The organism is Vicinamibacterales bacterium, from assembly GCA_036504215.1.
In the GTDB taxonomy this organism is placed as follows: Bacteria; Acidobacteriota; Vicinamibacteria; order Vicinamibacterales; family Fen-181; genus FEN-299.
In genome coordinates, this window is the sequence record DASXVO010000006.1 from 57,672 (window position 1) to 109,260 (window position 51,589).

Here is a 51,589-nt window from a genome sequence, read left to right on the forward strand (position 1 = left end):
CCTGCTCGGTCAGGGGGGCGTCCTCAGAGGGGTGTTCCGCACGCGTGACCAGCGCAACGGCGGGGACGATGATGGCCGCGCCGAGGACGAGGAATCGGTCGACGGGCTCGCCGAGCACGAGCCAGCCGAGGAACACCGCGATGATCGGGTTCACGTAGGCATAGGTCGCGACCTGTGTCGTGGGCACGTGGCGCAGCAGCCAGATGTACGCCGAGTAGCCGACCCACGATCCGAAGACCACCAGGTACAGGACCGCTCCCAAGCTGGTGGCGTTCCAGAGGGCGCGGTGGTGCTGCCCGAGAGCGAGACCGGTGACGGTGTCCACCACACCGGCCGCCAGCATTTGCCAGCCGCTCGCCACGAGGGGGTCGACCGGCAGCTTCCACCGCCGCGACAGCACCGACCCGAACGCCCAGCAGAACGACGAGCCGAGGAGGCCGACGCACGCGAACAACTCGAGCCCTCCCAGCGAGTGCGTGGCGACGAGCTTCGGCCAGACGAGCACGACCATGCCGAGCGCACCGAGGAAGATGCCTCCGAAGGCGCTCCGTGGGATCCTTCCACCGGTCGGCAGGATGAATCGCTCGACGACGAGGAACCAGATGGGAACGATGGCGACGATCAGGGCGGCGAGACCCGTGGGGACGTACAACTCGGACCAGGCGAGGATCGCATTCGAGATGCCGAGCAGGAGCACGCCGATGAACGACAGCCGCCAGAATCGCTCGGCGCTCACGCGAACCTGACGGCCCGTCATCGCACAGAACGCCAGCATCACACTGCCGGAGATGGCGAAGCGGACACCCGCCAGCAGGATCGGGGGAACCCGTTCGACCGCCACGCGGATTCCGAGGTACGTCGATCCCCAGAAGACGTAGACCAGGGCGAACGCGAGGAGAATCCGGAATCGACGGCTGATGACGACCTCCAACCAGCAGCAACCAACGAGAGGCTATGCCGTCGTTTCCGCTTCGGTCCGTTGCGCGAGTCGCGCCACCTTGTGTCGGTAGCTCGCCTCGACGAAGCTGGCGAACAGGGGGTGCGGGAGCAACGGCTTCGACTTGAACTCCGGGTGGAACTGCACCGCAACGAACCACGGGTGACCAGGGAGCTCCGCGATTTCCACGAACTTGCCGTCGGGCGACTTGCCCGAAATGCGCAGGCCGTGCGCGGTGACGATTGGTTCGTAGGCGGGATTGAACTCGTACCGATGGCGATGTCGTTCAGAGATGACCGGACAGCCGTAGATCTCGCGCACGAGGGATCCGGGAGCGAGTTCGCAGGCGTACTGACCGAGGCGCATCGTGCCGCCCAACTCATCGACGCCGAGCAGGTCTCGCAGCTTGAAGATCACCTTGTGGGGCGCGTCCTCGTTGCACTCGGTCGAGTCGGCCTCGCTCAGGCCGCAGACCGCGCGGGCGTATTCGACCATGGCCCACTGGAATCCATAGCAGATGCCGAAGAACGGGATGCGACGAGTGCGGCCCACTTCGGCGGCGCGCATCATGCCGCGCGTCCCGCGGTTGCCGAAGCCGCCGGGCACCAGAATCCCGTCCGCGCTGTCCAGCAGGTGGCCGCCGTCGTCCCCTTCGAGCGCCTCTGCCTCGACCCAGCGGAAGCTCACCTTCAGCCCGTGCGGGAACCCGCCATGCGTCATGGCCTCATTGAGGCTCTTGTACGAGTCCTCGTACTCGACGTACTTGCCGACGACGTGAATCGTGATCTCGTCGGCAGGATGGCGGATGCGATCGACGAGCTGCTGCCACTGCTCGACGTGACGCTCGGTCTGCGGCAGGTGCAGGTACTTCAGGATGATCGTGTCCACGCCCTCGGCCGCGAGCGACAGCGGCACCTCGTAGATCGACGCGACGTCGCGCGCCGCGATAACCGCTTCCTCGCTGACGTCGCAGAAGAGCGCGATCTTCCGCTTGATGTCCTGCGGCAGGATGCGGTCGGTCCGGCAGAGCAGGATGTCAGGCTGGATGCCGATGGAACGGAGATCGCGGACGCTGTGCTGCGTCGGCTTGGTCTTGAGTTCGCCGGCCGTGCCGATGAACGGGACGAGCGTCAGGTGCACGTAGAGCGAGTTCTCGCGGCCGATGTCCTGGCGAAACTGGCGGATCGCCTCGAGGAACGGCTGGCTCTCGATGTCGCCGACGGTGCCGCCGATCTCGACCAGAACGAAGTCCACGTCCTTGGCCGCGGCCCTCAGACACTCCTTGATCTCGTTGGTGATGTGCGGGATGACCTGGACGGTTCGGCCGAGGTAGTCGCCGCGCCGCTCCTTCTGAATGACGGACAGGTAGATCTTGCCGGTCGTCCAGTTGTGCGCCCGCGTGGTGACGGTGCGCGTGAACCGTTCGTAGTGGCCGAGATCGAGGTCCGTCTCGGTCCCATCGTCTGTGACGTAGACCTCGCCGTGCTGGTACGGGCTCATCGTTCCCGGGTCCACGTTGATGTACGGATCGAATTTTTGGAGCGTGACCCGATAGCCGTGGCCCTCCAGGAGAGCGCCGATCGATGCGGCCGCAAGGCCTTTACCGAGCGACGACACCACGCCGCCCGTGACGAAGATGAATTTGACTGGTCGGCCGTCCGTGTTGTGCATGATGTGTGTTCAGTGATGGGCGTCAGCCGCGACGAGGCGACGCACCCGGTCGAGATCTGCCGGCGTGTCCACGCCGACCGAATCGTGCATCGTTTCCGCGACGCGAATCCGGAATCCGTGCTCGAGTGCGCGAAGCTGTTCGAGAGATTCCGCCCGTTCGAGCGGCGTCCGCGGCAGGCCCGCAAACGTCAGAAGGAAGTCGCGACGGTAGACGTACAGCCCGATGTGCTTGAAACGCGGGCCGGTCCCGATTTCGGTTCCGCCTGGGGTGTCGCGGACGAACGGGATTGGTGCACGTGAGAAGTACAACGCAAAGCCCTGCCCGTTGGTGACGACCTTCACCACGTTCGGGTCGGCGAGGTCGTCCGGACGATCGATCCGCCGGCAGAGCGTACCCATGGGAATCGTCGGGTCCGCGACGAGAGGGGCCATCACCTCATCGATCATCTCGGGGGCCAGCAGCGGCTCGTCCCCCTGCACGTTGACGACGAGTTCACATGAGAGAGACGTGACCACCTCGGCGAGCCGGTCGCTGCCACTGCTATGATCCGCGCGCGTCATCCACGCGATCCCCCCGAACGCCTCGACCACGTCGCGGACACGCTCGTCGTCGGTGGCAACGATGACCGCGTCGATGACTCGAGCGGATGCCGCGCGCCGGTACACGTGCTCGATCATCGGGCGGCCACAGATATCGGCGAGAGGCTTGCCCGGGAGACGCGAGGAGTGATATCGCGCGGGGATGATGGCGACGTGTCGGGCGGCAGCGAGCAAACGGTTGTGCCCGTGGTCCCGTTCGGGGTGCACGACGAATCATAGCACACCGTCAGCCGTGCTACCATCTACGCGGAGCCGGCCAGACGTCGTGTCGATGCGCCGGTCATCATGACGCGGACCGAGGTCGCACTCCTCACGCTCACTGGCGTACTGCTGGTCGCCTGGCTGACGACCGGCGCCGGTCGCGGCGCGCCCGGGAGCGCCGCCGTCGACCGTTCTACCGCCGCCGCAGCCGCCGACGACGCGATCAGCCAGGTGGTTCAGGCGCGCACCGGCGAACTGAGGATGCGCCTGAATGGCCCACCCCGGTTCCAGCCGGTCAGGCGGAACCCCTTTGCATTCGGACTGACGCCCCAAGCCTCCATCCGACGCGCACCGGCCGCGGTCGTGGCGCTCGCTGAGACCCGGCCGCCACGCCCGGAACTCGTCCTGTCGGGTATCGCCGAGGACGCAGGGCTCAGTGGACCGGTGCGTACCGCGGTGATCGCCGCGCCTGGTCAGCTGATCCTGGCGAAGGAGGGCGACCGCATCCTGTCGAGGTTCCTCATCGTCCGCATCGCGGCCGACGCCGTGCAGGTGAGGGATGGGGAGGGGGGCGAGGTCTTCACGCTCGCGCTGAAATAGCCGCGGGCTGCAGATGCGAGGATGAAGGCTGCGTTCGGCAGCCTTCATCCTCGCACGCTATCCAATAGTCCGGGGTGGTGCGTCTGGAATGCCGTCGCGTCGCTTCAGGCCGGCCAGCGGCTTGGCGATCTTCGCCGGGCACGGCTGTTTCCAGAGGTGCAGGTAGTCGAATACCAGCTGCCGCTTCATGAGCTGGATCGCGCGCGCGGGATCCACGCCTTTCGGGCACACCCGCGAGCACTCGCCGGCGAAGTGGCAGCGCCACGGCCCGCTCTCGCCTGACAGGGCCTTCTTCCGTTCGGAGAAGCCTCCGTCTCGGCTGTCGGCGTTGTAGCGATGGGCCTGCGCGAGCGGCATCGGTCCGGCGTACAGCGGGTCGGTGGCGTAGGTGGGGCAGGCCGCCATGCAGCACCCGCACTTGATGCAGTAGGAGAACTGCAGGTATGCCTCGAGTTGGTGCGGTGACTGCCAGTACTCGCCGGTCGGCTGCTGTTGCTCGTGCTCGTCGTCGCGGATGATGTGGGGCTGCGCAGCGACGTGTGCGTTGATCATCGGCACGAGGTCGGGCACGAGATCGCGGATCGTATTGAAGTTGGGGAGGGCAGCGAGCGTGACGAGCGCGGTGCCGAGCTCCGAGACCTGCGTGTTGCACGCGAGCCGGGGCCGCCCGTTGATGAACATGCCGCACGATCCGCAGACGCCCATGCGACACGAGGCGCGCCAGGCGAGCGTCGGCGACAGCTTCTCCTTGATCAGCTTCAGTCCTTCGAGCACCGTCATGCCGGCGACGTACGGCAGCGTGTAGTCGTCCCAGTGGGGCTCGGCGTCCGTCACCGGATCGAACCGGCGGATGCGAAAGACGACATCGGTCGGGGCAAACGTGTCAGCCATGGTGTCCCTCTCGAATAGTCCGGGCTAGGCGCCGCGCGCCAACGTGAATCCCGCCCAGGCCGCCCAGGTACCGACCGCGAACAGCACCACGCCCGCGACCACCAGCAGCCCGCTGAGCGCGCGTTTCATCCCCCCACTTGGGTTCAGCTCGAACACGATGTTCCGGAGCCCGTAGAATCCGTGGAACAGCGCCGCCCCGAGCAGCAGGACGTACGTCACCAGGAAGAATGCACTCTTGGCCCGGAAGATCACGTTCTCCCACCCTACCGGTTCACCCGGCGCCGGGTTGAAGACGCGGACGATCGGTTCGAGGTGCATGATCGTCATGTGGAGCCCGAGCAGGACCAGGATGATGGCTCCCGCGCCGATGTGCCACGTCCACAAGCGTTGGTCGCGCATGTCTCCTCCTAATCCAGGAAGCTGAACCCGCCGACGATGGCGAGGATGCCGGCGAGAATCATGACGCCGATGGCCAGCGGCCGCTGCTCGTCCACCGAGGTGCGATACGGATACACCGGCTCGATCGGCTGGCCAATCGCGAAGCCGAGCTCGACGAGCGCGAGCCGGATGCCGTTGAGGGCGTGGAACGCAAAGGCGGCAAACACCAGGTACTCGCCGACCTTGAACGGAGCGCCCGCGACGCTCCCCATCACGCGGTCCCAGCTCTCCCTGCCGAACGCGCGTGACGCGGTCACGCCGATGTGCATCACGAAATACGCGAGCAGCCCGAGCCCGGTCAGGCGGTGCAGCGCATACAGATAGCGCTCGAATCCCCACCGCCCGCCAACGAGCCAGCCCTTGAGCCCGAGACGATTCGGACGTCCCTTGTTCTCAATCATTGGTGGCCTCTTCCTCCGTGAATCCCGTCGGGCCCAAAACCCAAAGCCTGGAGCCTAGTATTTCCGCTCCACGGGCTTCCACTGATCGATTGCCACTGGCTTGTAGTCGAGCCGGGGTGGGCCGCCCGTGTACCACGCCAGCGTGTGCTTCAGCCACTGGTCGTCGTTGCGCGTGTCGAAGTCGCGTCGGGCATGGGCGCCGCGGGACTCCTCGCGGGCGATGGCTCCGACGATGGTCACTTCCGCGAGGTCGAGCAGGTTCTCGAGTTCCAAGGCGTGGAACAGGTTCGAGTTGTAGACTGACCCCTTGTCGTCCACCGCCGCCTGTTTGGAACGTCCGCGGATCTCGCGTACGACCGACAGACCGTGCGCCAACTCCTGGCCAGTCCGGAATACGCCGACATCGCGATCCATCATCGTTCGGAGTTCACGGCGCAGACCGTAGAGATTCTCCTTGCCCTGGCGCGTCATCAAGTCCTTGACGTGCGCCTGCCTTTCGGCGACGAGACGATCGGGGATCGGCGCTGGGTTGCCGAGCGAGGGGAGCGCCTTCACGATCTCGGCGCCCGTGATGCCACCCCAGACCAGGCATTCGCCCGTGGAGTTCGACCCGAGGCGGTTCGCGCCGTGCAGGGAGACCGCGGCCACCTCGCCGGCCGCCCAGATTCCGGCGATCCGCGTGAGGCCGTCGATGTCGGTCTCGACGCCGCCCATCGAGTAGTGCGCGACGGGCCGAATCGGGATCGGCTTCTCGATCGGGTCGAGGCCGATGAACTTGATGCAGACTTCGCGGATCAGCGGGAGTCGAGTGTTGATCCGCTCGGCGCCGAGGTGCGTCAGGTCGAGGTGGATGCAGGGGAGGCCATCCAGTCCGGGAATACCTCGGCCAGCTTCGAGCTCCATCTGTTCGGCGCGCGACACCATGTCCCGCGGAGCCAGCTCCATCTTGCTGGGCGCGTAGCGCTCCATGAAACGCTCACCCTTGGCGTTCTTCAGGTAGCCGCCTTCGCCGCGGCACGCCTCCGTCATCAGGATGCCGTTGGGCACGAGCCCCGTCGGATGGAACTGGAGGAACTCCATGTCCTCGAGCGGCAGGCCTGCTCGGTACGCCATCGCCATGCCGTCGCCCGTCACCGTCTCGGAGTAGGTGGTGAATCCATAGAGCGTGCCCCCTCCACCTGTCGCGATGAGCAACGCCTTCGCGCGCAGGATGACCGTCTCGCCGCTCGGCGCGTGGATGCCGAGCAGGCCGGCGAACCGGCCGTTCTCCACGAGAATGTCGGTGACGAAGAACTCGTCGTACCGCGTGAAGCTCTTGTAGCGCAGGAGCTGATCGTACAGCGTCTGCATCTCGAAGAACCCGGTCTTGTCCGCGGCGAGCGTCGCTCGTGGAAAGCTATGGCCGCCGAACGGCCGCTGCGCGATCCGTCCGTGTTCGTCGCGTGTCCACGGGATGCCCCAGTGATCGAGTCGGAGGATCTCGTCCGGGATCGCATGGACGAACCGGCGAACGACATCCTGGTCTGCCAGGAAGTCGGAGCCTTTGTTGGTGTCCCACGCGTGGAGGTCGATCGAATCCCCTTCCTCTGTGCGGAGCACCGCGGCCGTCCCGCCTTCGGCGCACACCGAGTGCGCGCGCATGAGCTGGACCTTCGACACGATACCGACGTCAACGCGGCCGTCGAGCCGCGAGCAGATTTCCACGGCGGCACGCAGACCGGCCAGCCCGGCGCCGAGAATGAGGACGTCGTGGGTCAGGCTCTGAGCCATCCGGGGACCTCCTTCGATCCGATCTGGGACCCGTTCGGACGAAACGGACGCTAGCAGCGACGACTCACACGAGCCGGTGCCGCACGATCACAAGAGAGCGCGGGGATTCTATCTCTCGACGCAAGGCGTTGCAAGGTCGCGTTTGGCTGGAGGTCGTGCGCCGATCGGCGAGGGCCAGGTGGCCGCTCTTCCGGACTGGCATTCTCCTGTTGACGTCGGCGAAAGCGTGAGACGGTCGCTGACAACATGGTACGTATCACCTCTGCACTTTCGTCATCGAGTTGGGTGAGAGAAGTGAGAGGTACCACATTCGGTCGAGGGTTGCCCCAGGATGGTGCAAACTGGAGAAACGCGCGGCTGGCGTGCAGGAACTGCGTCCTCGACCGGTCTTTTCAACAGGGTTTTCCACAGATTCTGTTGAAAGCCCGGTCGGGGTGTACGGGGAGGTGACCTATTTTCAGCGGCGCCACAAGGCACGCACGAATTCCCGACGGAGACACGCGATGTTGGCCATCGAAATTTCTTTTGGACACACCGCTTCGCACTCGCCTTCGTTCGAGCAACTGCCGAAGCCCTCGGCATCCATTTGCGCAACCATCGCCGCCACGCGACGTCTGCGTTCAGGGTGCCCCTGCGGCAGCAGGGCGAGGTGCGAGATCTTCGCGCCGACGAACAGGACCGCGGACGCATTCTTGCAGGCCGCCACACACGCGCCGCAGCCGATGCACGCCGCGGAATCCATCGCCGCTTCCGCCGCGTCACGTGGAATCGGAATACTGTTGGCCTCAGGGGCGCCGCCGACGTTGACCGAGACGTAGCCGCCGGCCGCAATGATCCGGTCGAACGCACTGCGGTCGACCATCAGATCCTTGTGTGGCGGAAACGCCTTGGCGCGCCAGGGCTCGACGGTGATCGTGTCGCCATCCTCGAAATGGCGCATGTGCAACTGACAGACCGTGGTCGCGTGTTCGTGGCCGTGCGGCACGCCGTTGATCACGAGGCTGCACATGCCGCAAATCCCCTCGCGGCAGTCCGAGTCGAAGGCGATCGGGTCTTCGCCCCTGCGGATCAGGTTCTCGTTGACGACGTCCAGCATCTCGAGAAAGGACATGTCGGGCGAGATGTCCTCGGCGTCATAGGGCACCAGGCGGCCCGCGTCGCTGCCGTTCACCTGGCGCCACACCAGAAGTTTGAGATTCATAGAGCCTACTTGTAGCTGCGCTGTGCCGGGCGAGCGTATTCGAACTCGAGCGGTTCCTGGTGTCGGGTTGGCGTCCGTTCTTCGCCCGCGTACTCCCACGCTGCCACATGAGCGAAATGCTCGTCGTCACGGAGCGCTTCGTTCTCTCCCGTCTGGAACTCCTCACGGAAGTGTCCGCCGCACGATTCGCGCCGTTCAAGCGCATCGCGCGTCAGCAACTCCGCGAACTCCAGGTAGTCGGCGACGCGGCCCGCATACTCGAGGGCCTGGTTGATGTCGGTGTCCCGACCGGGCACCGACACGTTCTGCCAGAACTCCTCGCGCAGCCGGGGAATGCGCGCGAGCGCCTGCTGGAGTCCGACTTCGTTGCGTCCCATCCCGACGTGGTGCCACAGCAGTTGTCCAAGCTCACGATGGATTTCGCGCGGTGTCCGTCGTCCTTTGATCGACAGCAGCTTGGTGAGTCGCGCGGCCACGCGGGCTGCCGCCTCGTCGAACGCGTCGTGGTCGGGGCCGACCTTGGGGAGCGCCGTGCTGCCGAGATACCCGGCCAGCGTCGACGGGATGACGAAGTAGCCGTCGGCGAGGCCTTGCATCAGCGCACTCGCGCCCAGGCGGTTCGCGCCGTGGTCCGAGAAGTTGGCTTCACCAGCGACGAACAGACCCGGGATGGTGGACATCAGGTTGTAGTCCACCCACAGGCCGCCCATCGCATAGTGAATGGCGGGGAAGATCCGCATCGGGACCTTGTAGGGATCTTCGTCCGTAATCTTCTCGTACATCTGGAACAGGTTTCCGTACCGTTCCCTGATGACCTCACGTCCCAGCCGGCCGATGGCGTCGGCGAAATCGAGAAACACCGATAGCCCCGTCTCACCGACGCCGTATCCTTCGTCGCAGACCATCTTGGCCGCGCGGGAGGCGACGTCGCGTGGTACGAGGTTGCCGAATGTGGGGTAACGGCGCTCCAGGAAGTAGTCGCGCTCGCTCTCGGGTATCTGACCGGGCGGTCGCCGGTCGCCCTTCTGCTTCGGCACCCACACGCGCCCGTCGTTCCGGAGGCTCTCGCTCATCAGCGTCAGCTTCGACTGATGGTCGCCGGACACAGGGATGCACGTGGGATGGATCTGCGTGTAACACGGGTTCGCAAAGAACGCCCCGCGCTTGTACGCTCGCCAGATGGCGGTCGCGTTCGAGTTCACGGCGTTGGTCGACAGGAAGTACGTGTTGCCATAGCCCCCGGTGGCCAGGACGACCGCGTGCGCCCCGTACCGCTCGAGCGCGCCCGTGATCAGGTTGCGGACGATGATGCCGCGCGCGTGACCGTCCACGAGCACCACGTCGAGCATCTCGCGCCGCGGGAAGATCGTCACCGTGCCCGCGTGCACCTGCCGCATCAACGCCTGGTAGGCGCCGAGCAGCAGTTGCTGGCCCGTCTGGCCGCGCGCATAGAAGGTGCGGGAGACCTGCGCCCCACCGAACGATCGGTTGTCGAGCAGGCCGCCGTATTCACGCGCGAACGGCACGCCCTGTGCGGCGCACTGGTCGATGATGTTGACGCTCAATTGCGCCAGCCGGAAGACGTTTGCCTCGCGCGACCGGTAGTCGCCGCCCTTGATGGTGTCGTAGAACAGCCGCTGGATGCTGTCGCCGTCGTTCTGGTAGTTCTTCGCGGCGTTGATCCCGCCCTGCGCGGCGATGGAGTGGGCGCGACGCGGACTGTCCTGGATGCAGAAATCGAGGACGTTGTAGCCGAGTTCGCCGAGCGTGGCCGCCGCGGCACCGCCCGCCAGCCCGGTGCCGACGACGATGACGGTGAACTTGCGGCGGTTGGCCGGGTTGACCAGCTTCATCTCGAACTTGTGACGGTCCCACTTCTCGGCAAGGGGGCCGGCGGGGACCTTCGAGTCGAGCGTGCTCGCGGGTGCGGCCGGCGCGGCCGTCGACGGCGTCATGGTCTGCCTCCGAAGAAGAACGCCCAGAACGGGATGACGATGAAGCCGCTGGCGATCAGGATCGCGACGATCTTGCCGAGCGCCAGGACATAGCGCGTGTAGCGCGGGTCATCGATACCAAGCGACTCGAACGAACTCGAGAACCCGTGCCACAGGTGGAACCCGACCAGCACCAGACAGATCTCGTAGAAGACGATGTGCAACGGGTCGCGGAAGAAGTCGATCACGAGGCCGTAGAGATCCCGCCGCCCCGCGATCTCGCCGGCCGGCCCGTACTTGAAGGCCCGGACGTGCAGGACGACGAAGACCGCTGTCAGCAGGCCCGTGTAGATCATCGTGGTCGAGGCCAGCGATTTTCGGCTCGGCGATCCAGCCCACCGTTTCTGCTCGTAGCCGGACGGCCGCGCCTGCCGATTCCTCCACCACATCATCACGGTTTTCCAGATGTGAAGGGCGAAGACCGCCGCCAGCCCGAGTTCGATCGGGATGACCAGCGGGTTCGAGATGAGCGCGTGAGCGTAGCCGTTGAACGTCGTCGGGCCCAGGAACAGCAGCGTGTTCCCAATGAGATGGACGACGAGGTAGAGGAACAGCAGCAGGCCCGTCACCGCGATCAACAGTTTCTCCGCCACCGACGACGAGAACACGTTCCAGCGCGGCGTCATGGGAACACTCCAGGGTCGGTCACCGGCGCGGGGGCACGCCTCTGACCCTGATGCTGCACGTCCCGCACGGACGAGAGGACGCGCGGATCGATTGTGATGAACAGGTGCCCGTTGGGTGGACTATAGTGCAAGAACTCCGTTCGCGCAAGAGCTCGAGCGTTCCGACCCGCGGCGCGCGTGATCAGCCTGCGACTGGCGGTGGCTTGACGCTGGACACAACGCTGGCTAGCATGGCTGCACTGTCGGCAGGTCATTCCATTCAAACAGGACGAGGACTGTGAAAATCCACGAGTACCAGGCCAAGGCCATTCTCGCGCGGCATGGCGTACCGGTCCCGCGCGGGGAACTGGCGCAGAGTCCCGCCGACGTCGAAGCCATTGCTCGGCGTCTGGGCGGCACGGTGGTGGTGAAGGCGCAGATTCATGCCGGCGGGCGCGGCAAGGGCGGCGGCGTCAAGCTCGCCAAGTCGCCGGATGAGGCTGTCGACATCGCGCGCCACATGTTCGGCATGCGCCTGGTCACGCATCAGACCGGGCCGGAGGGGCGGATCGTCAAGCGCATCCTCGTCGAGGAGGGATTGCAGATCGCGCGCGAACTGTACCTCGGCCTCGTGCTCGATCGGGCCGCCGAGCGACCGGTGATCATGGCGAGCCCGGCAGGTGGCATGGAGATCGAGAAGGTCGCGGCGGACACGCCGAACCTGATCTTCAAGGCGCACGTCGATCCGGCGACCGGCCTGATTCCGTTCCAGGCGCGCAGCCTGGCGTTCGCGCTGGGCCTCGGCGGCGCCGCGGTGGGCAAGGCAGTGAAACTCGTCGCCGCGGTCTACGACGCGTTCATGTCCACCGATGCCTCGCTGATCGAAATCAACCCGCTCATCGTGACGGCGGACGGCGAGCTGGTGGCGCTCGACGCCAAGATGAACTTCGATGACAACGCGCTCTTCCGTCATCCCGACATCCGGGAACTGCGCGACCTCGACGAGGAGGACCCGCTCGAGACCGAAGCGTCGAAGTTCTCGCTCAACTACATTCGCCTCGACGGCACGATCGGCTGCATGGTCAACGGCGCGGGCCTGGCCATGGCGACGATGGACATCATCAAGCTGGCCGGCGGCGAGCCCGCCAACTTCCTCGACGTCGGCGGCGGCGCGACCGCGGAGCAGATCAAGAACGCGTTCCGAATCCTCACGACCGACAAGAACGTGCGGGCCGTCTTCGTGAACATCTTCGGAGGCATCCTCCGTTGCGACATCCTCGCCGAGGGCCTCGTCGCGGCGGTGCGCGAACTCGGCGTGGCGCTGCCGATTGTCATCCGGATGGAAGGGACCAACGTGGAGAAGGGCAAGCAGATGCTCCGCGACAGCGGTCTGAACTTCACCACGACCGACGCGGTGGACCAGGCGGCTGCTGCCGTCGTGAAGCTGGCGGGAGGGCGCTAATGGCAGTCCTACTGGACAAATCGACCCGGCTGCTCGTGCAGGGGCTGACCGGACGCGAAGGGACGTTTCACGCGAAGCAGGCCGCGGAGTACGGGACGACGATTGTCGGCGGTGTGACGCCGGGCAAGGGCGGTACGATGCACGAGGGATGGCCCATCTTCGACACCGTCGAGCAGGCCGTCCGCGAGACCGGCGCGAACGCGTCGCTGGTGTTCGTGCCGCCGTCGGCCGGCGCCGATACGATCATGGAAGCCGTCGCCGCCGGCCTGCCGCTCGTCGTCTGCATCACCGAGGGAATACCGACGCTCGACATGATGCGCGTGGTGACCTTCATGCGCGGCACGGCGACGCGGCTCATCGGACCCAACTGTCCCGGCGCGATCTCTCCGGGCAAGGCGAAGGCCGGGATCATTCCTGGGCACATCTGCAAGGAAGGGCGCGTCGGGATTGTGTCGCGCAGCGGGACGCTCACCTACGAGGCCATACAACAGACGACCCAACTCGGTTACGGCCAGACGACGTGCATCGGCATCGGCGGGGATCCGATCATCGGGACGACGTTCGTCGACGCGCTGCGACTGTTCAACGCGGACGCCGAGACCGAGGCCGTCGTGATGATTGGCGAGATTGGCGGGACCGCGGAAGAGGAAGCCGCGGTGTTCATCGAGACGGAGTTCACCAAGCCGGTGGTGAGTTTCATCGCCGGCCAGACGGCACCGCCCGGGCGCCGCATGGGCCACGCCGGCGCGATCATCGCGGGCGGAAAGGGCACGGCCGCCGAGAAGATGGCGGCGCTGACCGCGGCCGGCGTCCGCGTCGTGCGAAGCCCCGCCGAGATCGGCGCGGCTGTCAAGTCGGTGCTGTAGCGCTGTCGCTCCGGGGGGCACGACCGTTCATCGACGGTCATGACTCCCGGAGTGACCATTTCCCGGGTATCGTCCCGCCGTCACCATCCCTTCGCCCAACCTGCTATACTTTCCTCATAATCCACCGAAAGTTCACGCCCGGTGCGCTCGGTCGGCGCACCGTGTACCCGAACGTGGGGAAGGCGAATGACACCTCCAGAGCTCGCTGTGCAGGAAGCGACAGCCGAACGGGCCGTGCGTCGCGTCGTGAACGACCTTTGCATCCAGGTGGCGACGGTCAACGGCTCGGGCAGCCAGACGGCCAATCTCGTGCTGCTGCGGGCCCTTTTTCAGATGGGCATCCCGGTCTCCGGGAAGAACCTGTTTCCGTCCAACATCGCGGGTCTGCCCACCTGGTTCACGATCCGCGCGAGCCGCCACGGATACATCGGCCGCAAGAAGGAAATCGACGTGCTGGTCGCGATGAACCTCGAGACGGCGCGCGAGGACGTGCTGGCGATGGAGCCGGGTTCCGTCGTGCTCTACGACGAGACGTTCAAGCTGAACGCCGTGCGCGACGACCTCATCTTCTACCCGGTGCCGTTCGACAGGCTCGTGGCGCCCGTCTGTCCCGACGCGAAGCTGCGGAAACTGGTCCGCAACATGATCTACGACGGCGTGCTCGCACGCCTGCTCGGCATCGACCTGGCGTACATGGACAAGGCGCTGACCAGGCAGCTCGCGAAGAAGGCCAAGGCCCTCACGCTCAATCAGGCGGCGCTCGGCGCGGGCTTCGAGTTCGCCGCTACCAGCCTCGAGAAACGCGACCCGTTCGTCGTCGAACCGATGGGGGCGACGGCGGGGAAGATCCTGGTTGAAGGCAACGCTGCGGCGGCCATCGGCGCCATGATGGCCGGGGTGACGGTCGTGACCTGGTATCCCATCACGCCATCGTCCAGCGTGTGCGAGACGCTCACCACCTACATGCGCAAGTACCGCATGGACAAGGACACGGGAAAGGCGACGTTCGCGATCGTGCAGGCCGAAGACGAGTTGAGCGCGCTCGGGATGGCGCTCGGCGCCGGCTGGATGGGCGCGCGGTCGATGACCGCAACATCTGGTCCCGGCATCTCGCTGATGTCCGAGTTCACCGGCCTCGGCTACTACGCGGAGATTCCGACCGTCATCTTCGACGTGCAGCGCGTCGGCCCGTCGACCGGGTTGCCGACGCGTACCGCGCAAGGCGACATCCTGTCGACCGCCTTGCTGTCGCACGGCGACACGCGGCACCCGATGTACCTGCCGTGCTCGGTGTCGGAGGTGTACGAGATGGCGATCGACGCATTCGACCTGGCCGAGCGCCTCCAGACCCCGGTGTTCGTGATGAGCGACCTCGACCTTGGGATGAACACCTGGATGTCCGATCCGTTCCGGTACCCGGACAAGCCGCTCGACCGCGGCAAGCGGCTGACGACCGACAAGCTCGCGGAGCTGGGAGACTGGGGACGGTACAAGGACGTCGACGGCGACGGGATTCCCTATCGGACGACGCCAGGAGACGGGCTGCCGGTGTACTTCTGCCGGGGGTCCGGTCACAACGAGCACGGACAATACAGCGAGCGGGCCGCCGATTACGTCGCCAACATCGACCGTATCAATCGCAAGTTCCAGACCGCGCGAGCGCTGATGCCACCCGCGGTCGTGGACGCGGTTCAGGGTGCACGGATTGGCATCATCGGGTACGGGACCAGCCATTGGGGAATCCTCGAGAGCCGCGATCAGTTGAGGCTCGAGGCGGGCGTCGAGTCCTCCTACCTTCGTCTCCGCGCGTTCCCGTTCGGACCGGAAGTCGCCGACTTCGTGGCAGCGCACGACCGGGTGTACGTCGTCGAGCAGAACCGGGACGGCCAGATGGCGGGGCTGCTCAAGCTCGACCTCGACGCGACGCTGCTCCACCGGCTCCGGAGCGTGCTGCACTACGACGGCATGCCGCTCGATGCCAGGACTGTGACCAACGAGATCCTGACGCAGGAAGGACGATAGGGCTGGAGCATGACCATGACGACGAGCGCGACCCCGGCACCCGGGAAGAAGGTCAACCGCATCGGCCTCGAACTCTCCGCCTACCGCGGCGGGAAGAGCACGCTTTGTGCGGGATGCGGCCACAACGCCATCTCCGAACGAATCGTCGAGGCATTCTACGAGATGGGCGTGGACAGCCGGCGGGTGATCAAGCTCTCCGGCATCGGCTGTTCGAGCAAGAGCCCGGCGTATTTCCTGGGCCAATCGCACGGCTTCAATTCGGTCCATGGGCGCATGCCGTCGGTGGCGACGGGTGCGATGCTGGCGAACACGGATGTGACGGCCATCGGCGTCAGCGGCGACGGCGATACCGGGGCGATCGGACTCGGCCAGTTCGCCCACCTCATGCGCCGCAACGTGCCGATGATCTATATCGTGGAGAACAACGGCTGCTACGGGTTGACGAAAGGGCAGCTGTCTCCCACCGCGGACATTGGATCCACGCTCAAGAACGGTGTGGTCAACGATCTGCCGGCGATCGATCTGTGCGCGCTGGCCATCGAACTCGGCGCCAGCTTCGTGGCGCGGTCGTTCTCGGGCGACAAGAAGCAGATGGCCTCGTTGCTCAAGGCCGCCATCGCGCACCGGGGCACCGCGATGCTCGACATCATCTCGCCCTGCGTCACGTTCAACGACCACGAGGGATCGACCAAGAGCTATTCCTACGTGAAGGACCACGAGGAGCCACTCGAGGAGATCAGCTTCGTGCCGTTCTTCGAGGACATCACGGTGGACTACGAGCCCGGGACCGTGCGGCAGGTGTCGCTCCACGACGGGTCGACGGTGTTCCTGAAGAAGCTCGCGGGTGACTACGATCCCACCAACAAGGCGACGGCGCGCCGCGTGATCTACGAATCCGCCGCACGGGGCGAGTTCGCGACGGGCCTGATCTACGTGGAGCCCAGCCGTCCCGACTTCCTGACGCTGCTGAACGTGATCGACCAGCCCCTCGCGTCACTGCCGACCGAGAAGGTCCGCCCCTCACGCGAGGTGCTCGAGGCGATCATGGACAGCCTGCGCTGAGCAGCAGAACGCGTGGTTCGCTGAACGGAGAACGCCGCTGTCCCTCCTTGTCTCCTGCTCACCGCTCGGATCGATGCCTGAGTGGCGGTGACCGCGTGTCGCTGCGGCCCGTGATCCGGCGGGCGTCCCGTTGGGCTGGTGTACAATTGCGGGACTATGGAACGCACATTCGCAATCATCAAGCCCGACGCCGTCGGCCATCGGCTTGCCGGCCAGATCGTCGGCCGGATCGAGCAGGGCGGGTTTCAGATTCGTGCCATGCGCCTGGTCCATCTGACCAAGAAGGAAGCCGAGGGCTTCTACGCCGTTCATCGGGAGAAACCGTTCTTCAGTGGGTTGACCGACTTCATGTCTTCCGGGCCGGCCGTGGTGATGGTGCTCGAGGCGCCCGACGCGATCCGGAGGTGGCGTGACTTGATGGGCGCCACCGACCCGGCCAAGGCCGCTCTTGGGACGCTGCGGAAGGAGTTCGGTACCTCGATCGGGAGCAATGCGACACACGGCTCGGACGCACCCGAGACCGCGGCGTACGAGATTGGCTATTTCTTCCAGGGCATGGAGCTGATCTGAAGGATGAAGGATGAAGGATGAAGGATGAAGGCGGAAGGATGAAGGCGGAAGGATGAAGAGGAAGGATGAAGGCGGAAGGATGAAGAGGATGGCGACGTGATTCGTCCGTACCGCTCGATCCTCCCGCGTCTCCATCCAACCGTCTTCGTGGACGAGAGCGCGCAGGTGATTGGTGATGTCGAGATGGGTGAAGACGCCAGCGCGTGGATGAACGTCGTCATCCGTGGCGACGTGAACTGGATCCGCATAGGACGCCGAAGCAACATCCAGGATGGTTCGATCGTCCACGTGATGCGCGACACGCACCCGACGAGGGTCGGCGACGATGTGACCGTGGGGCACGGCGTCATACTCCACGGCTGCACGGTGCACGACCGGTGCCTGATCGGCATGGGGGCGATACTCCTGAACGGGGTCGAGGTCGGCGAGGAATCGATCGTCGCAGCCGGCACCCTCCTGCCCGAGGGCACGAAGGTGCCACCGCGCTCGCTCGTCGTGGGAAGCCCCGGCAAGGTGAGGCGCCCTCTGATTCCAGACGACGTCGCGTCGATTGCCGGCTACGCAGAACGGTACGTGCGGTACGCACGAGAGTACATGCGGAAAGATCAGCCATGATTCCTGCCATCAGGGGAACGCGCGACGTCCTGCCGGGCGAGGTTGAACGGTGGGAGTTCGTCGAGTCGACGGCCCGCCGCGTCTTTGAGCAGTACGGCTACGCGGAGGTGCGCACGCCGGTCATCGAACGTGAGGAGTTGTTCGCCAAGGGTACCGGCGAGACGACCGACATCGTGCAGAAGGAGATGTACGCGTTCACCGACAAGGGCGGGGAACGGATCACGCTCCGGCCCGAGGCGACGCCCAGCATGGTTCGGGCGTACGTCGAGCATTCGCTCGAGCAGGCGATGGCTGTGCCGAAGATCTACGCGCTCGGCCCGATGTTCCGCTACGAGCGGCCGCAGAAGGGGCGATATCGTCAGTTCCACCAGCTCGACGTCGAGGTGTTCGGCATCAACGACGCGTCGATCGACGCGGAGGTGATCGACCTCGCCTGGACGCTCATCCGGGAACTCGGGATCGCCGGGGTGGAACTCGCTGTCAACTCGGTGGGCTGCCCGGTCTGCCGGCCGGCGTTTGGCGCGGCGCTGGTCGCCGCGCTCGGCGAGGACGTCCAGAAACTCTGCGCCGACTGCCAGCGGCGCAGCGTGACGAACCCCCTGCGCATCTTCGACTGCAAGGTGCCCGCCGACCAGTCGCTGATCGATCTGCTGCCGCACAGCGTGGACTACCTGTGTGAAGAGTGCCGCACGCACTTCGACGCGGTCCGCAAGTACCTCGATCTGTACGCGATTCCGTATCGCGTCTCACATCGCCTCGTGCGGGGCCTCGACTACTACACGCGGACCACCTTCGAGGTGCTCGCCGGCCAACTCGGCGCGCAGAACGCGGTCGTCGGGGGCGGCCGCTACGACGGCCTCGTCAAGCAGCTGGGCGGGCCGGACCGTGTGGGTATCGGGTTCGCGGCCGGCATCGAGCGGCTCGTTCTCGCGTTGCCGGAGGCGCTGTCGTTGCCGGCCCGGAAACCAGATGTGTTCGTGGCCGCGCTGGGCGATCAGGCCCGTGATGCGGCGATGGCGCTGCTCCGCGACCTGCGCCGCGCCGGGCTGAACGCGCAAATGGAGTACGAGGGGCGGACGCTGAAATCACAGATGAAGCGCGCCAACCGCCTCGGGACGCCGCTCGTCTTCATCCTGGGTGACGATGAGCTGGCGCGCGGCGAGGTGAGCGTGCGCCACATGGTTGAATCCCTGCAGGAGACGATTCCCCGTACGAGCGCGGTGGAATTCGTCACCGCGCGAGCGCGGGCGGCGAGGGGCGGGCGCGGGGAGCCGAGACGCGAGGGGTGAGACCCGAGAAGTGAGAATACGGCGCCCCGAAGGTCGCACTGAATTCGATTTCGACTGTTCAATTCCGATGGGTCGCGCTTCTGCATGAGCACGAGCGGCGCGAGCGAAGGGGTCACTCTCTATGGCCGATCAGCTTGGTGAATGGACGAGGACCGATACCTGTGGCGGACTGCGGGCGTCGGATATCGGGCGCGAGGTGACGCTGCTCGGGTGGGTGCACCGCGTCCGCGACTTGGGCTCGCTCGTGTTCCTCGATGTCCGCGACCGCTACGGCCTGACACAGGTCGTCGTGCAGGAGGGCCAGGACTTCCTCGCGACCGCGAAGCACGTCCGCGCCGAGTTCGTCGCCGGCGTGACGGGCGTCGTGCGCGCCAGAGCGGTCGAGGCGGTGAACCCTCGCCTGGCCACGGGCGAAGTGGAGGTGGCGGCCCGGGAGTTCCGGGTGCTGAACGAGGCGAACGTGCCGCCGTTCCAGATCGCCGAGGAGGCGACGCTGGCGGCCGACGATCTGCGCCTGCGCTACCGCTACCTGGACCTGCGACGGCCCAAGCTCCAGGCCAACATGGTCCTTCGGCATCGGGTCGCCCTCGCCGTCCGCCGCTACTTCGACTCGCAGCAGTTCCTCGAGATCGAGACACCCGTGCTCGGCAAGTCCACCCCGGAGGGCGCGCGGGACTACCTGGTTCCGAGCCGCGTGCATCCTGGCGAGTTCTACGCGCTGCCGCAGTCTCCGCAGATCTTCAAGCAACTGCTGATGGTGGCCGGCCTCGACCGGTACTTCCAGATCGTGAAGTGCTTCCGCGACGAAGACCTGCGTGCCGACCGGCAGCCGGAGTTCACACAGGTGGACGTGGAGATGTCGTTCGCGCGTCCCGAACTCGTCTTCGCACTGATCGAGCCGCTGATGCAGGAGGTCTTTCGTGTCATCGGCCGTGACGTCACGGTGCCGTTCGGGCGGATACCGTACGCGGAGGCCATCGCCCGCTTCGGATCGGACAAACCGGACCTGCGATTCGGACTCGAGATCCAGGACTTCTCGGCGGTCTTCGCCGAATCTCCATTCGCGCCATTCCGCGATGCGCTGGCGGCCGGCGGCGTCATCCGCGGACTAGTCGTACCCGGCGCGGCGCGCTATAGCCGGAAGCAGCTCGACAGCCTGACCGAGCAGGCCAAGGCCGCCGGAGCCTCGGGATTGGTCTGGGTCCGGCAGGGCGAGGACGGCATCAAGAGCCCGGCGCTCAAGGGCGCGGGCGAAGCGGCGCTGCGCCAGAGCCTCGAGGTGGCCGGCGCTGCGCCCGCCGACCTGCTGGTGATGGCGGCCGGGCCGGCTGACGCCACGTCGAAGGTGCTGGGCCAGCTGAGACTGATCGTGGCTCGCGACGAGAACCTGATCAGGCCCGATGATTTCGCGTTCACGTGGGTCACCGAGTTCCCGATGTTCGAGTGGGACGAGGAGGAGAAACGGTACGCCGCCATGCACCACCCGTTCACCTCGCCCGTTCCGGAGGATGTCGAACAACTCGAACGCGACCCTGGCCGCGTTCGTGCGCAGGCCTACGACCTGGTGCTCAACGGCAGCGAGATTGGTGGCGGCAGCATCCGGATCCACGATGCGGCAGTCCAGGCCCGCGTGTTCCGCGCCATCAACCTCTCCGACGAGGAGGCGAAACACCGCTTCGGCTTCTTCCTGGAGGCACTGACCTACGGCACGCCGCCGCACGGTGGGATCGCCCTCGGGCTCGACCGGATTATCGCGATCCTCGCGGGCGAGTCGTCCATCCGCGAGGTGATCGCGTTCCCGAAGACCGCGGCGGCCGTCGATCTCATGACGGGTGCACCGACCGGGGTGGACGAACGGCAATTGCGTGACCTGCACCTGCTGCTCGGGCCGATTCGGTAGGCGACGTCCCGGATCGGACGCCCTTCGACCCACGCCCGGCCTCGGGCGTTTGACGTGGCCCTGCCGTTGTGGTACTATTTGTCTCTTAAGTGGTTCTACTGAAAGGAGATACGCACCGCCTAGCGGTCCTCGATGAGAAAGATTGCGGTCCCTGAAGAGGGGATTGAAACCCTGTTCGGCGCGTACGACGAGAATCTCCGCTTCCTCGAGTCTCTCCTGAATGTCACCATCCGTACCCAGGGGCAGGATCTGCTGGTCGAGGGCGACGCCCCCGACACCGAGAAGGTCGAGCGGGTCGTGTCGGGTCTTGCCTCGCTCGTCCGCGAGGGCTACCGGATCAGCAACGGCGACGTGAAGACGGCGGCACAACTGGTGGCCGACAATGCGGCCATCGAGTTGCGCGACTACTTTCTCACGGGCGCGACGCCGCGCGCGTCGGGCAAGCGGCAGGTGGCACCGAAGAGCGTCAACCAGCGGCGCTACCTCGACGCAATCGACCAGAACGACATCGTGTTCGGCATCGGGCCGGCGGGAACGGGGAAGACCTACCTCGCGATGGCCCAGGCAGTGACCTTCCTGCTGGCCAAGAAGGTCGCACGGATCATCCTGGCACGGCCGGCGGTCGAGGCCGGCGAGAAGCTCGGGTTCCTGCCCGGCGACCTGCAGGAGAAGGTGAACCCGTATCTGCGGCCGCTGTACGACGCGTTGTACGACATGCTCGACGCGGAGCGCGTCGAACGGCTCCTCGAGCGGGGTACGATCGAGATTGCGCCGATTGCCTTCATGCGCGGCCGCACGCTGAACGACTCGTTCGTCATCCTCGACGAAGCGCAGAACACGACGTCCGAGCAGATGAAGATGTTTCTGACGCGGCTCGGATTCGGCTCGAAGGCCGTCATCACGGGGGACATCACGCAAATCGATCTGCCGTCCGGCCACACCTCCGGGCTCATCGAAGCGATGAAGGTCGTATCGGACATCGAAGGGATCGCCTTCACCTACTTCGACGAGCGGGACGTGGTGCGGCACAAGCTCGTACAGCAGATCGTCAAGGCGTACGAAGCGTTCTCGAACGGCAACGGCTCGAAACGTCGCTTTTCCTGACGAACCATGTCCGACGGAGTTCCAAGACCGCGTTCCCTTCGCATCATGGTCACGGATGAGTCCGGCCGGGCGCGGCGGGCTCCTGCGCTCGCCGGCTGGCTCGAGCGGATTGCCCCGGCTCGTGCGCGCGGCGCGGTGACCATTGCGCTCGTGGACGACCGGACGATCCGGCGGTTGAACCGCACGTTTGCGGGTCTCAACCGAGTCACCGACGTGCTGTCCTTTCCGGTGGAGCCGCGACCTGGGCCGGCACGCAGGCCCGCCACGACGGTGCCCGGATCGCGGGCGCGCAGGCCCGCCACCGCAGGGACCGCAGCGGCTGAGGGAGGCGATGACCGCAAACCGGAACTGGGCGACATCGTCATTGCCACGGGCGTGGCGCGTCGCCAGGCGCGCGAGGCCGGCCATTCGTACTCCGACGAACTGCGCATCCTGGCGCTCCATGGCCTCCTGCATCTGCTCGGCTACGACCACCACGTGGACGGCGGCCAGATGGCGCGCCTCGAGACGCGGTTGCTCCGAAAGGGCGGTCTGCGGGCAGGTGTGATCGAACGGGCGAGGCCGGCATGACGCCGCTCCTTCTCTTCTTGATCGCATGCGGGCTCGTCTATCTCGGGACGGTCGAGGCGGCCTTCAGCGCGCTCATGCGACTTTCCTTGCGCCTCCTGGCCGAGCGTGCCGGCCGGTCGGAGACGCTGGGCCGGTATCTCGACGACCCGGTGCTGTTCTTCGTGCCCGTGCGGCTCCTGGTCGGTGCGTGCGCGGTGGTCACCACCGTCCTGCTCATGCGAGAAGTCGGCGTCGACACACCGCACAGGCTGCTCGCCGTTGTCCTCGCGGAATTGGCCCTCCTCGTGGTCTGCGAGCACCTGACGCCGCTGCTCATCGTCCGGCGCGATCCCGGGCGGATCCTCGAGGTGCTGCTGCCGTCCTTCACGGTCATCGCCGGGCCGTTGCGCCCGCTCACGATTGCGCTGGTTCGTCTGGACGTGGTCCGGCGCGAGCGGGGGGCAGCGGCGACGCCAGAGACCGAAGAGCAGCAGGGGGAAGCCGCCCAGGCGTATCTCGAGGCCGGTGAACAGGAGGGGCTGATCGAAGGCGATGAGCGGCGGTTGATCCAGTCGATCGTCGAGTTCAGCGACACGCTCGTGCGCGAGGTGATGACGCCGCGGCCGGACATCGTGGCGATTCGCGCGGAGGCGACGCTCGGCGATCTGCGGACGCTGCTCCGCGAGCAGACCTACTCGCGGATTCCGGTCTTCCGGGAGGGGCTCGACAATATCCTGGGCTTCGTCTCGGTCAAGGATCTGATTCCGCTCACGGATGCCGAGGACCGGGCGATCACGACGCTGATGCGGCCGGCGTATTTTGTTCCCGAAACGAAGAAGGTCTCGGACCTGCTGAAGGAGTTCCAGCGCCGGCAGGTGCAGATCGCCGTCGTCGTGGACGAGTACGGGGGCACGGCTGGTCTCGCGACGCTCGAGGACCTGATTGAAGAGATCGTCGGCGAGATCCGCGACGAGTACGACGAAGAGTCGGAACCGATTACGGATGAAGGGAACGGCGTCTTCGTGTTCAGCGGCAAGGTGGACATCGACGAGGTGAATGAGCGCCTCGGCGTCGGGATCGAACGCGAAGGCTTCGAGACGGTGGGTGGATACCTGCTGTCGCACCTGGGACGCGTACCGGCAGTGGGCGAGAAGTTCGACGTCGACGACCTCGCCGTCGAAGTCTTGGAAGCCGAGCGCCGGCGCGTGACGAAGGTCAGGTTTCGCAAGCGGGAAGGTGTTGCGAAGATCGAACAGTGAGGCGCAGAGTGGCAAAATCCGAGTGGCACGGGCGTCCCGCCCGTGATGGTGACAGATGCACTGTGGTTTCGTCGCGTTGATCGGCCGCCCCAACGTCGGAAAATCGACGTTGCTCAATCGCGTGGTGGGCACCAAGCTCGCCATCGTGTCGGACAAGCCCCAGACGACGCGGAACCGGATTGCCGGCGTGCGGACGTTCGAGGATGGCCAGGTGGTGTTCCTCGATACGCCGGGCATCCACCGGCCGATGCACCGTATGAACGTGCGGATGGTCGATGCGGCCGTCGAGGGCATGCGCCAGGCGGACGTCGTCGCGCTGATCACGGATGCCACGGACGGTCGGGCGGGAACGGGCGAACGGTTCATCCTCGCTCAGGTGAAGCAGGCCCGCGCGCCCGTGGTGCTCGTGATCAACAAGATCGATCGCGTGCCGCGCCCGAAGCTGCTGCCCCTGATTGACGCGTGGCGGTCGCGCCGCGAGTTCGCAGACATCGTGCCCGTCTCGGCGCTGACGGGCGAGAACGTGGACCGTCTCGAGCGAGTGTTCCTGGAGCGGCTGCCGGAAGGCGAGCCGATGTATCCGACGGATTACCTGACGGACCAACCCGAACGATTCTTCGTGGCGGAGACCGTGCGTGAGAAGGTGCTCGGGTTGACGCACGCCGAGATTCCGTTCTCGAGCGCGGTCGTCGTCGACAAGTTCGAGGAGCCGGACGAGGCGGGCCTGATGCGGCTCTACTGCTCGATTCTGGTCGAGCGGGAATCGCAGAAGCCGATCCTGATCGGCCGGGCCGGCGAGATGATCAAGCGGATTGGCACCGCAGCGCGCCACGATCTCGAGGCGTTCTTCGAGGCGCGGGTGTATCTCGACCTTCGGGTCAAGGTCCAGTCCGAGTGGCGTGAGAACGACCGGTTGCTCGACCAGTTGGGCATGCCGCGTCGCAGCTAGGTCGTGGTAGAGTAAGGAGTTTGGCGCACGCAAGCCATGCCTCTCTACAAGACCGAGGCGCTGATTCTGCGGACGTACAAGCTCGGGGAAGCCGACCGCATCGTGGTGTTCCTCACCCGCGATCGCGGCAAGAAGCGGGGCGTGGCCAATGGGGCGCGTCGTCCGCGTTCGAAATTCGCAGGGGCCCTCGAGCCGTTCACGCAGGTTGGCGTCACGTACTACGAACGGGAGCAGCGCGACCTGGTGCGTCTGAGCTACGCCGAGGCGCAATGCTCGCCCCTGTTCGCGACCCGGCCGGATGCGCTGGCCCACGTCGGGTACTTTGCCGAACTGATGGACGAGTGGGCGCAGGAGGGGGACCCGAACGAGCGCCTCTACCGTCTGGGGGCGTCCACGGTCGAGGCGCTGGCGGCCGGGGTGCCGACGGCGCCGCTGGCGCGCTACTTCGAGTACTGGTTGTTGCGCCTTCAGGGTGTCTATCCTCCGCACGTGGCGTGCCAGCGGTGCGGGACGGCGCTCGACGGGGAGGCGACCGGCGCGTGGCTCGAGCCGAGCGGACACCGCTTCACCTGTCACGCGTGCACGGGCGGTGAGCCGGAACAGGACGAACCGCGGCGAATCTCGCTCTCGCCCGAGGCCCTGACCTTTCTTGGCATGGCGGGCCGCGTCGCGCCGCAGCGGCTGGGGAGCGTGCCCCTGCTGCCGAGGATCGATCGCGAACTCGAATCGGTGCACCGCGCGTTGATGCGTGTGCACCTGGAGAAGGACCTGCGGTCCACGCGCGTGTTGCGCGACCTGCGCCGGTAGGCGGAGCAGTGCAGTATTGATCGCGATGACGTTTCAAGACCTGATTCTCAAGCTCTCGGAGTTCTGGTCCTCGCACGGTTGCCTCATTCAGCAGCCGATCGACATCGAGGTCGGTGCCGGAACGTCACACATCGAGACCTTCCTGCGAGTGCTCGGGCCGCGGCACTGGAACGTGGCCTATGTGCAGCCGTCACGCCGGCCCGATGACGGCCGCTTTGGCGAGAACCCGAACCGGCTCTTCAAGCACCATCAGCTCCAGGTCATCCTGAAGCCGGCGCCCGACGAGGTTCAGCAAACCTACCTGCAGAGTCTCGAGGCGTGCGGCATCGATCCGCGGCACCACGACATCCGGTTCGAAGAGGACAACTGGGAGTCGCCGACGCTCGGGGCGTGGGGAATCGGCTGGCAGGTGATGCTCGACGGCCAGGAGATCACGCAGTTCACCTACTTCCAGCAGGTGGGCGGGATCGACCTCGCGCCGATCTCGGCGGAGATTACGTACGGGTTGGAACGGATCGCGATGTTCCTGCAGAAGGTGGACAGCGTCTACGACCTGCAGTGGGCTCCCGGCGTCACGTACGGCGAGGTGCGGTTGCGCGACGAGATCGAGCAGTCGAAGTACGCGTTCGGCCAGGTGGACATGCCGCACGAGGAGTTCGTCGCGTTCCACCGCGACCTGTTCGACAAGCATCACGCGTTCGCGCACACGCTGTTGAAATCGAAGCTCTTGCTCCCAGCCTACGAACAGTGCCTGAAGTGCTCGCACCTGTTCAATCTCCTCGATTCATCGGGCGGTGTGGGCGTGACGGAGCGGACCGCGTACATCCTGAAGGTTCGGCAACTGGCGGTCGGCGTGGCGCAGGCGTACGTCGAAGGGCTGAAACCGCCCGACGCCGCCGAGGCAACCTAGACGAGGACCGGCGACTACTGTGGATCGCGAGCTGTTGATTGAAATCGGGACCGAGGAACTGCCAGCCTCCTGGCTGCCCTCGTTGACGCGCCAGTTGGGCGACCATCTTGCTGCGCGCCTGACGGCGTTGCGGGTGCCGGCCGACGCACCGGTCGAAACCTACAGCACTCCCCGCCGGCTGACGGCCCGCATCGCGCGGATGCCGGAGCGGCAGACCAACCTCGAAGACGTCATCAGCGGCCCGGCGCTCGCCGCCGCCTTCAGGCCGGACGGCCAGCCGACGCCGGCCGCGATCGGATTCGCCCGCAAGCACGGCGTTGACGTCGGTGCCCTCGAGCGCGTTGACACGCCGAAGGGCACGTACCTCGCGTTCCGCCGGTTCCAGCGTGGCCGCGCCGCGGTTGACGTATTGCCGGAGGTGCTCTTCGGTGTGCTTCGCGACATGGCGTTCCCCAAGCAGATGCACTGGGACGCATGGCTCGACGACGGGAAGGGCGAGCTGCTGTTTGGCCGGCCGATTCGCTGGATCCTGTTTCTCTACGGCGGGCGCGTGGTGCCGTTCACCATCGGGCGCACGGAACTGGCGCAAAGCGGTCTCGTTCAGGAGGTCAGGTCCGCCGCCGTGACGTACGGTCACCGGTTTCTCGCCACGAGCGGCCGTGCCGGGCGCGCGATCAAGGTGCGGTCGTTCGACGAGTACCGGACGAAGCTCGTGGAGAGCTTCGTCCTGCTCGATCGAAGTGAACGGCACGAGAAGATCGCGCGGGAGCTCGACGCGCACGCGCAGCGTCTCGGCGGGCGGGTGAGCAAGGCCGCCTCCGCGCAGTCGGGCCTCCTCCAGGAAGTGCCGGACCTCGTCGAGTATCCAGCCGTCGTCGCGGGCACATTTGCCGCGGAATTCCTTGCGCTACCGGAAGAAGTGCTGACGACCACGATGATCCACCACCAGCATTTCTTTCCGGTGGTGAATCCCGCCGGCCGGTTGATGGCGGCGTTCCTCGCCGTGACCAACACCCAGGCGGACAACGCGCGTACGATCTCCCGCAACTGCGAACGGGTGCTGACGGCGCGCCTGCGCGACGCGCGGTTCTTCGTCGATGCGGACCGCTCGAGGAAACTGGAGGAGCGGGTGGCGACGCTCGCGACCCTCCTGTTCCACAAGAAGCTGGGCAGCTACCGCGCGAAGTCGTCACGCCTCGAACACCTTGCCGGTTGGCTGGTCGGCGACGTCATGAAATCGCCGCTCCTGCGCGACGCGGCAGCCACGGCCGGTCGACTGGCGAAGACGGATCTCGTCACCGACATGGTCCGGGAGCTGACCGAGCTGCAGGGGACGATGGGCGGGATTTACGCCCGCGACGAAGGGATGAGCGAGTCGATCTGGCGGGCGATTTACCACCAGTACCTGCCGGCCGGTGTCGAGGTCGACGCGCCCCCGTCGACTACCGAGCTCGGGCCGGCTGCCGTCACGTGGGCCGGCGTATCCGTGGCGGACAAGGTCGACACGCTGGTGAGCATGTTCGCGGCCGGCGAACGGCCAACTGGAACGCGCGATCCGTTCGGTCTCCGGCGTCAGGCTCACGGCCTCCTCAGGGTGCTCGTCGACCTGCCGGAACTGACGGGCATCACCGAGGTGGTGGACCTCGGAGCCGTGCTCCGGGAAGCGCGCGCAACCCTGACGTCGACCGCCGAGGCCGGTGTCGTCGTGCCCGTGGCGTCGGCGCAGGAGACCGAAGACCTCCGGATGTTCCTCGCCGAGCGGCTGCGGTACCTCTTCCAGCAGCGCGGATTCGTCTACGACGAGATCAATGCGATCTCGGGCTCGGCGCGCGGCTTCGTGGACGTGCCGTTCGATGCCCGCTTGCGGCTCGAGGCCTTGCACCGCGTGCGGTCGTCGCCGGATTTCGAAGCCCTGGCGGTGGCGTTCAAGCGGGTGAAGAACCTCGCAAGGGAGTTGAAGCAGGGGCCGATAGAGGCCGTGGATCGCCTCGCCGAGCCGGCCGAACTGGCCTTGCTGGAGGCGTTCCGCACGCGGGGTGATGCCGTTCGCGCGGCAGCCGACCGGCGCGACTACGACGGAGCGTTCCGCCTCGCATCGGGGTTCCGCCCCGCGGTTGATCGCTTCTTTACCGATGTGTTCGTGATGGTCGACGACGTCCCGCTGCGGGAACAGCGGCTCACGCTGATCTGGAGGTTACACGAGCTGATGCAGGATCTGGCGGACATCTCGGAGATCGTTCCTCAGTCGAATTGAATCGGTGGTTCAATTCTTTTCTCATCCCTACATACTGGAGTCAGAAGGCGATGGCCAAGAAGACGGCAGTGAAGGTTCGAGGCAAGGCCCCTGTGAAGAAGACCGCGCCGGCAAGCAAGAAGGCGATGGCCGCCCCCGCGAAGAAGGCGAAGGCGACCAAATACGTGTATTTCTTCGGCGGCGGCAAGGCTGACGGCAACCGTACGATGAAGGACCTGCTCGGCGGCAAGGGCTCCGGCCTCGCCGAGATGACCAATGCCGGATTGCCGGTCCCTCCCGGCTTCACGATCACGACGGCGGCGTGCAACCTGTACTACGAACTGGGCCGAAAGGTGCCGGCCGATGTCGAGCTGCAGATGGAAGCGAACCTGCTGAAGCTCGAGAAGGTTGCCGGGCAGAAGTTCGGGTCGGTCCAGAATCCACTGCTCGTGTCGGTCCGTTCGGGCGCGAAGTTCTCGATGCCCGGCATGATGGATACGATCCTCAATCTCGGTCTCAACGATGAAACGGTCGAGGGCTTGAAGGCTCGCACCGGCAACGGTCGGTTCGCGTACGACAGCTACCGCCGCTTCATGCAGATGTACGGCAACGTTGTCCTCGAGATTCCGAAGGAGGAGTTCGAGAAGGAATTCGACGCCGTCAAGCACGAGCGCGGCGCGAAGCTCGACACCGATCTCGACGAACAGGCCCTCCGCGACGTCGTGAAGCGCTACAAGGGTGTCGTCAGGCACAAGACCGGTAAGGCGTTCCCGACCGACCCGATGGAGCAGCTGCGCGGCGCCCGCAACGCGGTGTTCCGCTCGTGGAACAACCCGCGCGCCAAGTCCTACCGCGCGATCTACGAGATCCCGGACCATATCGGCACCGCGGTCAACGTTCAGCTGATGGTGTTCGGCAACAGCGGCGATCGCTCGGCGACGGGCGTGGGCTTCACGCGCAACCCGGCCAACGGCGCGAAGGAGTTCTACGGCGAGTTCCTGATCAACGCGCAGGGCGAGGACGTCGTCGCCGGCATCCGGACGCCGATGCCGATCGTCGAGCTCGAGAAGGTGATGCCGCAGGCCTACAAGGAACTGCGCGCCCACACCACGAAGCTCGAGAAGCACTACAAGGACGTGCAGGACTTCGAGTTCACCATCGAGAACGAGAAGCTCTTCATGCTCCAGACCCGCAACGGCAAGCGCACGGGCTACGCCGCGGTCGTGATCGCCACCGACCTCGTGGCGGAGAAGCTGCTGACGCCGAAGGAAGGGCTCCTGCTGGTCGAGCCGTCCTCGCTGTCGCAGTTGCTCTCTCCGGTGTTCGATCCGAAGGAATGGAAGAACATCCCGGTGGCCACCAAGGGCCTGCCGGCCTCGCCGGGCGCGGCGTCCGGCCAGGTGGTCTTCACGGCCGACGAGGCCGTGACCTGGAGCGACCAGGGTAAGAAGGTCGTCCTCGTTCGCAAGGAGACCGTGCCGGACGACATCCACGGCATGTTCGTGTCCCAGGGCGTCCTGACCGCGACGGGCGGGATGACCTCTCACGCCGCAGTGGTCGGTCGCCAGATGGGCAAGCCGGCGGTCGTCGGCGCCTCCGAGATCCGGGTCAATGAGGAAGCGAAGACCGTGGTCGTCGGCGGCAAGACGCTGCACGAGGGCGACTACATCGCCTTCGACGGCCTGTCGGGCGAGGTGAAGGTGGAGAAGGTCGCCACCAAGCCGAGCGAGATCCTGCAGGTCATCAACGGGACGATGAAGGCCGAGACCTCGGACATCTACCAGCGCTTCGCCAAGCTGCTGGAGTGGGCCGACAAGGTTCGCCGTCTGGGCATCCGCGCCAACGCGGACCTGCCCGACCAGGCCGAGATCGCGTACGCGTTCGGCGCCCGCGGCATCGGTCTCTGCCGGACCGAGCACATGTTCTTTGCTGACGATCGGCTGCCGATCGTGCGCCGGATGATCCTCGCGGACAACGAGGAGGACCGCAAGAAGGCCGTGAACGAGCTGCTCCCGATGCAGCGCAAGGACTTCTACGGCGTGTTCAAGGCGATGCACGGATGCCCGGTCACCGTCCGCACGATCGACCCGCCGCTGCACGAATTCCTGCCGAAACGCGAAGACCTCATGGTCGAAGTGGCGAAGCTCGAAGTCGGTAACGGCGACAAGAAGCAGCTGGAAGAGACCAGGGCGCTGCTCGCGCGCGTGGAACAGTTGCACGAGTTCAACCCGATGCTCGGTCACCGCGGATGCCGCCTCGGCATCACGTACCCCGAGATCACCGAGATGCAGACCCGCGCGATCATGGAAGCCGCCTGTCAGCTCAACAAGGAAGGGCTGAAGGTCGTTCCGGAAATCATGATCCCGCTCGTCGGCCTCGTGAAGGAATTGAAGGACCAGAAGACAATCGTCGAACGCGTGTGCCAGCAGGTCATCAAGGAGCAGGGCATCAAGATCAAGTACCTGATCGGTACGATGATCGAGGTGCCGCGCGGCGCGGTGACGGCCGACGAGATTGCCGCCGAAGCCCAGTTCTTCTCCTTCGGAACCAACGACCTGACGCAGATGACCTTCGGCTTCTCGCGCGATGACGCCGGCAAGTTCCTGAAGATCTATCAGGAGAAGCGGATCCTCGACGCGGATCCGTTTGCGAGTATCGACACGGTCGGCGTGGGCAAGCTGGTGGCCATGGCCTGCGAACTTGGTCGCAAGACGCGCCCCGAGATCAAGCTCGGCGTGTGCGGTGAGCATGGCGGCGACCCGGCGTCGATCCACTTCTTCGAGAAGGTGGGCCTCGCCTATGTGAGCTGCTCGCCGTTCCGCGTGCCGGTGGCGAGGCTGGCGGCGGCCCATGCCGCCTTGGCGGTCAAGGTCGGCGACTAGGGCTCCGGACTCCGGGCTCTGGGCTACGATTGAAGGCCAGGAGGTGGACATCCGCCTCCTGGCCTTGTGTTTTTCTGGCATGATCAGGCGTGTATGGGCAAAGTCCATCGTCTCTCTCCGGAGTTGGCGAATCAGATCGCTGCGGGCGAGGTTGTCGAACGGCCGGCATCCGTCGTGAAGGAGTTGGTGGAGAACGCGATCGACGCCCGGGCCACCCGCATCGCGATCGCATGCGAGTTGGGCGGGAAGAAGCTGATTCGGGTCGAAGACGACGGAGAAGGCATGGGGGCGGAGGACGCGCAACTGGCGCTGGATCGGCACGCGACGAGCAAGATCGCACGGTCGGAGGACCTCGCCGCCATCCTCACGCATGGCTTCCGTGGAGAGGCGTTGCCGAGCATCGCATCCGTGTCGCATCTCAGCCTGCGGACGCGGCCCGCAGACGCCACGAGCGGGACGGAGATTCGCGTGAACGGGGGCACCGTGTCGTCGGTGCGAGAGGTGGGCGCGCCCCAGGGCACGACGGTTGACGTCTCGGACCTGTTCTACAACCTGCCGGCTCGTCGCAAGTTCCTGAAGTCGGACGGTGCGGAGTCCGCGCAGATCTCGCGAATGGTGACGCAACTGGCTCTCGCGTACCCCCAGGTGGGGTTCACGCTGGCGAACGCCGGACGCAAGGTCCTGGCGTGCCCACCGGTCCGCACGCTGCGCGAACGGTTCTATCAGCTGTACGGCGAACGGGAGGACCTGGTCGAGGTTGGGAAGGAGGCATCGGGGATTCGCATCTTCGGCCTCATCGCCGCCCTCGCTGAGCAGGGACCGAAGCGTGGCCCGCAGAACATCTTCGTCAATCGCCGGATCGTGAAGGACAAGACGATTGCCCACGCGATCATCGAGGCTTACAGCGTCGCGTCGGTCAAGGAGCGCAGCCCGGAGGTTCACCTCTTCATCGAAATGCCAGCCGACCAGGTGGACGTCAACGTCCATCCGACGAAGGCCGAGGTGCGTTTCCGGAACCAATCGTCGGTACACGAAGTGGTTCGTCGCGCGCTCGGAGCGGCGCTTGGGCAGGGGCCCGCGCCGGAACTGCAACTCCGTGGGGAAGCCCTGCCCGTTGCGCAGCCGGTGACGCTGTCGTTTCCGGGGTTGCTCGGCGGCATCTATCCGAACCGATGGACACCGGTGCCGCAGAGGGCGGATCTGAGCGGGACAGGCGCCCCGCCTGTCGGGACCACGGGCGAGACGCCCGTGCCACTCCTGCCGCGGGGGGCGGGTCTGAGTGGGACAGGCGTCCCGCCTGGCCATCCGGCGCCGGGTTCACTGGGCGGCTCGATCGGCGTGCGGCCCATGATTCCTCTCGGTCAGTTCCGCGACACGTTCATCATCGCGATCGACGACGAAGGCATCGCGATCATCGACCAGCACGTGGCGCACGAGCGGGTACTGTTCGAACGGGTCATGCAAAGGCTCACCGACGGCCGCCTCGAGAGCCAGCGGCTTCTCGAACCGCTGGTCGTCGAGTTGTCGGCGAGCGGCCTCGAGATCCTCCTCGCACGGACCGTGGAGCTCGACCGCTTCGGTTTCGAGGTGTCGGAGTTCGGCGGCCACAGCCTGCAACTGGCGGCCGTGCCCGCACTGCTGACGCCAGACGAGAGCGTGGCCGCGGTGCGCGCGCTCGCCGAGGACCTGGACGGCCTCGAACAGGGCGCGACCGTGGACGAGGCACTGAAGAGAATTGCGGCAATGACGGCTTGCCACGCGGCCGTGAAAGCGAATGACCCGCTGACCCACGAGAAGATGGTGCACATCCTCGAGGAGTTGCGGCGCACGGCCTATTCGACCGTCTGCCCGCACGGGCGGCCGGTGATGCTGCGCCTCACGAGGCGAGAGATCGAGAAGAACTTCCAGCGGATCTGAGATGGCCCGGCGGGCACGGAGGTCCGCCACCACTGCGACCCTGCGTGGCCCGGGCGTCGCGCCCGGGAGAGGCCTGCCGCCTACGTCCGCCGCTTCCGCTTGATCTCCTCCCACCCGTCCAGCCGCCGCTTGATCTCTTTCTCGAAACCGCGCTCGGTGGGGTGGTAGTATTTCCGGCCCTGCAGGCGCTCGGGCAGGCAGTCCATCGCCGCGACGGCGTCCTTCTCGTTGTGCGCGTACTGATAGCCCTTGCCGTACTCGAGGTCCTTCATCAACTTCGTCGGCGCGTTCCGCAGGTGCAGGGGCACCGGTTCCGCGACGTCGTGCAGCGCCTCGCTGGCCGCCTGGCTGTAGGCCACGTAGATGGCGTTGCTCTTGGGTGCGGTCGCCATGTAGACGACGGCCTCTGCGAGCGCGTTGTTGCCCTCCGGCATGCCGATGAAGTGAACCGCCTCCTTGGCGGCCATCGCCACGCTCAGCGCCTGCGGGTCGGCGATGCCGATGTCCTCCGAGGCGAACCGGACGACGCGCCGTGTGATGTACAGCGCGTCCTCTCCGGCCTCGAGCATTCGCGCGAGCCAGTACACCGCTGCGTCGGGGTCGCTGTTGCGCATCGACTTGTGGAGGGCGGAGATCAGGTTGTAGTGCTCCTCGCCGTTCTTGTCGTAGAGGAGCGTGCGCCGTTGGACGGCCTGTTCGACGAACCCGACGTCCACGTGTCCCCGTGGGCCGCCGGCCCCGTGCGGGGCGGTGGTGACGGTGGCCTCGAGCAGGTTGAGGCCCGTGCGTGCGTCGCCGTTCGCCAGCCGGGCGATGGTGTTGAGCGCGTCGGGATCGACGTCGACCTCTTCGCTTCCCAGGCCGCGGTCTGGGTCGTTCAGCGCCCGTGTCAGGACCTCGATCGTCGCGTCGAGCGTGAGCGGCTTCAAGACGTAGACCTGGGAACGCGAGAGCAACGCCGAGATCACCTCGAACGAGGGATTCTCGGTCGTGGCGCCAATCAGCACGATGTCGCCGGCTTCGACACGGGGAAGGAAGGCATCCTGCTGGGCCTTGTTGAAACGATGGATTTCGTCCACGAAGAGGATGGTCCGGCGGCCGAGGCGGCGTCGGGCCTGTTCGGCCTCGGCCATGACCGCCTTGATTTCCTTGATTCCAGCGAGCACCGCGCTGAACGAGATGAAGTGCGCGCGGGTGACGTGGGCGATCAGGCGAGCGAGCGTGGTCTTGCCGGTGCCGGGTGGCCCCCAGAGGATGATGGACTGCACGAGGTCGCGCTCGATCGCGACCCGGAGCGGCCGGCCCGGCGCCAGTAGCTCATCCTGGCCCAGCAATTCCTCGAAGGACCGGGGGCGCATCCGTTCGGCCAGCGGCGACTTCAGGTCGGCGGGCAACGCGCCTTCATCACCAAACAAGTTCCCTGACATGCCCCACAGCATAGCAGAGGCTACTGCGGTCGCTGTCTCGCGGCCGCGTAGACCAGGAGGGCCGCGGCCACCGCGACGTTCAACGATTCGACCGGGTGCTGCATCGGAATCGAGACGCCATCGTCGGCCGCGTCAATCACCGCGGACGCCAGCCCTGGTCCCTCACCGCCGAGCAGGAAGGCAAGCGGGACGCGCAGGTCGACAGCATCCGGGCTCCTTCCCCCTCGCGGGATCGTGGCCAGCAGCCGGATGTCGGCCGCGCGGATCGCGCCGATGGTTTCAAGGAGATCCAGTTGCGCGGCGACGGGCAGGCGGAGCGTGCTGCCCATCGATCCACGCAGCGCCTTCCAGCCGAACGGATCGGCACTGGCTCCGCAGAAGACGACACCTGTTGCGCCCCCCGCCTCGGCTGCGCGGATGATCGCGCCGACGTTCCCGGGATCCTGCACATCGGCGGCGACGAGGAGGAGTTGGGGGCGCCGCTCGAGGACGCGCGTGAGCGAACACGCCGGGCGCGCCGCGATGGCCACGATTCCCGACGGTGTCCGCGCGGGGCTCATCGCGTCGAGCACAGCCTCCGACACTTCGACGACGTCTGCCGCCTGCGCGGAGAGTGCGTGCGCCAGGCGTGCGCCCTCGTCGGAGGCGAGAGCGCACGACCCGAATGCAGCCGTCTCGATGCGGAGGCCCGCGCCCACCGCATCCGACACGAGATGGTGGCCGTCGAGCAACAGCCGGTCGTCTCCAGCCGTCGGTCCGCGGGCCAGGGCGCGGAAGGTCGCGACGAGGGGGTGCTGACGGCTGGAGATGCGTTTCATGTCAACCTCAGGCTACCGCTTCTTGTCGCCCGCCTGCTCCTTTTCCCGATTCAACTCGACGAGATCGACACTGTCGGCAGCCTGGCCCAACAGGTGACGGCAGAAGTAGTCGCCACGGAGCCAGTTGAAGTACGCGCCGGCGGACGCGTAGCCGTGCCGCGCGCCGGGAATGACGAACATGTCGAACCGCTTGTTCGCCTTGATGAGCGCGTCGGCGAGGCGATAGGTGTTCGACGGGTGCACGTTGTTGTCGATGTCCCCGGTGACGAGCAGCATGTGGCCTTTCAGGTTCTTCGCGAGTTCCGAGTTCCTCTCGATCGTGTACTCGAAGGTCACCTTGCCGTCCTTGTCGGTGACTTCCTTGATGCCGTGGTGCTTCTCGCTCCACGTGTTGTTGTAGATGTTGTTCTCGTGGTTCCCCGACTCCGACACCGCCACCTTGAAGAAGTCGGGGTAGACCATCATCGCGGCTGCCGACATGAACCCGCCCCCAGAGTGCCCCCAGATCCCCACGCGGTTCGCGTCGATGAACGGATGCCGCCGGGCGAGCTGCTCGACCGCCGTCTTCTTGTCCGCCAGGCCGTAGTCGCGGAGGTTGCCGTACCCGAAGTTGTGGTACCACTTCGAGCGCAGCGGGTTGCCGCCCCGGTTGCCGACCTCGACGACGATGAACCCGAACTGCGCGAGCTGGATGTTGGGGCTCCGGACACTGAACGTCTTCGTGACGCTCTCCTGCTGCGGACCGGGATAGACGTAGAGGATGACCGGGTATTTCCTGCCAGGGTCGAAGTCGAAGGGCTTGTACATCACGCCGAACAGGTCCGTGATCCCGTCATCGGCCTTGACCCTGAAGGGCTCGGGAAACTTGAAGCCGGCCTCTTCGAGCGCACTCGTGTCCGTCGTCTCCAGCTTGGCCACCAGAGCGCCCGTTGCGTCGTGCAGCGCCGCCTCGGGCTTCGAGTCGACGCGCGAGCTGTTGTCGACGAAGTACCGGTTGGAGTCCGACAGGCTTGCGGTGTGCGACGCATCTCCAGGATTCAACAGTTTGATCGTGGTGCCGTCGAGGCTGACGCGGTAGAGGTGCGGGTAGTACGGGTCCTCGCCAGCTTCGCGGCCGACGGCGGTGACGAACACGACCCGCGTCTTGTCGTCTGTCCCTTCCAGGCTGGTCGTGACGAACTCGCCGCTCGTGACGGCGTTCTTCAGCGCGCCGGTGTTCGCGTCGTAGAGGTAGTAGTGCCCCCATCCGGTGCGCTCCGACCAGAAGAGGAGCTCCTGACCGTTGCTCGCCAGGCGCAGCGGCTTGGTCTCGATGTAGGTGTTCAGACGTTCTTCGAGCAGCACCTTGACGTCACCCGACTCAGGGCTTGCCACGCACACGTCCAGGCGATGCAGATCGCGGCTCATGCGAGTGATGTAGAGTTTGTCGTGTCCCTCGGCCAGCCACTGGGGCTCCGGCCGGTCGCCGCCGCCGCCGCCGACCTGGCCACCGCCGCCGAGCCCGCCCTGGTAGCGCGCCGACACCGGAGCCGTGGCAATCTGCAGCGACTGGTCCTTGAATCGGTCCGTCTTGAGCTTCACGACGGTCCTGGTGTCACGATCGAATACGTTGATTTCGGGCTGAGGGACATTCGGTTCGCCCGGCATCGCATAGCGGTACGTCTCCAGCTTCGGACGCGGGTTGGCGAGCGCGTCGATGACCCAGAGGTCGTTCACCTTGCGCTCGTCGCGGCGGACGAGGGCGAACTTCCGCGAGTCCCTTGCCCAGACGACGATCACCGCCGCGACGCGGGCGTTCTTCTCCGTGCTCTGCTGTTCGGCTTCGACCATCTGGTCTTCTTGCTGCTGCTGCTCCTGTTGTCCGCCTGGCATGACGGTGCGGGCATAGCTGTAGTGTTCCTCGCCATCCTTGGTCAGCTGCACCTCGACGATCGCCGGGTCGTCCGCCTTCTTCTGCGCCAGCGCGTAGTTGGCCGCGTCCATCATGAACAGGTTGTGGCTTCGTGCGAAGACGACGGTCTTCTCGTCCGGGGACACCGATGCCCAGCGTGGCTTCCGCGGAGCCCTGTAATCATCGTCCAGCAGGTCGAGGCTCCCCGTCGAGAGGTCGTACTCGAAGTGCAGCGTCCGGGTCTTGGGCGGCGTCGGGGGCGTCGCGCCCTTGCCGGTTGGCGGCGTCTCCTTCTTGGCGCCCGCTGCTGTGGGATCCACCGCGAGTGTCTTGGGCTTCACGAAGTCGGCATCGCGCGGGACCTGGACGTCGAACTGGAACGCGGCGTCCTTCTTCACGAACTTGACCGTGGAGAAGGGCAGGTGCTGCGCATCGTAGGGCATGAGGGTGATGGCGGTCAGCGCGGCGGCCATCTTGGTGTGGTCGAAGAGCGGGGCCCGGGCTCTCTTGAGCGGGTCGACGAGAAAGAACTTCCGCCCGTCGCGCGTCTGGTAGCTGTACCAGAAGCGGTCCCCCGTCTCCAGCCATCGGGGCGTGACCGACGTGTCGAAGACGAGTTTGCCGATCTTCGGCGTCGTCCACTGAGCGGCCAGGTCGTAGTTGGGTGTGATGATGCCATCCGGGTTGACGACCTCTGCGGACGCGCGCTGACCTGGGCTCGATCGCCTGGCTGCCGGCTGTCTGGCGCCCGAACTCTGGGCGAGGGGATGTGCGAGCCCCAGCACGACCAGCATCGAGGCGAGCCCAATGAGCGAGAGACTGCGATGCATCGCGACTCCTTCCGAATCTCCGGGGGACGTGAGCTGTCGTAGTCGAGCGGGGACGAACTCGGGAGAGATGAGACGCGGCGAAATGTACTCGTTCCGTGCAGGTGGAACAAGGCCCGTATGCTAGAATTTCGGATATCTGTATACTCACACCAGGGTTGGCCGGCTGGTGATGTCTGGCCGCAGGCTGGAGAACGGATCGTTCGCGGATGACCATCAGGGACCAACTAATCAAGAGGTTCGAGGAGGAGATCCAGATCCTCGAGCGCGAGTTGCGGACCGAATTGCCGCAGGAAATCCGCCGGGCGCGCGAACTGGGCGACCTCAGCGAGAACGCCGAGTACCAGGCTGCGAAGGAACGGCAGCGTCTCGTCGAGGCCCGGATCGGCATGCTGAAGAAGCGCGTCGGCGAGATCTCGCTGCTCAACCTCGACAAGCTCCCGATCGACAAGGTAGGCCTCGGGTCGATCGTCACCGTTTCGGAGGACGGCGGCAAGCCGTTCGTCTACCGGCTGGTGATGCCCGAGGAGGCCGACGCGGCGAAGGGATTGATTTCGCCGAGTTCTCCGATCGGGCGCGCGCTCCTGAACAAGGAACCGGGTGACGAAGTCACCGTGCAGACGCCGACCGGCGTCCGTCGGTTCGAGATCCACGAACTCGTGACCGTCCACGACGCGCTGTAGTACCCCCGCCCCCGAAGGGTGCATGGTGATCGGGCAGCCATCAGCGTCACGCGACGCGTACTCACCGCAACTGCGGACGGCCCTCGTCCTCACGGGTTTCGGCACCGCGGGTGCCTACCATGCCGGTGTGATTCGCGCACTGCAGGAAGCCGGCGTCAAGATTGACGTTGTCGCCGGGGCGGGGATCGGGATCATCTCCGCCGTCTTCACCGCGATCGACGGTGGCGGCCGGCTGTGGGAAGAGGATGGACTCTGGCGGACGCGCTCTGCCGGGCGTTTCTACCGGGTCCGTGCCGCCATCCGCTTCGCGGCGTGGTCCCTCGTCGCCGCGCTCTCGATCGTGCTCGTGCCGCTGGCCGCCCTCGTTGCCGGCCTGGTGGTCTATCCCGTCGGATTCCTGCTGCGGATCGCCGGCGTGTCCTCCGCGAGCTTCGTCTCCCGCGCATACACCTCGCTGGTGGAAACGGCGTTCGACCCCGGGTTTCTGCCGGCAGTGCTCCCTCGGGCATTGCTCGTGTCGCTGACTGCGTTCATCGGCGTGCTCGCCGTGCTCGGTGTCGTCGTCTTCATCGTGGGCCGGGGCAAGCGTCGCGACGACGCCCCCGTGTGGTGGCGGATCATCGGCGCGCCGCTGTCTGGCAAGGGAGCCGTGCACGCCGTGTCGCGGCTGCTGTGGCAGTTGGTGGGGGGGGCAGCCGGAGCGAAGAAGCCCGCCGGCCTCGAACTCAGCCGCGCGTATACCGAGTTGCTGCGGGACAACGTCGGCCAGCCGGGTGTCCGCGAACTGCTCCTGACCGTGCACGACCTCGACATGCGGCGCGACTTCGTGTTCGCGATGCTGGGCGACCGGTACCGTCGGGACTTCTTCCGGGCTGTCGATGGTCCGGGTGGCGATCGGCGCCTGTCGGAGTCGTTCGACCTCTCCCTCGTGAGCCGCGACCACCTGATGGACGTCCTGGAGGCCGGTGTGGCTCTGCCCGTGGCGACCGAGGTGCAGCTGATTCACTTTCCGCCGGAGAGCTACTGGTGCGGCGAAGTGCATCGCGCGACGTCCCGGCCGGGTGCGCTCGACCGGCTCCTCGACGAACTCCCGCTCGCGGGCGTCGAACAGGTCATCGTCGTCTCCGCGGTCCCCGAACTCGAGGGACCGCATCGGTTGACGATTCCGCGGAGCGACTGGCGCGGTCGGCTGAGCGACTACCTCGCCGGTGCCGAGGCGGCTGCCCTGCGGTCATCGCTCGGCGCCGAGCGGCCCTTCCGCTGCCAGTTCGTGGTCCGCCCGGCCTACAACCCTATTGGACCTCTCGAGGTCGGCGGCTGCTACGATCAGCGGTCGGACCGCGAGGTGACCCTTGGCGAGTTGATCGATCGCGGTTACGAGGACGCGTACCGTCAGTTCATCGACCCGGTCGTCGGGGCGAGCGGCGAGCGCCTCGAGGTGGCCCGGACGGGCCACGACTGACACGCCACATCGCACCATCAACCAGGCGGGCAGAGCAGCTATGAGAACACGAGGCCTCTCGACCGAAGTGATTCACCGGGGCGAAGATGCGCCGATCCACGCCGACCCGGTCAACGTCCCGATCTACGAGACGACGACGTTCCTGTTCGAGTCGGCGGATGAGGTTCGCCGCTACCAGGAAGGGAAGGTCGACAAGTACCTCTACTCCCGCTACGCGAATCCGACGATCGTCGTCACCGAAGAGAAGGTGGCGGCGCTCGACCACGCCGAGGCTGCGCTCGCGTTCGCGTCTGGAATGGCCGCCTCGGCCACCACGCTCCTCACGTTCCTCGAACCTGGTGATCAGGTGCTGTGCAGTGCGGCGCTGTACGGCGGCACGTTTCACCTGGTCAACGACGTGCTGACCAGGTTCCGCATCGACGTGCGATGGGCCACGCTCGAGGAATTGCAGGAGCCGGAAACGCTCATCGGCGATGCGACACGGCTGTGCTGGATCGAATCACCGATCAACCCGACTCTCCGCTGCGTGGACGTGAGGCGGGTGGCTGCCGCATGCCGGGCGCGTGGTGTGCTGTCGGTGCTCGACAACACCTTCGCCAGTCCGATCAACCAGCAGCCGTTGGCGCTCGGCGTCGATCTCGCGATGCAGAGCGCGACGAAGTACCTGAATGGGCACTCCGACGTCACCGGCGGCGTGGTGTCGGGGCCGCGCGATCTCGTCAAGCGTCTCGACCTGATGCGCCGTATGCTGGGCGGTGTGATGGATCCGCAAGCGGCGTTCGCGCTGGCCCGGGGGCTGAAGACGCTTCCGCTGCGCATCGCGCGCCACAATGTCAGCGCCTTGGCGGCTGCGCGCTTCCTGGAGCAGGATCGACGTGTCAGGCGCGTGTTCTATCCCGGCCTGGCGTCGCATCCAGACCACGCGATCGCCGCGGCGCAAATGTCCGGGTCCGGCGGGATGGTGACCTTCGAGGTGGACGGCGGCCTCCAGGGCGCCTCGCGGGTGTTCGACCGGTTCCAGATCATTCGGCGCGCCACGAGCCTTGGCGGCGTGGACAGCCTGGCCAGCCTGCCGGTGCTGACCTCACACTGGAACTACAGTGACGGGGATCTCGCGCGCGCCGGTGTGACCGCCGGCATGCTGCGGGTGTCGATCGGTTTGGAGGATGAGGAGGACATCCTCGCGGACCTCGACCAGGCGCTGGGGTAATCTCTCGACCGTGCCCACCGACGTTGGCCACGGCGCCGACGCATTCCGCATTCCTGACGCCACAACGGGCGGTAGATACCGCCTCGTGGCGTTGGCCCCTTGATCCGAGCGTAATTCGAGGCGGTATCGAACCCGGATGCCGTTCGAGCCATGGGTCGAGGCCATCGCCCGCCACGTGGCGCAAAGAGACCGACCGCTCGACCACGGAGCGACGTCTGTGAGACTCTTGGCCCGACGGGTCTGATCCGTGCCAAGCAGATCGAGAACCTGGACGGCTCTCTGCCGGCGAGTCCTGACGTGTGACGGCGCTGCCGGCGCCAGGAAGGCACCGCGCCGGACCGCGCGGTGGCGGGGAAGGTTCCCCCGCCAATGAATCACGCGGAGCACGCATGAGAACGATCGGCCTCATCGGCGGCACGGGGTGGGTATCGACGCTCGAGTACTACCGCCTGATCAACGAGGGCGTCAACCGTCGCCTGGGCGGCCACGAGGCCGCCCGATGCGTCATCTACTCGCTCAATTTCGGCGACGTGATGCGCCTCAAGGCGGGCGACCCCGAGCAGGCCGGGGTCCGCGCTCTGGTGGTGCAGACGGCCAGGACCCTCGAGCAGGCCGGCGCCGAGCGCCTGGTGTTGTGCGCCAACACGTTGCACTGGTTCGCCGACTCTGTCGAGGACGCCGTGCGAGTGCCGCTGGTGCACATCGCCAAGGCCACCGCCGCGGCGGTCCGCGATGCCGGTCTCCACTGCGTGGGATTGCTGGGCACACGCCCGACGATGGAACGCGATTTCTACCGCAAACACCTCCGGGACGCCGGCATCGAGGCTCTCGTTCCCGACGAAGCGGATCGGGGCTTCGTGCACGACACCATCTACGACGAACTCGTGAAGAGCAGGTTCCTGGACGAGTCCCGCGTGCAGATGCTGGCCGTCATCGAGCGATTGCGGCAGCGCGGTGCTGAGGGGGTGGTACTCGGGTGCACGGAGATCCCGCTGCTCGTTCGACCGGAGCATTGCGCGCTTCCTCTGTTCGACACGCTCCGGATCCACGCCGATGCCGCCGTCGACGAGGCGCTGTCCAGGCCCTGATCTGCCGTCGTGGGGCATCCATCAGGAAGACGTCGTCGGCGTCTCAATCAGGTCTTCGGCGCGTCGCGCTTCTTGTCGGTGGTCTGGTGCTCGCGGAGGAACTGCACGGCGAGTCCGCGAATCTTGTCGCTGAATGCGCGACCGTCGAGATCGCCGAACTGGGCTCGGAAGGCGGCGATGGGTACGACGGCCTTGGCCATCGCGCGGTGACCGCCTGCGTTGCCCAGTGACGCGAAGTACTTTCGCGCGAACTCGCCGGCGTTGCGCGAATAGCCGAGGTTCCTGATCGACAACACGAGCATCTGGTTGACGATCCCCGCCACGATCGTCCACTTGATGTCTTCGAGTTGGAGGAAGAAATCTGCCACGTACGCGATCAGGTCCTCGCGCGGCGTCACGCCCATGAAGGTGCAGAACACCTGCTCGTCGACCCCGCCCGACTCGAGCGCCTTCATCACGTACTCGAGGCGCTCGAGCGTGATCTCCGATCCTTCCATCTTTCGGATCAGGGTCGCATCGGCCAGCGGGTAGAGGAACGAGAATGCCTCGAGATCGACTCGATTTGCCTGCCGGTTGAAGAACAGGGTGTCGGACTTGATCGCGTAGAGCAGGGCTGTGGCTGTGCGTTCCGAGATGCTCACGTCCACCGCGCGGAGGTGCTCGGTGAGGATGGTGGACGTCGATCCGTAGTCGGCACGGATGTCCTTGAACACCGCGCTGTAGCCTGGTTGTGGCGGGTGATGGTCGATCACCAGGTCCACACGGTCGAGTAGTTCGCCGAAGTAGTGCGGCTGCACATCGACCATCGCAATCCGCTCGAACTCGCCGAGCGACGCCGGCGTGATCGCCTCGACCTGGATGTCGAGCAGATTCGCCATCCGGAGATTCTCGGGCCTCGTCACGCCCTGCAGCGTGCCGAGGATCGCGGTGGCCTTGGTGCGGCGCAGGATGTTGCGCAGCGCGAGTCCGCTTGCCATTGCATCCGGATCCGGGTCGTTGTGCAGGAGGATGAGCACGCGGTCCGCGTCCGAGAAATAGCGTTGATACTGCTGCACCCGCGCACGCGTCAACGACCGGCTCACCTGTGTGACCAGCGGACCGCCGAACAACTCGGCCATCGTCAGGTACGACAACTCGGGAAACTGCGCGCGCAACTCGTCCTCGCGCCGGCTGCCGGCGTTCGCGCCGGTGCCGAGCACGTAGACCAGCGTGCCGCCCGCGTCACGGATGGCTCCGAGCGTCTTGCGCAGGGCTGGTCGGCCATTGTCCTCGACGAGCACGCACGTGGTGGGGGAGAGGTCCGCTTTGAGATAGGTGTCGGGGCGGTGCAAGTCGCCGGTGAGGATCTTGACACCTGCGTCGTGAAGACGGCGCGCGAGCGGCCGGCTCTCAACGAGGAACTCGGCCTCGAAGCTGGGCAGCAAGGCTGTCTCCAGCATCCGGACCACCAGTTCGGTCTGGCAGACGGCCAAGCACCTCATCGTGCGGCCAGCGTCCACGGGGTAACGGGGAGATGACGGTCCATCGGCGCCAGCCAGCTATTATACGGCCAGCCACGGTTCCCGGCTATCATGGTGGCTGGTTTTCATTTCGAACGGCCGGCCAGGCGGCCAGATGGGAGCTTCAGCGTGAAAGCGGCGGTGATCCTCGGGCTCTGCGCCGTCGGTGCGGTCGCCCTCGTCGCATCCCAGGCGGGACAGCCCACCTTCCGGACCGGCATCGACATCGTCAACTTCGGCGTGACCGTCGTGGACAAGAAGGGCAACTACCTGACCGACCTCCAGGAGGGCGAGTTCGAGGTCTACGAGGATGGCCAGAAGCAGAGTCTGAGATTCTTCGTGCCGTGCGACGCACAGGGCAGCCGGGGCGATAGTGCTCGGCCGGCGCCTGCGGCGCTTCACCTCGGGGCGGTGTTCGACATCAGCGGCAGCATGGAAGAGGACATCCGGTTTGCGAGGAGCGCGGCGGTCAAGTTCCTGAATACGCTGAGCGAGGCGCTCGACTACACCCTCGTGGACTTCGATACCGAGGTGAGGGTCGCGCGGTTCACGCAGTCCGAGTTCGGGCGGCTCGTCGAACGGATCCGGACGCGGAAGACCGACAACGCCAACACCGCTCTCTGGGACGCGACCGGCGTGTATCTCGACGGCGCGTCCGGACAGGAAGGCCGAAAGATCCTGGTGCTGTACACGGACGGGGGCGACAACGCCAGCAGCATCACGTTCAACGATTTGTTGGACCTGCTGAAGGCATCGGACGTGACCGTGCACGCGATCGGCTTCCTCGAACACCAGCCCGCCAGCATCAAGATGGATCAGCGGCTGCGGCTGAAGCGGATCGCCGAGATGACCGGCGGCCAGGCGTTCTTTCCGGCGACGATGAAGGAACTCGACGCTGCATACGCCAAGGTGGCCGCCGAGATCGACGCGCAGTACTCGATGGGATACCTGTCCACGAATACCAAGGCCGACGGGAAGTGGCGCAAGGTCGAAATCAAGGTCACACGGCCAGACCTGAAGGACATCAAGGTGCGCACGCGCCAGGGCTACTTCGCCCCGCTCAAGAAGTAGCCGACCGGCGGATCGCGGGGTTCGACGGAGCACACAGAGCTTGCAGGGGACGCGGAGCAGGCGTCGTGTCCGCGCGCCCAGGCGGGGATCGGCCGGCTGTGGTACGATCCCGGACTGCGTGCCTGACCGTTTCGACCTCGTCTCGGATTTCGAACTGCGCGGCGACCAGCAGCGGGCGATCACCGAGCTGATGGAGGGGGTGGACCGCCGCGACCGCTACCAGGTCCTGCTCGGCGTCACCGGCTCCGGCAAGACGTTCACCATGGCGCAGGTCATCGCGCGGATGAACCGGCCGTCGCTGGTCATGGTGCACAACAAGACGCTTGCGGCGCAGCTCTTCCAGGAATTCCGCCGGTTCTTCCCGCACAACGCGGTCGAGTACTTCGTCAGCTACTACGACTACTACCAGCCCGAGGCCTACGTTCCCGCGAGCGACACCTACATCGAGAAGGAAGCGACGATCAACGACGAGATCGACCGGATGCGCCTGTCCGCCACCCGGTCGCTCTTCGAGCGCCGCGACGTCATCATCGTGGCCAGCGTGTCGTGCATCTACGGCCTCGGATCGCCCGAAGCCTATTACGGAATGACGCTGCCGCTCGAGATGGGGCAGCGGATCGACCGTGAGCAAATCCTGCGCAAGCTGGTGGACATCCAGTACGAGCGCAACGACGTCGAGTTCGGCCGCGGGACGTTCCGCGTGCGCGGCGACATCATCGAGGTCTACCCGTCGTACGAGGAACTGGCGGTGCGGATCGGCCTGTTCGGCGACGAAGTCGACGAGCTGGTCGTGTTCGACCCGCTGACGGGCCGCACGTCGCGGCGTCACGACCGGATCGCAATCTACCCGAAGTCTCACTTCGTCACGCCGCGCGAGAAGACGCGCAAGGCGATCGACTCGATCAAAGCCGAACTCGTCGAACGGCGGGGCCTGCTCGAGTCGGAAGGCAAGCTGCTCGAGGCCCAGCGGCTGCACCAGCGGACGATGTTCGACCTCGAGATGATCCGGGAGATCGGCTACTGCCACGGCATCGAGAACTACGCCCGTCACCTCACCGGCAGGGCTCAGGGCGAGCCGCCACCCACCCTGCTCGACTATCTGCCGCCGGACGCGGTCGTCTTCGTGGACGAAAGCCATCAGACCGTTCCGCAGATCCGCGGGATGTACCACGGCGACCGATCGCGCAAGCAGGTTCTGGTGGAATACGGGTTCCGCCTGCCGTCGGCCCTGGACAATCGGCCGCTGAACTTCGAGGAGTGGGAGGCCAGGTCCCACCAGGTCGTCTTCGTGTCGGCCACGCCAGGACCGTTCGAGCTTCGCGCCGCGGGCGGCGTCGTCGTCGAGCAGATCATCCGGCCCACCGGCCTCACGGATCCGCCCATCGAGATCCGGCCGGTGAAGGGGCAGGTGGACGACCTCCTTGGAGAGATCCGTGACACGGCCGCCAGGCACGAGCGCGTGCTCGTCACCACGCTCACCAAGCGCATGGCCGAGGACCTGACGCAGTACTACCAGGAACTGGGCGTGCGCGTGCGCTACCTGCACTCCGACATCGACACGCTCGAGCGCGTCGAGATCCTGCGCGACCTGCGGCGCGGCGAGTTCGACGTGCTCGTCGGCATCAACCTGCTGCGCGAGGGGCTCGATCTGCCGGAGGTGTCGCTCGTCGCGATCCTGGACGCCGACAAGGAGGGGTTTCTGCGGTCGGCCGGTTCCCTCATCCAGACGTCCGGTCGCGCGGCGCGGAACGTCAACGGGCGCGTGATCATGTACGCCGATGTCGTGACCGACTCCATGCGTGCCGCCATCGCGGAAACCGATCGCCGCCGGCGCGCGCAGGAAGCCTACAACGTCGAACACGGCATCACGCCAGCGACCATCGTCAAGCAGATCGACGACGTGTTGTCGAGCGTGTACGAACGGGACTACATGGCGGTACCGGAGGTGCGAGAACCTGGGCCCGCGTTCAAGACCCAGGCGGAACTCGACGCGTACATCGCTCGTATGGAACGGGAGATGCGCGAAGCTGCGGCAAACCTCGATTTCGAGCGGGCGGCGACGTTGCGAGACCGGGTCAAGGCACTCAAGCGGCGTGAGTTGGGTGTCGCGACGGACGCAAAGCGGTGACCGCGTGGACACGATGATCGACCGGTGGGTGAAGGCGCCGCTCCTCGAGGCGCAGGAATACGTGACGCTTTGCGTTCGGGCGTTGCGCTGCGCGGTCACGCGGCCGTTCTACACGCACGATCTCGTGGAGCAGCTCGACTACATCGGTGTGGGGTCGCTGACCGTGGTGTTGCTGACCGGATTCTTCACCGGCGCCGTACTGGCCCTGCAGAGCGGTTTCACGCTCGACCAGTTCGGGGCCCGACCGCTCGTCGGCCGTCTGGTCAGTGCGTCGATGATCAAAGAGCTCGGGCCGGTGCTGACGGCGCTGATGATCACGGGCCGCGTCGGATCGAGCATCGCGGCCGAACTCGGTTCGATGGGCGTGACCGAACAGATCAACGCGCTCCGCGCCCTGGGCACCGATCCCGTCCGGAAGTTGGTGGTGCCCCGCCTGCTCGCCGGCGTCCTCATGGTTCCGGCTCTGACCGTCGTCGCGGACTTCGTCGGCATCGTGGGCGGGTGGGTGATTGCCAGCGGACAGCTTGGCGTCGCGAGTTCGGTGTACTGGAATTCGCTCCTCGATGGGCTGTACGTTGCGGATGCCGTGATGGGATTGGCGAAGCCGTTCTTTCTCGGTTTCGTGATCGTCACCTTTGCCTGCCACGTCGGACTCCGGGTGCGCGGTGGCACCCAGGGCGTCGGACGCGGCACGACGAGAGCCGTGGTTGCCACCTCGGTTGCCGTGCTCGCGATGGACTTCTTCGTCACCAAGCTGCTCGTGTTCTTCATCTACTGATGAGAGCGATGGCCCAGGAACCGCCTGCGTGCTCCGGCGATTCTGCAGTGACCCTCGAGGAGGCCCTCGGGCCGGGGTCTCCGATTGTTGTCTTCGATCGCGTCTCGCTGGCGTTCGACGAGAAGGTCGTGCTGGCCGACCTGAGTTTCACGCTGATCAAGGGGCACACGAAGGTGATTCTGGGCGCCAGCGGCGCCGGAAAATCCACCATTCTGAAGATCGTTCTCGGGCTGCTGCGCGCCGACGCCGGCGTCGTGTGGGTCAATGGCGAGCGCGTGGACCAGATGACCGAGGAGCAGTTGATGGCCGTGCGAGGCGATCTCGGGATGGTGTTCCAGGAGGGCGCGCTGTTCGATTCCCTCACGGTCGCAGAGAACGTCGGCTACAGGCTGTACGAAGAGACCGACCTGCCGCTACCCGTGGTGCGGGCCCGCGTCGAGGAGGTCCTGGGGTTCGTCGGTCTGGCGGATTACATCGACCGGATGCCCAGCGACCTGTCGGGCGGCCAGCGCCGGCGGGTGGCCATCGCCCGGGCGATGGCGGCCAGGCCCAGACTTCTCCTGTACGACGAGCCGACGACCGGCCTGGATCCCATCACCGCCGCCTCGGTGGACGACGAAATCATCAAGCTGCGCGATCTCGAGAATGTCAGCTCGATCCTGGTGACCCACCAGTTGCGGGACGCCTTCTACATCGCGACTCATACAGCCATCCGCGAGAATGGGATGACGAAGATCGTGCCGGCCGGCGAGGTGAAGTCCGATGAATCGGAGTTCCTGATGCTTCGCAACGGCCTCGTCGTGTTCGAGGGCTCGGCGCGCCAGTTCCGAACGTCCAACGACGACTACCTGCGGACATTTCTCTCGTAGCGGAAGGGAACGATATGCCGCGTACGCGCTCGCTCGCCTACTCGGAACTGAAGATCGGCATCCTGGCCGTCGTGGCGCTCTCGATTGCTGCGGTGGTGATCTTCATGCTCAGCGGCACGGGAGGCTTCTTCTGGGAGCGCTACTCACTGAAGACACGTTTCCGTGCGGTGCCCGGGCTCAAGGCCGGCGCGCCGGTGCGCGTGGCCGGCGTCGAGGTGGGCACGGTCCGCGACATCGCCTTCGTGGGCTCGGACGTCGAGGTGACCTTCCAGGTTTCGAGGAAGATGCAGCCCCGCATCACCTCGCAGTCCATCGCGTCGCTTGGATCGTTGAGCCTCCTGGGACAGAGCACGGTCGACATCACGCCATCGCTCGGCGGCGAGCCCGTCGCGGAGTGGGGATATGTGAAGAGCGGGCGGATGGCCGGGCAGTTGGCGGACGTCACCGAAATCGCAAGCCAGGGGCTCGAGCAGGCGACGCGCCTGATGCAGGACCTCCGCGCGGGGAAGGGCACGCTGGGCCGCCTGTTCACAGACGACGCGTTGTACAGGGACCTCCAGGGTTTCATCGGGGCCGCGGCAGGCGTGGCGGAGAACCTTCGCCGCGGTCGCGGGACGGCGGGCCGGCTGCTCACGGATCCGGCGGCCTACGAATCCCTCGAAGCCTCGCTCCGGAATCTGAACGCGATGCTGGATCGGATCAACGATGGCCAGGGCAGCCTGGGGCGGCTGCTGCAGGACGATCGGCTAGCGGTCACCCTCACCTCCGCCACGGGAAATCTCGACACGCTGACGGGTAAGCTCAACAAGGGAGTGGGCACCGCGGGCAAGCTCCTGAACGACAGCGCCCTCTACGACCGGCTCTCTTCCACCGCCGAACGCCTGGAACAGCTCACCGGGCAGTTGAACCAGGGGCAGGGAACGGCGGGACAATTGCTGCACGACAGGCAGTTATATGAGAACATGAATGGGGCAGCGGGCGAGTTGCGAGGTCTCGTGGCGGACATCCGCAAGGAACCCCGTAAGTATTTGAGCTTCAAGGTGAGTGTCTTCTGAGGAGAGCGTCATGAGTGACGACAGCAGCAGCGTTGGCAAGGTCCTGACGGCGTTTTTCTTCGGCGCGGCGGCTGGCGCGGCGGTTGCCCTCTTGTTCGCGCCGGCGACCGGGAAGGACACGCGCGAGTTCCTCTCGGAAAAGGCGCGTGAGGGTCGCGAGAAGGCGTCGGAAGCCGCGCGGCAGACCCGCGAGGCGCTCGCCCGGCAGCGCGAGACGATCAGTTCCGCGATCGAGCGCGGCCGAGATGCGTACAGGGAGGCGCGGGAGAAGGAGACTGCGTGAGCACAACGGCGGTCGTGCTGCTGGGTGTCATCGCCGGGGCCACCTTCGTGATGGCGGTCGTCCAGGTCTGCCTGGTGGTCTTCGCCGCGCGGATGGCGAGTAAGGTCGAAGCGTTGAGCGGACGTTTCGAGCTCGAGATCCGTCCGCTCATCGACCAGGCGACCGCGGCGGCCGGCAATGCGGCCAGGGTGAGTTCGCTCGCGGTCGCTCAGATGGAACGCGCGGACCGCGCGTTCGCCGATATGACGCGGCGCATCGACGATACAGCCAGCGCGATCCAGGGGACGCTCCTTGCCCCCGCACGCGAGGGCCGCGCGCTTCTTGCCGCCATCGGCGCCGCCGTCGGCGCGTTGCGCGAAGGACGAAAGGGCCGCCGGCGCGAGTCGGACTTCGAAGACGACGACCCGCTGTTCATCGGGTAGAGGAGGGTAGCCCCCATTTGACCTGCGCCGTGTGTGGTGGTAGAACTCGTCTCGTCGTACCGTGACCCGCCTCACTCTTAACGGGGGAACCCATGAGAACGACGGTCAGTCATTCCGTCCCCTTCCTGCTCGCCTGTTGTCTGTTGCTCGGCGCATCGGGGATCGTCGCCGCCCAGGAGCTGAAGTCGGCGCCCCTGGCCAAGGAACTGGCCCAACTCCTCGACACGGCCAAACTCGATGCCGTCGCGGCGAAGGACCCCTCGACCGCTGACGGCTTCGTGGCTGCGCTCTACTTCCCTGGCAGCCAACTCCTCGTCGTCTCTGCGCGATACGCGGTGCCGCCGCTGCTGGCGGAGAAGATCGCCAAGAAGGA

The 51,589-nt window shown here is 66.0% G+C and carries 44 protein-coding genes (1 of these 44 running past the window's edge); 30 read left to right on the forward strand and 14 right to left on the reverse strand.

Annotated features, from left to right (window positions below; all coding sequences use genetic code 11):
- The 3 genes in view from VGK32_01820 to kdsB are tightly spaced (at most 21 nt apart) and all read right to left on the reverse strand, a layout consistent with a single transcriptional unit that may run on beyond the window.
- Positions 1-931 carry the 5' portion of an EamA family transporter gene (locus VGK32_01820; GenBank protein ID HEY3380471.1) on the reverse strand. Its footprint begins 5 nt before the window's first position, so 931 of the gene's 936 nt are visible here — the first part of the coding sequence; the start codon lies at positions 929-931; its stop codon lies beyond the left edge, outside the window.
- A 21-nt stretch (positions 932-952) separates the two neighbouring features.
- On the reverse strand, positions 953-2,608 hold the full coding sequence (locus tag VGK32_01825; protein HEY3380472.1) for a CTP synthase: 1,656 nt from the start codon (positions 2,606-2,608) through the stop codon (positions 953-955).
- Positions 2,609-2,617: 9 nt separating this feature from the next.
- A complete protein-coding gene (gene kdsB, locus VGK32_01830) occupies positions 2,618-3,415 on the reverse strand; it encodes a 3-deoxy-manno-octulosonate cytidylyltransferase (GenBank protein HEY3380473.1) in 798 nt (265 codons plus the stop codon).
- Between the two features lie 78 nt (positions 3,416-3,493).
- Between kdsB and VGK32_01835 the strand changes: the two genes are divergently transcribed.
- On the forward strand, positions 3,494-4,009 hold the full coding sequence (locus tag VGK32_01835; protein HEY3380474.1) for a hypothetical protein: 516 nt from the start codon (positions 3,494-3,496) through the stop codon (positions 4,007-4,009).
- Between the two features lie 57 nt (positions 4,010-4,066).
- Here the strand turns inward: VGK32_01835 and VGK32_01840 are convergent, their stop codons facing one another.
- The 7 genes from VGK32_01840 to VGK32_01870 form a co-directional block, all read right to left on the reverse strand.
- Complete coding sequence (locus VGK32_01840; protein HEY3380475.1) at positions 4,067-4,900, reverse strand: succinate dehydrogenase iron-sulfur subunit; 834 nt, start codon at positions 4,898-4,900, stop codon at positions 4,067-4,069.
- 24 nt (positions 4,901-4,924) lie between these two features.
- On the reverse strand, positions 4,925-5,299 hold the full coding sequence (locus tag VGK32_01845) for a hypothetical protein (GenBank protein ID HEY3380476.1): 375 nt from the start codon (positions 5,297-5,299) through the stop codon (positions 4,925-4,927).
- Between the two features lie 8 nt (positions 5,300-5,307).
- Complete coding sequence (locus VGK32_01850) at positions 5,308-5,739, reverse strand: hypothetical protein (GenBank protein HEY3380477.1); 432 nt, start codon at positions 5,737-5,739, stop codon at positions 5,308-5,310.
- 54 nt (positions 5,740-5,793) lie between these two features.
- Positions 5,794-7,509 carry an FAD-binding protein gene (locus VGK32_01855; protein HEY3380478.1) on the reverse strand — a complete coding sequence of 572 codons (1,716 nt, stop codon included), beginning with the start codon at positions 7,507-7,509 and terminating at the stop codon, positions 5,794-5,796.
- A gap of 457 nt (positions 7,510-7,966) precedes the next feature.
- The gene (locus VGK32_01860; GenBank protein HEY3380479.1) at positions 7,967-8,710 is read right to left on the reverse strand and encodes a succinate dehydrogenase/fumarate reductase iron-sulfur subunit; all 744 of its coding nucleotides are present in this window, start codon (positions 8,708-8,710) and stop codon (positions 7,967-7,969) included.
- Positions 8,711-8,715: 5 nt separating this feature from the next.
- Positions 8,716-10,665, reverse strand: coding sequence for a fumarate reductase/succinate dehydrogenase flavoprotein subunit (locus VGK32_01865; GenBank protein ID HEY3380480.1), 1,950 nt, complete (start codon positions 10,663-10,665; stop codon positions 8,716-8,718).
- Positions 10,662-11,330, reverse strand: coding sequence for a succinate dehydrogenase cytochrome b subunit (locus VGK32_01870; protein ID HEY3380481.1), 669 nt, complete (start codon positions 11,328-11,330; stop codon positions 10,662-10,664). Before VGK32_01870 ends, VGK32_01865 begins: the two co-directional genes overlap by 4 nt.
- 277 nt (positions 11,331-11,607) lie before the next feature.
- On the opposite strand from VGK32_01870, the gene sucC reads away from it, so the two are divergent.
- The 17 genes from sucC (at position 11,608) to mutL (ending at position 33,705) form a co-directional block, all read left to right on the forward strand.
- Positions 11,608-12,771 carry an ADP-forming succinate--CoA ligase subunit beta gene (gene sucC, locus VGK32_01875; protein ID HEY3380482.1) on the forward strand — a complete coding sequence of 388 codons (1,164 nt, stop codon included), beginning with the start codon at positions 11,608-11,610 and terminating at the stop codon, positions 12,769-12,771.
- Positions 12,771-13,637, forward strand: a complete 867-nt coding sequence (gene sucD / locus VGK32_01880) for a succinate--CoA ligase subunit alpha (protein ID HEY3380483.1) — start codon at positions 12,771-12,773, stop codon at positions 13,635-13,637. The genes sucC and sucD overlap by 1 nt, the downstream gene beginning before the upstream one ends.
- Before the next feature lie 186 nt (positions 13,638-13,823).
- Positions 13,824-15,659: a 2-oxoacid:acceptor oxidoreductase subunit alpha gene (locus VGK32_01885; GenBank protein ID HEY3380484.1), complete on the forward strand. Its 1,836-nt coding sequence runs from the start codon at positions 13,824-13,826 to the stop codon at positions 15,657-15,659.
- Positions 15,660-15,668: 9 nt separating this feature from the next.
- Positions 15,669-16,721 (forward strand): 2-oxoacid:ferredoxin oxidoreductase subunit beta, encoded by a 1,053-nt coding sequence (locus tag VGK32_01890; GenBank protein ID HEY3380485.1) that lies wholly within the window; start codon positions 15,669-15,671, stop codon positions 16,719-16,721.
- Positions 16,722-16,877: 156 nt separating this feature from the next.
- The gene (gene ndk, locus VGK32_01895) at positions 16,878-17,291 is read left to right on the forward strand and encodes a nucleoside-diphosphate kinase (protein ID HEY3380486.1); all 414 of its coding nucleotides are present in this window, start codon (positions 16,878-16,880) and stop codon (positions 17,289-17,291) included.
- A 96-nt stretch (positions 17,292-17,387) separates the two neighbouring features.
- Complete coding sequence (locus VGK32_01900) at positions 17,388-17,906, forward strand: gamma carbonic anhydrase family protein (protein ID HEY3380487.1); 519 nt, start codon at positions 17,388-17,390, stop codon at positions 17,904-17,906.
- The gene (gene hisS, locus VGK32_01905) at positions 17,903-19,195 is read left to right on the forward strand and encodes a histidine--tRNA ligase (GenBank protein ID HEY3380488.1); all 1,293 of its coding nucleotides are present in this window, start codon (positions 17,903-17,905) and stop codon (positions 19,193-19,195) included. The genes VGK32_01900 and hisS overlap by 4 nt, the downstream gene beginning before the upstream one ends.
- 121 nt (positions 19,196-19,316) lie before the next feature.
- Positions 19,317-21,095 carry an aspartate--tRNA ligase gene (gene aspS / locus VGK32_01910; GenBank protein HEY3380489.1) on the forward strand — a complete coding sequence of 593 codons (1,779 nt, stop codon included), beginning with the start codon at positions 19,317-19,319 and terminating at the stop codon, positions 21,093-21,095.
- 132 nt (positions 21,096-21,227) lie between these two features.
- A complete protein-coding gene (locus tag VGK32_01915) occupies positions 21,228-22,199 on the forward strand; it encodes a PhoH family protein (protein HEY3380490.1) in 972 nt (323 codons plus the stop codon).
- A gap of 6 nt (positions 22,200-22,205) precedes the next feature.
- Complete coding sequence (ybeY, locus tag VGK32_01920; GenBank protein HEY3380491.1) at positions 22,206-22,769, forward strand: rRNA maturation RNase YbeY; 564 nt, start codon at positions 22,206-22,208, stop codon at positions 22,767-22,769.
- Complete coding sequence (locus tag VGK32_01925) at positions 22,766-24,007, forward strand: hemolysin family protein (protein HEY3380492.1); 1,242 nt, start codon at positions 22,766-22,768, stop codon at positions 24,005-24,007. The genes ybeY and VGK32_01925 overlap by 4 nt, the downstream gene beginning before the upstream one ends.
- Positions 24,008-24,062: 55 nt before the next feature.
- Positions 24,063-24,956 carry a GTPase Era gene (gene era, locus VGK32_01930; protein HEY3380493.1) on the forward strand — a complete coding sequence of 298 codons (894 nt, stop codon included), beginning with the start codon at positions 24,063-24,065 and terminating at the stop codon, positions 24,954-24,956.
- 36 nt (positions 24,957-24,992) lie between these two features.
- Entirely contained in the window at positions 24,993-25,763 is a 771-nt protein-coding gene (gene recO, locus VGK32_01935; GenBank protein HEY3380494.1) for a DNA repair protein RecO, read from the forward strand.
- A 25-nt stretch (positions 25,764-25,788) separates the two neighbouring features.
- Complete coding sequence (locus VGK32_01940) at positions 25,789-26,673, forward strand: glycine--tRNA ligase subunit alpha (GenBank protein ID HEY3380495.1); 885 nt, start codon at positions 25,789-25,791, stop codon at positions 26,671-26,673.
- 19 nt (positions 26,674-26,692) lie between these two features.
- Positions 26,693-28,927, forward strand: coding sequence for a glycine--tRNA ligase subunit beta (gene glyS, locus VGK32_01945; GenBank protein ID HEY3380496.1), 2,235 nt, complete (start codon positions 26,693-26,695; stop codon positions 28,925-28,927).
- A 50-nt stretch (positions 28,928-28,977) separates the two neighbouring features.
- Positions 28,978-31,788 carry a pyruvate, phosphate dikinase gene (ppdK, locus tag VGK32_01950; GenBank protein ID HEY3380497.1) on the forward strand — a complete coding sequence of 937 codons (2,811 nt, stop codon included), beginning with the start codon at positions 28,978-28,980 and terminating at the stop codon, positions 31,786-31,788.
- A 93-nt stretch (positions 31,789-31,881) separates the two neighbouring features.
- Positions 31,882-33,705 (forward strand): DNA mismatch repair endonuclease MutL, encoded by a 1,824-nt coding sequence (gene mutL, locus VGK32_01955; protein ID HEY3380498.1) that lies wholly within the window; start codon positions 31,882-31,884, stop codon positions 33,703-33,705.
- 80 nt (positions 33,706-33,785) lie between these two features.
- On the opposite strand, the gene VGK32_01960 is transcribed toward mutL, so the two are convergent.
- Genes VGK32_01960 through VGK32_01970 form a run of 3 tightly spaced genes read right to left on the reverse strand, consistent with a single transcriptional unit; the run spans position 33,786 to position 38,671 of the window.
- Positions 33,786-35,132 (reverse strand): replication-associated recombination protein A, encoded by a 1,347-nt coding sequence (locus VGK32_01960; protein ID HEY3380499.1) that lies wholly within the window; start codon positions 35,130-35,132, stop codon positions 33,786-33,788.
- Positions 35,133-35,152: 20 nt separating this feature from the next.
- A complete protein-coding gene (locus tag VGK32_01965; GenBank protein HEY3380500.1) occupies positions 35,153-35,950 on the reverse strand; it encodes an RNA methyltransferase in 798 nt (265 codons plus the stop codon).
- 12 nt (positions 35,951-35,962) lie between these two features.
- Complete coding sequence (locus tag VGK32_01970) at positions 35,963-38,671, reverse strand: DPP IV N-terminal domain-containing protein (GenBank protein ID HEY3380501.1); 2,709 nt, start codon at positions 38,669-38,671, stop codon at positions 35,963-35,965.
- 206 nt (positions 38,672-38,877) lie between these two features.
- Between VGK32_01970 and greA the strand changes: the two genes are divergently transcribed.
- The 4 genes from greA to VGK32_01990 all read left to right on the forward strand — a co-directional run bounded on the left by greA (position 38,878) and on the right by VGK32_01990 (position 43,111).
- Complete coding sequence (gene greA, locus VGK32_01975) at positions 38,878-39,351, forward strand: transcription elongation factor GreA (protein ID HEY3380502.1); 474 nt, start codon at positions 38,878-38,880, stop codon at positions 39,349-39,351.
- Between the two features lie 22 nt (positions 39,352-39,373).
- A complete protein-coding gene (locus VGK32_01980; protein ID HEY3380503.1) occupies positions 39,374-40,813 on the forward strand; it encodes a patatin-like phospholipase family protein in 1,440 nt (479 codons plus the stop codon).
- 40 nt (positions 40,814-40,853) lie between these two features.
- Positions 40,854-42,023: an aminotransferase class I/II-fold pyridoxal phosphate-dependent enzyme gene (locus VGK32_01985; GenBank protein ID HEY3380504.1), complete on the forward strand. Its 1,170-nt coding sequence runs from the start codon at positions 40,854-40,856 to the stop codon at positions 42,021-42,023.
- Between the two features lie 389 nt (positions 42,024-42,412).
- Positions 42,413-43,111, forward strand: coding sequence for an aspartate/glutamate racemase family protein (locus VGK32_01990; protein HEY3380505.1), 699 nt, complete (start codon positions 42,413-42,415; stop codon positions 43,109-43,111).
- Positions 43,112-43,158: 47 nt separating this feature from the next.
- Here the strand turns inward: VGK32_01990 and VGK32_01995 are convergent, their stop codons facing one another.
- Positions 43,159-44,583, reverse strand: a complete 1,425-nt coding sequence (locus VGK32_01995) for a DHH family phosphoesterase (GenBank protein HEY3380506.1) — start codon at positions 44,581-44,583, stop codon at positions 43,159-43,161.
- A gap of 156 nt (positions 44,584-44,739) precedes the next feature.
- Here VGK32_01995 and VGK32_02000 point away from each other — a divergent pair, with 156 nt between their 5' ends.
- The 8 genes from VGK32_02000 to VGK32_02035 form a co-directional block, all read left to right on the forward strand.
- Positions 44,740-45,681, forward strand: coding sequence for a VWA domain-containing protein (locus VGK32_02000; GenBank protein HEY3380507.1), 942 nt, complete (start codon positions 44,740-44,742; stop codon positions 45,679-45,681).
- 118 nt (positions 45,682-45,799) lie between these two features.
- The gene (uvrB, locus tag VGK32_02005; GenBank protein ID HEY3380508.1) at positions 45,800-47,809 is read left to right on the forward strand and encodes an excinuclease ABC subunit UvrB; all 2,010 of its coding nucleotides are present in this window, start codon (positions 45,800-45,802) and stop codon (positions 47,807-47,809) included.
- A gap of 13 nt (positions 47,810-47,822) precedes the next feature.
- Positions 47,823-48,587 carry an ABC transporter permease gene (locus VGK32_02010; protein HEY3380509.1) on the forward strand — a complete coding sequence of 255 codons (765 nt, stop codon included), beginning with the start codon at positions 47,823-47,825 and terminating at the stop codon, positions 48,585-48,587.
- A gap of 47 nt (positions 48,588-48,634) precedes the next feature.
- Entirely contained in the window at positions 48,635-49,456 is an 822-nt protein-coding gene (locus VGK32_02015) for an ATP-binding cassette domain-containing protein (GenBank protein ID HEY3380510.1), read from the forward strand.
- 14 nt (positions 49,457-49,470) lie between these two features.
- Positions 49,471-50,511 carry an MlaD family protein gene (locus VGK32_02020; GenBank protein HEY3380511.1) on the forward strand — a complete coding sequence of 347 codons (1,041 nt, stop codon included), beginning with the start codon at positions 49,471-49,473 and terminating at the stop codon, positions 50,509-50,511.
- 10 nt (positions 50,512-50,521) lie between these two features.
- Positions 50,522-50,794: a YtxH domain-containing protein gene (locus VGK32_02025; protein HEY3380512.1), complete on the forward strand. Its 273-nt coding sequence runs from the start codon at positions 50,522-50,524 to the stop codon at positions 50,792-50,794.
- Positions 50,791-51,216, forward strand: coding sequence for a hypothetical protein (locus VGK32_02030; GenBank protein HEY3380513.1), 426 nt, complete (start codon positions 50,791-50,793; stop codon positions 51,214-51,216). Before VGK32_02025 ends, VGK32_02030 begins: the two co-directional genes overlap by 4 nt.
- 92 nt (positions 51,217-51,308) lie before the next feature.
- A partial coding sequence (locus VGK32_02035; GenBank protein ID HEY3380514.1) for a hypothetical protein occupies positions 51,309-51,589 on the forward strand: 281 nt, incomplete at its 3' end.

Coding starts and splice junctions, on each gene's coding strand:
- VGK32_01825 (HEY3380472.1), bottom strand. CDS start 2,608: ATGCACAACACGGACGGCCGACCAGTCAAATTCATCTTCGTCACGGGC.
- VGK32_01835 (HEY3380474.1), top strand. CDS start 3,494: ATGACGCGGACCGAGGTCGCACTCCTCACGCTCACTGGCGTACTGCTG.
- VGK32_01840 (HEY3380475.1), bottom strand. CDS start 4,900: ATGGCTGACACGTTTGCCCCGACCGATGTCGTCTTTCGCATCCGCCGG.
- VGK32_01845 (HEY3380476.1), bottom strand. CDS start 5,299: ATGCGCGACCAACGCTTGTGGACGTGGCACATCGGCGCGGGAGCCATC.
- VGK32_01850 (HEY3380477.1), bottom strand. CDS start 5,739: ATGATTGAGAACAAGGGACGTCCGAATCGTCTCGGGCTCAAGGGCTGG.
- VGK32_01855 (HEY3380478.1), bottom strand. CDS start 7,509: ATGGCTCAGAGCCTGACCCACGACGTCCTCATTCTCGGCGCCGGGCTG.
- VGK32_01860 (HEY3380479.1), bottom strand. CDS start 8,710: ATGAATCTCAAACTTCTGGTGTGGCGCCAGGTGAACGGCAGCGACGCG.
- VGK32_01865 (HEY3380480.1), bottom strand. CDS start 10,665: ATGACGCCGTCGACGGCCGCGCCGGCCGCACCCGCGAGCACGCTCGAC.
- VGK32_01870 (HEY3380481.1), bottom strand. CDS start 11,330: ATGACGCCGCGCTGGAACGTGTTCTCGTCGTCGGTGGCGGAGAAACTG.
- sucD (HEY3380483.1), top strand. CDS start 12,771: ATGGCAGTCCTACTGGACAAATCGACCCGGCTGCTCGTGCAGGGGCTG.
- VGK32_01885 (HEY3380484.1), top strand. CDS start 13,824: ATGACACCTCCAGAGCTCGCTGTGCAGGAAGCGACAGCCGAACGGGCC.
- VGK32_01890 (HEY3380485.1), top strand. CDS start 15,669: ATGACCATGACGACGAGCGCGACCCCGGCACCCGGGAAGAAGGTCAAC.
- ndk (HEY3380486.1), top strand. CDS start 16,878: ATGGAACGCACATTCGCAATCATCAAGCCCGACGCCGTCGGCCATCGG.
- hisS (HEY3380488.1), top strand. CDS start 17,903: ATGATTCCTGCCATCAGGGGAACGCGCGACGTCCTGCCGGGCGAGGTT.
- aspS (HEY3380489.1), top strand. CDS start 19,317: ATGGCCGATCAGCTTGGTGAATGGACGAGGACCGATACCTGTGGCGGA.
- VGK32_01915 (HEY3380490.1), top strand. CDS start 21,228: ATGAGAAAGATTGCGGTCCCTGAAGAGGGGATTGAAACCCTGTTCGGC.
- ybeY (HEY3380491.1), top strand. CDS start 22,206: ATGTCCGACGGAGTTCCAAGACCGCGTTCCCTTCGCATCATGGTCACG.
- VGK32_01925 (HEY3380492.1), top strand. CDS start 22,766: ATGACGCCGCTCCTTCTCTTCTTGATCGCATGCGGGCTCGTCTATCTC.
- era (HEY3380493.1), top strand. CDS start 24,063: ATGCACTGTGGTTTCGTCGCGTTGATCGGCCGCCCCAACGTCGGAAAA.
- recO (HEY3380494.1), top strand. CDS start 24,993: ATGCCTCTCTACAAGACCGAGGCGCTGATTCTGCGGACGTACAAGCTC.
- VGK32_01940 (HEY3380495.1), top strand. CDS start 25,789: ATGACGTTTCAAGACCTGATTCTCAAGCTCTCGGAGTTCTGGTCCTCG.
- ppdK (HEY3380497.1), top strand. CDS start 28,978: ATGGCCAAGAAGACGGCAGTGAAGGTTCGAGGCAAGGCCCCTGTGAAG.
- mutL (HEY3380498.1), top strand. CDS start 31,882: ATGGGCAAAGTCCATCGTCTCTCTCCGGAGTTGGCGAATCAGATCGCT.
- VGK32_01960 (HEY3380499.1), bottom strand. CDS start 35,132: ATGTCAGGGAACTTGTTTGGTGATGAAGGCGCGTTGCCCGCCGACCTG.
- VGK32_01965 (HEY3380500.1), bottom strand. CDS start 35,950: ATGAAACGCATCTCCAGCCGTCAGCACCCCCTCGTCGCGACCTTCCGC.
- VGK32_01970 (HEY3380501.1), bottom strand. CDS start 38,671: ATGCATCGCAGTCTCTCGCTCATTGGGCTCGCCTCGATGCTGGTCGTG.
- greA (HEY3380502.1), top strand. CDS start 38,878: ATGACCATCAGGGACCAACTAATCAAGAGGTTCGAGGAGGAGATCCAG.
- VGK32_01980 (HEY3380503.1), top strand. CDS start 39,374: ATGGTGATCGGGCAGCCATCAGCGTCACGCGACGCGTACTCACCGCAA.
- VGK32_01985 (HEY3380504.1), top strand. CDS start 40,854: ATGAGAACACGAGGCCTCTCGACCGAAGTGATTCACCGGGGCGAAGAT.
- VGK32_01990 (HEY3380505.1), top strand. CDS start 42,413: ATGAGAACGATCGGCCTCATCGGCGGCACGGGGTGGGTATCGACGCTC.
- VGK32_02010 (HEY3380509.1), top strand. CDS start 47,823: ATGATCGACCGGTGGGTGAAGGCGCCGCTCCTCGAGGCGCAGGAATAC.
- VGK32_02020 (HEY3380511.1), top strand. CDS start 49,471: ATGCCGCGTACGCGCTCGCTCGCCTACTCGGAACTGAAGATCGGCATC.
- VGK32_02025 (HEY3380512.1), top strand. CDS start 50,522: ATGAGTGACGACAGCAGCAGCGTTGGCAAGGTCCTGACGGCGTTTTTC.